The organism is Rhodococcus sp. NPDC055112, assembly GCF_053607505.1.
Genome location: NZ_JBSGTR010000044.1, coordinates 1 through 46,866, shown reverse-complemented (window position 1 = coordinate 46,866; position 46,866 = coordinate 1). Strand labels below are relative to the sequence as shown.

The 46,866-nt window shown below is 70.5% G+C and carries 49 protein-coding genes; 30 read left to right on the top strand and 19 right to left on the bottom strand.

Annotation, left to right across the window (positions count from 1 at the left end; genetic code table 11):
- Positions 1-95 precede the first annotated feature (95 nt).
- Complete coding sequence (locus ACWFRB_RS18645; RefSeq protein ID WP_452642641.1) at positions 96-1,505, bottom strand: Rv0361 family membrane protein; 1,410 nt, start codon at positions 1,503-1,505, stop codon at positions 96-98.
- A 60-nt stretch (positions 1,506-1,565) separates the two neighbouring features.
- Between ACWFRB_RS18645 and ACWFRB_RS18640 the strand changes: the two genes are divergently transcribed.
- From ACWFRB_RS18640 to ACWFRB_RS18630, 3 genes are all read left to right on the top strand, one after another.
- The gene (locus ACWFRB_RS18640) at positions 1,566-1,982 is read left to right on the top strand and encodes a DUF3151 domain-containing protein (RefSeq protein WP_452642639.1); all 417 of its coding nucleotides are present in this window, start codon (positions 1,566-1,568) and stop codon (positions 1,980-1,982) included.
- 37 nt (positions 1,983-2,019) lie between these two features.
- Complete coding sequence (locus ACWFRB_RS18635) at positions 2,020-3,114, top strand: FUSC family protein (RefSeq protein ID WP_452642644.1); 1,095 nt, start codon at positions 2,020-2,022, stop codon at positions 3,112-3,114.
- Between the two features lie 70 nt (positions 3,115-3,184).
- Positions 3,185-4,105 (top strand): cation diffusion facilitator family transporter, encoded by a 921-nt coding sequence (locus ACWFRB_RS18630; RefSeq protein WP_452642638.1) that lies wholly within the window; start codon positions 3,185-3,187, stop codon positions 4,103-4,105.
- Between the two features lie 7 nt (positions 4,106-4,112).
- Here ACWFRB_RS18630 and ACWFRB_RS18625 read toward each other — a convergent pair whose 3' ends face one another.
- Positions 4,113-5,036 carry an SDR family oxidoreductase gene (locus tag ACWFRB_RS18625; protein WP_452642636.1) on the bottom strand — a complete coding sequence of 308 codons (924 nt, stop codon included), beginning with the start codon at positions 5,034-5,036 and terminating at the stop codon, positions 4,113-4,115.
- Positions 5,033-5,497, bottom strand: coding sequence for a pyridoxamine 5'-phosphate oxidase family protein (locus ACWFRB_RS18620; RefSeq protein ID WP_452642634.1), 465 nt, complete (start codon positions 5,495-5,497; stop codon positions 5,033-5,035). Before ACWFRB_RS18620 ends, ACWFRB_RS18625 begins: the two co-directional genes overlap by 4 nt.
- A 63-nt stretch (positions 5,498-5,560) precedes the next feature.
- Between ACWFRB_RS18620 and ACWFRB_RS18615 the strand changes: the two genes are divergently transcribed.
- Entirely contained in the window at positions 5,561-6,517 is a 957-nt protein-coding gene (locus ACWFRB_RS18615; protein WP_452642632.1) for a helix-turn-helix transcriptional regulator, read from the top strand.
- 4 nt (positions 6,518-6,521) lie between these two features.
- Here ACWFRB_RS18615 and ACWFRB_RS18610 read toward each other — a convergent pair whose 3' ends face one another.
- Positions 6,522-7,484 carry a DUF389 domain-containing protein gene (locus ACWFRB_RS18610; protein WP_452642630.1) on the bottom strand — a complete coding sequence of 321 codons (963 nt, stop codon included), beginning with the start codon at positions 7,482-7,484 and terminating at the stop codon, positions 6,522-6,524.
- Positions 7,485-7,581: 97 nt separating this feature from the next.
- Here ACWFRB_RS18610 and ACWFRB_RS18605 point away from each other — a divergent pair, with 97 nt between their 5' ends.
- Complete coding sequence (locus tag ACWFRB_RS18605) at positions 7,582-8,493, top strand: aminotransferase class IV (protein ID WP_452642629.1); 912 nt, start codon at positions 7,582-7,584, stop codon at positions 8,491-8,493.
- A 70-nt stretch (positions 8,494-8,563) separates the two neighbouring features.
- Here the strand turns inward: ACWFRB_RS18605 and ACWFRB_RS18600 are convergent, their stop codons facing one another.
- Entirely contained in the window at positions 8,564-9,385 is an 822-nt protein-coding gene (locus tag ACWFRB_RS18600) for a class I SAM-dependent methyltransferase (protein ID WP_452642627.1), read from the bottom strand.
- A gap of 155 nt (positions 9,386-9,540) precedes the next feature.
- Between ACWFRB_RS18600 and ACWFRB_RS18595 the strand changes: the two genes are divergently transcribed.
- The 3 genes from ACWFRB_RS18595 to acpM all read left to right on the top strand — a co-directional run bounded on the left by ACWFRB_RS18595 (position 9,541) and on the right by acpM (position 11,448).
- Positions 9,541-10,212 carry a winged helix-turn-helix transcriptional regulator gene (locus tag ACWFRB_RS18595; RefSeq protein ID WP_452642625.1) on the top strand — a complete coding sequence of 224 codons (672 nt, stop codon included), beginning with the start codon at positions 9,541-9,543 and terminating at the stop codon, positions 10,210-10,212.
- 67 nt (positions 10,213-10,279) lie between these two features.
- Entirely contained in the window at positions 10,280-11,086 is an 807-nt protein-coding gene (locus ACWFRB_RS18590; protein WP_452642623.1) for a hypothetical protein, read from the top strand.
- 56 nt (positions 11,087-11,142) lie between these two features.
- Positions 11,143-11,448, top strand: coding sequence for a meromycolate extension acyl carrier protein AcpM (gene acpM / locus ACWFRB_RS18585; RefSeq protein WP_452642622.1), 306 nt, complete (start codon positions 11,143-11,145; stop codon positions 11,446-11,448).
- A 61-nt stretch (positions 11,449-11,509) separates the two neighbouring features.
- Here acpM and ACWFRB_RS18580 read toward each other — a convergent pair whose 3' ends face one another.
- Genes ACWFRB_RS18580 through ACWFRB_RS18565 form a run of 4 tightly spaced genes read right to left on the bottom strand, consistent with a single transcriptional unit; the run spans position 11,510 to position 15,799 of the window.
- Positions 11,510-12,433 (bottom strand): alpha/beta hydrolase family protein, encoded by a 924-nt coding sequence (locus tag ACWFRB_RS18580; RefSeq protein ID WP_452642620.1) that lies wholly within the window; start codon positions 12,431-12,433, stop codon positions 11,510-11,512.
- Positions 12,430-13,602, bottom strand: coding sequence for a thiolase family protein (locus ACWFRB_RS18575; RefSeq protein ID WP_452642619.1), 1,173 nt, complete (start codon positions 13,600-13,602; stop codon positions 12,430-12,432). Before ACWFRB_RS18575 ends, ACWFRB_RS18580 begins: the two co-directional genes overlap by 4 nt.
- Positions 13,599-14,369 (bottom strand): thioesterase family protein, encoded by a 771-nt coding sequence (locus ACWFRB_RS18570; protein WP_452642618.1) that lies wholly within the window; start codon positions 14,367-14,369, stop codon positions 13,599-13,601. Before ACWFRB_RS18570 ends, ACWFRB_RS18575 begins: the two co-directional genes overlap by 4 nt.
- Positions 14,366-15,799: an MFS transporter gene (locus ACWFRB_RS18565; RefSeq protein WP_452642616.1), complete on the bottom strand. Its 1,434-nt coding sequence runs from the start codon at positions 15,797-15,799 to the stop codon at positions 14,366-14,368. The genes ACWFRB_RS18570 and ACWFRB_RS18565 overlap by 4 nt, the downstream gene beginning before the upstream one ends.
- Positions 15,800-15,855: 56 nt before the next feature.
- Between ACWFRB_RS18565 and ACWFRB_RS18560 the strand changes: the two genes are divergently transcribed.
- On the top strand, positions 15,856-16,362 hold the full coding sequence (locus ACWFRB_RS18560; RefSeq protein ID WP_452642614.1) for a winged helix-turn-helix transcriptional regulator: 507 nt from the start codon (positions 15,856-15,858) through the stop codon (positions 16,360-16,362).
- Between the two features lie 51 nt (positions 16,363-16,413).
- Here ACWFRB_RS18560 and ACWFRB_RS18555 read toward each other — a convergent pair whose 3' ends face one another.
- Entirely contained in the window at positions 16,414-17,193 is a 780-nt protein-coding gene (locus ACWFRB_RS18555; protein ID WP_452642613.1) for a site-2 protease family protein, read from the bottom strand.
- Positions 17,194-17,316: 123 nt separating this feature from the next.
- Here ACWFRB_RS18555 and ACWFRB_RS18550 point away from each other — a divergent pair, with 123 nt between their 5' ends.
- Entirely contained in the window at positions 17,317-18,327 is a 1,011-nt protein-coding gene (locus tag ACWFRB_RS18550; protein WP_452642611.1) for a glutamate ABC transporter substrate-binding protein, read from the top strand.
- A 1-nt stretch (position 18,328) separates the two neighbouring features.
- Here ACWFRB_RS18550 and ACWFRB_RS18545 read toward each other — a convergent pair whose 3' ends face one another.
- Positions 18,329-19,009: a hypothetical protein gene (locus ACWFRB_RS18545; RefSeq protein ID WP_452642609.1), complete on the bottom strand. Its 681-nt coding sequence runs from the start codon at positions 19,007-19,009 to the stop codon at positions 18,329-18,331.
- Between the two features lie 184 nt (positions 19,010-19,193).
- Here ACWFRB_RS18545 and ACWFRB_RS18540 point away from each other — a divergent pair, with 184 nt between their 5' ends.
- The 9 genes from ACWFRB_RS18540 (at position 19,194) to ACWFRB_RS18500 (ending at position 28,404) form a co-directional block, all read left to right on the top strand.
- Positions 19,194-19,733, top strand: a complete 540-nt coding sequence (locus ACWFRB_RS18540; RefSeq protein WP_452642607.1) for a hypothetical protein — start codon at positions 19,194-19,196, stop codon at positions 19,731-19,733.
- A 55-nt stretch (positions 19,734-19,788) separates the two neighbouring features.
- Positions 19,789-20,463 (top strand): ATP-binding protein, encoded by a 675-nt coding sequence (locus ACWFRB_RS18535; RefSeq protein WP_452642605.1) that lies wholly within the window; start codon positions 19,789-19,791, stop codon positions 20,461-20,463.
- Positions 20,388-22,388: a LuxR C-terminal-related transcriptional regulator gene (locus tag ACWFRB_RS18530; protein WP_452642603.1), complete on the top strand. Its 2,001-nt coding sequence runs from the start codon at positions 20,388-20,390 to the stop codon at positions 22,386-22,388. Before ACWFRB_RS18535 ends, ACWFRB_RS18530 begins: the two co-directional genes overlap by 76 nt.
- 80 nt (positions 22,389-22,468) lie before the next feature.
- Positions 22,469-23,593 carry a hypothetical protein gene (locus ACWFRB_RS18525; protein WP_452642601.1) on the top strand — a complete coding sequence of 375 codons (1,125 nt, stop codon included), beginning with the start codon at positions 22,469-22,471 and terminating at the stop codon, positions 23,591-23,593.
- A gap of 2 nt (positions 23,594-23,595) precedes the next feature.
- Positions 23,596-23,958 carry a hypothetical protein gene (locus tag ACWFRB_RS18520; RefSeq protein WP_097210077.1) on the top strand — a complete coding sequence of 121 codons (363 nt, stop codon included), beginning with the start codon at positions 23,596-23,598 and terminating at the stop codon, positions 23,956-23,958.
- On the top strand, positions 23,955-24,569 hold the full coding sequence (locus ACWFRB_RS18515; protein ID WP_452642599.1) for a hypothetical protein: 615 nt from the start codon (positions 23,955-23,957) through the stop codon (positions 24,567-24,569). Before ACWFRB_RS18520 ends, ACWFRB_RS18515 begins: the two co-directional genes overlap by 4 nt.
- Positions 24,566-26,422 carry a metallophosphoesterase family protein gene (locus tag ACWFRB_RS18510; RefSeq protein WP_452642598.1) on the top strand — a complete coding sequence of 619 codons (1,857 nt, stop codon included), beginning with the start codon at positions 24,566-24,568 and terminating at the stop codon, positions 26,420-26,422. Before ACWFRB_RS18515 ends, ACWFRB_RS18510 begins: the two co-directional genes overlap by 4 nt.
- A complete protein-coding gene (locus tag ACWFRB_RS18505) occupies positions 26,419-27,984 on the top strand; it encodes a GMC family oxidoreductase (RefSeq protein ID WP_452642596.1) in 1,566 nt (521 codons plus the stop codon). The genes ACWFRB_RS18510 and ACWFRB_RS18505 overlap by 4 nt, the downstream gene beginning before the upstream one ends.
- 114 nt (positions 27,985-28,098) lie before the next feature.
- On the top strand, positions 28,099-28,404 hold the full coding sequence (locus ACWFRB_RS18500) for a hypothetical protein (RefSeq protein WP_452642593.1): 306 nt from the start codon (positions 28,099-28,101) through the stop codon (positions 28,402-28,404).
- 18 nt (positions 28,405-28,422) lie between these two features.
- Here the strand turns inward: ACWFRB_RS18500 and ACWFRB_RS18495 are convergent, their stop codons facing one another.
- The gene (locus ACWFRB_RS18495) at positions 28,423-29,766 is read right to left on the bottom strand and encodes a TIGR03118 family protein (RefSeq protein WP_452642591.1); all 1,344 of its coding nucleotides are present in this window, start codon (positions 29,764-29,766) and stop codon (positions 28,423-28,425) included.
- A gap of 205 nt (positions 29,767-29,971) precedes the next feature.
- Between ACWFRB_RS18495 and ACWFRB_RS18490 the strand changes: the two genes are divergently transcribed.
- Positions 29,972-31,261, top strand: coding sequence for an adenylosuccinate synthase (locus ACWFRB_RS18490; protein ID WP_077040487.1), 1,290 nt, complete (start codon positions 29,972-29,974; stop codon positions 31,259-31,261).
- Between the two features lie 19 nt (positions 31,262-31,280).
- On the opposite strand, the gene ACWFRB_RS18485 is transcribed toward ACWFRB_RS18490, so the two are convergent.
- On the bottom strand, positions 31,281-32,960 hold the full coding sequence (locus tag ACWFRB_RS18485; protein WP_452642589.1) for a tyrosinase family protein: 1,680 nt from the start codon (positions 32,958-32,960) through the stop codon (positions 31,281-31,283).
- Between the two features lie 369 nt (positions 32,961-33,329).
- Here ACWFRB_RS18485 and ACWFRB_RS18480 point away from each other — a divergent pair, with 369 nt between their 5' ends.
- On the top strand, positions 33,330-33,509 hold the full coding sequence (locus ACWFRB_RS18480) for a hypothetical protein (protein WP_452642587.1): 180 nt from the start codon (positions 33,330-33,332) through the stop codon (positions 33,507-33,509).
- 28 nt (positions 33,510-33,537) lie between these two features.
- Here the strand turns inward: ACWFRB_RS18480 and ACWFRB_RS18475 are convergent, their stop codons facing one another.
- Positions 33,538-34,083 (bottom strand): methylated-DNA--[protein]-cysteine S-methyltransferase, encoded by a 546-nt coding sequence (locus tag ACWFRB_RS18475; protein ID WP_452642586.1) that lies wholly within the window; start codon positions 34,081-34,083, stop codon positions 33,538-33,540.
- Positions 34,084-34,177: 94 nt separating this feature from the next.
- Positions 34,178-34,411 (bottom strand): hypothetical protein, encoded by a 234-nt coding sequence (locus tag ACWFRB_RS18470; RefSeq protein WP_452642584.1) that lies wholly within the window; start codon positions 34,409-34,411, stop codon positions 34,178-34,180.
- 61 nt (positions 34,412-34,472) lie between these two features.
- Between ACWFRB_RS18470 and yczR the strand changes: the two genes are divergently transcribed.
- Both yczR and ACWFRB_RS18460 read left to right on the top strand, forming a co-directional pair.
- Positions 34,473-35,972, top strand: coding sequence for a MocR-like transcription factor YczR (gene yczR, locus ACWFRB_RS18465; protein WP_452642583.1), 1,500 nt, complete (start codon positions 34,473-34,475; stop codon positions 35,970-35,972).
- Between the two features lie 59 nt (positions 35,973-36,031).
- Positions 36,032-36,910, top strand: coding sequence for an alpha/beta fold hydrolase (locus tag ACWFRB_RS18460; RefSeq protein ID WP_452642581.1), 879 nt, complete (start codon positions 36,032-36,034; stop codon positions 36,908-36,910).
- Positions 36,911-36,993: 83 nt separating this feature from the next.
- Here ACWFRB_RS18460 and ACWFRB_RS18455 read toward each other — a convergent pair whose 3' ends face one another.
- On the bottom strand, positions 36,994-38,091 hold the full coding sequence (locus tag ACWFRB_RS18455) for a CaiB/BaiF CoA transferase family protein (RefSeq protein ID WP_452642579.1): 1,098 nt from the start codon (positions 38,089-38,091) through the stop codon (positions 36,994-36,996).
- Between the two features lie 153 nt (positions 38,092-38,244).
- On the opposite strand from ACWFRB_RS18455, the gene ACWFRB_RS18450 reads away from it, so the two are divergent.
- Positions 38,245-38,625 (top strand): VOC family protein, encoded by a 381-nt coding sequence (locus tag ACWFRB_RS18450; RefSeq protein ID WP_452642577.1) that lies wholly within the window; start codon positions 38,245-38,247, stop codon positions 38,623-38,625.
- A gap of 3 nt (positions 38,626-38,628) precedes the next feature.
- On the opposite strand, the gene ACWFRB_RS18445 is transcribed toward ACWFRB_RS18450, so the two are convergent.
- Positions 38,629-39,057: a hypothetical protein gene (locus ACWFRB_RS18445; RefSeq protein WP_452642576.1), complete on the bottom strand. Its 429-nt coding sequence runs from the start codon at positions 39,055-39,057 to the stop codon at positions 38,629-38,631.
- A 56-nt stretch (positions 39,058-39,113) separates the two neighbouring features.
- Between ACWFRB_RS18445 and ACWFRB_RS18440 the strand changes: the two genes are divergently transcribed.
- Complete coding sequence (locus ACWFRB_RS18440; RefSeq protein ID WP_136908347.1) at positions 39,114-39,596, top strand: DUF456 domain-containing protein; 483 nt, start codon at positions 39,114-39,116, stop codon at positions 39,594-39,596.
- A gap of 316 nt (positions 39,597-39,912) precedes the next feature.
- On the opposite strand, the gene ACWFRB_RS18435 is transcribed toward ACWFRB_RS18440, so the two are convergent.
- Both ACWFRB_RS18435 and ACWFRB_RS18430 read right to left on the bottom strand, forming a co-directional pair.
- Complete coding sequence (locus tag ACWFRB_RS18435) at positions 39,913-40,650, bottom strand: amidohydrolase family protein (RefSeq protein WP_452642573.1); 738 nt, start codon at positions 40,648-40,650, stop codon at positions 39,913-39,915.
- A gap of 82 nt (positions 40,651-40,732) precedes the next feature.
- Positions 40,733-42,097: an FAD-dependent oxidoreductase gene (locus ACWFRB_RS18430; protein WP_452642572.1), complete on the bottom strand. Its 1,365-nt coding sequence runs from the start codon at positions 42,095-42,097 to the stop codon at positions 40,733-40,735.
- Between the two features lie 422 nt (positions 42,098-42,519).
- Here ACWFRB_RS18430 and ACWFRB_RS18425 point away from each other — a divergent pair, with 422 nt between their 5' ends.
- From ACWFRB_RS18425 to ACWFRB_RS18405, 5 genes are read left to right on the top strand one after another with little or no spacing between them, the layout of a single operon-like run.
- Positions 42,520-43,332: an ABC transporter permease gene (locus ACWFRB_RS18425; RefSeq protein ID WP_452642643.1), complete on the top strand. Its 813-nt coding sequence runs from the start codon at positions 42,520-42,522 to the stop codon at positions 43,330-43,332.
- On the top strand, positions 43,329-44,375 hold the full coding sequence (locus ACWFRB_RS18420; protein ID WP_452642571.1) for a taurine ABC transporter substrate-binding protein: 1,047 nt from the start codon (positions 43,329-43,331) through the stop codon (positions 44,373-44,375). The genes ACWFRB_RS18425 and ACWFRB_RS18420 overlap by 4 nt, the downstream gene beginning before the upstream one ends.
- Positions 44,362-45,156: an ABC transporter ATP-binding protein gene (locus ACWFRB_RS18415; RefSeq protein WP_452642570.1), complete on the top strand. Its 795-nt coding sequence runs from the start codon at positions 44,362-44,364 to the stop codon at positions 45,154-45,156. The genes ACWFRB_RS18420 and ACWFRB_RS18415 overlap by 14 nt, the downstream gene beginning before the upstream one ends.
- 31 nt (positions 45,157-45,187) lie before the next feature.
- Positions 45,188-45,598, top strand: coding sequence for a rhodanese-like domain-containing protein (locus ACWFRB_RS18410; RefSeq protein ID WP_452642568.1), 411 nt, complete (start codon positions 45,188-45,190; stop codon positions 45,596-45,598).
- Positions 45,595-46,818 carry an O-succinylhomoserine sulfhydrylase gene (locus ACWFRB_RS18405; RefSeq protein ID WP_452642567.1) on the top strand — a complete coding sequence of 408 codons (1,224 nt, stop codon included), beginning with the start codon at positions 45,595-45,597 and terminating at the stop codon, positions 46,816-46,818. Before ACWFRB_RS18410 ends, ACWFRB_RS18405 begins: the two co-directional genes overlap by 4 nt.
- Positions 46,819-46,866 lie beyond the last annotated feature (48 nt).

The following is a 46,866-nucleotide window of genomic DNA, read 5'->3' as shown; positions in this document are numbered from 1 at the left end:
CTCCACTTCACGACAGGAGACCTTCGCTGTTCAACGACCAGTCACAGCGTGTCGTCGCAATCCCTCAACCAACCTGCCTGGGCAGTACAGCTAGGTCAGCAGACCTTCCACGCGTCGCCGTCGCGCTGCAGGTTGAACGAGCGCGCCGAGCTCTCGTTCGGGGCCGCGCCGGTGTGGACGGTGGCCTGGGCGATCGCGGTGTCGTCGGTGATCGAGACCGTGTCGATGCTCTCGACGACGGGGATCGACCGCTGGTCGACCGCCACCTTGTACACGTCGGCGAACTCGGCGTCGGGGATCTGCGCGTAGTACGACGCCAGGTCGCCGCAGGAGATCGTCCGCAGGGTCGCGAGATCTCCGCCCTCGATCGCGTCGACGAAGGTGTTGATCGCGGTCTTGACCTGATCCTCCGCCGAGTTGCTGCTGACCGTCGAGGTGAGCAGGTAGGCCCCGCCCGCCGCGGCGGCCAGCACGACGCCGACGGTGACGACGATCGGCCATCGCTTCTTGCCGGTCGACGCGGGCTCCGGGGCGGGGATCTTCGCAGGGCCCGCGACCGGAGGCGCCGGGCGCGGCGGCGCGGACACGGGCGCGCCGCCAGCGGGCGGCCGGACCGTCGGTGCGGGCCGGCCCGGTCCGACCTTGGCTGGCGCGGCCTTGGGCCGCGAGACCTGGGTCGGGGGCACCACGGCGGCGGGCCGCGCGGGTGGCGGCGTGACCCTCGGGAGAGCGACGGTGGCGTCGTCAGGGGTGGCAGGCGGCGGCGTGGCCCTCGGGAGGGCGACGGTGGCGTCGTCGGGGATCCCCGCGGCGGCCGCTGGTGCGGACTCCTGGGCGGCCGTGGGCACGGGCGGGGTACCCGCGGGCACGACCTTGCGCGGTGCTGCCGTCGGAGCCTGCGGCTTCCATGCCGCGCCCGACCTCTCCACCGGCATGGTGACCGCGGCGGATCCGTCGTCCGTGTCCCTGTCCGTGTCCGTGTCCGTCGGCTCGGGCTCGGCCGGTGCGTCGGTTGCCTCGGACACCGTCTCGACGGTGGCCTCGGGTCCTGCAGGCTCGGGCTCGGCGTCGGGCTTGGACCGGGCTTCGGGCTCCGACTCGGGTTCGGGCTCGGACCGGGCTTCGGGCTCGGGCTCCGGCTCGGCTTCGGTCACGGTCTCGACCGGCGCCGGGTTCTCGTCCTTCGTGGTCTGCTCTGCCGGCTCGGATGCGCCTGCCTCCGGCGCGTCGTCCGCCGCATCCTCGTCCGCCGCGCGCTCGTCGGCCTCGGAATGGGCAGCGACCTCGGGCTCGACGCTCGCATCCTCGTCCGCCGGGGTCTCGGCCCCTGTGGTCTCCTGTGCCTCGGCGTCCGTCGTCTCAGGCGTTGTCACCGAGGCTTTTCCGGTGTCAGCTTGGTCCGCGCCGGTCGCTGCCCGGGCGCTGCCGGGTTCCGCGCCCTGGGCGGCAGAGTCCTTGGGTTCCGGGTTCTTGGGGTCCGACACGTCCGCCCTCTCGTTCGACATTCCTGTTCGTGACTGTGGGCAGCCTATCGACCGACCGGTGGTCGGGGCACAATGGTCGGCATGACCTCTTTCGGTGACCTGCTCGGCCCCCAGCCCACCCTGCTGCCCGGAGACGACGACGCGGAGTCCGAACTCCTGAACAAGGCGGACCCCAAGCAGGTTGCCGCCGACCATCCGACGGCGTCCATCGCGTGGGCCTACCTGGCCGAGGCCGCACTGGCCGACGACGAGACGATCACCGCCTACGCGTACGCGCGCACCGGCTACCACCGCGGGCTCGACCAGCTGCGACGCAACGGCTGGAAGGGTTTCGGTCCGGTGCCGTACAGCCACGAGCCGAACCGCGGGTTCCTGCGCTGCGTCGCCGTACTGGCCAAGGCCGCCAACGCGATCGGCGAGTCCGACGAGCACGCCCGCTGCCTGGACCTGCTCGAGGACTGCGACCCCAGGGCCGCCGAAGCACTTGGCCTCGGCTAGCCCTCAATTCTTCACCGCCGACCGGGGCCGCGCTCGACTGAGGGCCTCGGTCAAACGGCTGCGCGGGTCGGCGTTTCCCGTCCTGCAGTGCGCGCTCGCCGCCGGACTCGCCTGGTGGATCGCCAATGACCTGATCCACCACCCGAATCCGTTCTTCGCGCCGATCGCGGCCGTCGTCTCGCTCGGCCTGTCGCTCGGGGCGCGGCTGCGGCGGTCGGTGGAACTGCTCGCGGGTGTCACCGTCGGCATCGGGATCGGTGACCTGCTGATCTCCCAGATCGGCACCGGCGCCTGGCAGATCGTGCTGGTGGTGCTGCTGGCAATGTCGACGGCGATCTTCCTCGACGGCGGGCCGATCATCTCCATGCAGGCCGGCACCTCCGCGGTGCTGGTCGCGACGCTCATCCCGCCCGAACGGGGCGGTGGGCCCGACCGGATGATCGACGCCCTCATCGGCGGCCTGGTCGGGATCCTCGTCGTCGCGTTCGTGCCGACCCATCCGGTGCTCCGGGCGCGGCAGCACGCCGCCGCGATCCTCGGCACCGCGGGGGAGGTGCTGCAGCTGGTGGCGGACGGGCTGGTCGAGAACGACCCGGAACCGATCGTCAAGGCGCTGCAGAAGGCCCGCGACACCCAGTCGGCGATCGATGGGCTCCGGTCCAATCTGGTCGGTGGCAGGGAGATCAGCCGGGTGTCGCCGCTGTACTGGAACTCGCGCGAACGTCTCGCGCGGCTGAGCGCCACCGCCGATCCGATCGACAACGCGATGCGCAACATCCGGGTGCTCGCGCGGCGGTCGCTGACCCTGGTCCGCGACGACGAGATCCTCGATCCACGGTTGGTCGACGAGGTGGAGAAGCTCGCGCAGGCCCTGGAGGTGCTGCGCCGGATGATGCTGGCCGATCCCGGCGAGAAACCCGACCAGGCGGACGCGGCCCGGGTGTTGCGTTCGGTGGCGTCAGGGGCGAAGGCCGAACTGGTGGAGAACGCGGGGGTGTCCGCGACCGTGGTGTTCGCGCAGATCCGCTCGCTGACCGTGGACCTGCTGCAGGTCGCGGGCCTGAAGCGGATTTCGGCCATCGCGACCCTGCCGCCGACGGTCGCGCATCCCTACTATCCGCCGGAGCAGTAGCGGGCGACGATGTAGCCACATATGCGTATGTATGCATATGATGGACGCGAACCGCACGAAGGGGAGCGTCATGGGAGTTGGGCACGGGCACAGCCACGGGGGTGAGCCGACCGCCGCGGGGCCGTCGGCCGGCCGGATCCGCAGGATGGTGATCGCGCTCGTCATCCTGCTCGCGTTCCTCGCGCTCGAGGTCGCGGTCGGCCTGACGATCAACTCGCTCGCCCTCCTTGCGGACGCCGGGCACATGCTCACCGACGTCGTCGGCATGTCGATGGGGCTGGTGGCGTTGCTGCTCGCCAGGCAGGGGTCCAAGGCCGCCGCGCGCACCTTCGGCTGGCATCGCGCGGAGGTGCTCACCGCGATGGCCAACGCGGTGCTGCTGCTGGCCGTCGCGGTGTGGGTGATGTACGAGGCGATCGGACGGATCGGTGACGCCCCCGAGGTGCCCGGCCTGCCGCTGATGCTGACGGCGGCCGCCGGGCTTGGGGCCAACATCGTGGTGATGCTGATGCTGCGTGCCGATGCCAAGGGCTCCATCGCGGTCCGCGGTGCCTACCTCGAGGTGCTCGCGGACGCCGTCGGCAGTGTCGGCGTCCTCATCGCGGGCGCGGTGGTGTTGGTGTTCAACTGGCCGTACGCCGACATCGTGGTTGGCGTGCTGATCTCGCTGTGGGTGGTGCCCCGCGCGATCAAGCTCGCGGGCGCCGCGCTGCGCATCCTCACCCAGGCCTCGCCCGCGCACGTCGACGTCGACGCCGTCGAGGCGGATCTGCGCGCCCTGCCCGGGGTTTCGGACGTGCACGACCTGCACGTGTGGACGCTGACCACCGGCATGGACGTCGCGACCGTGCACCTGACCACCGAGGCGGATTCACGGCAGGTGCTCGGCGCGGCGAAGGTGGTGCTCGACGCGCACGGGCTCGGCCACGCGACCGTGCAGGTCGAGTCGGGGGCCGAGGGGAGCCACTGTCAGGAGAACCTCACCTGGTGACGCCCGGCTAGCGGTAGCCGTCGGTGTTCGCGGGCAGGTCCCTGTCCTGCACCTCGACGAGGTAGCGCCAGCAGTCCGGCCGCGAGCCGTCCACGTCGGTGAAGCCGTACCGCCGGGCCAGTTGCCCGCTCGAGACCACGGCTCCGCTGAACTGCATGACGTCGGGGTCGGCGGCCAGCGCGGCGACCGCCCGGCCGACGAAGGTCGGCGACTCGGAGATGGCGAAATGCGGTTCCCGGTCGAGCGCCTCGCGCCAGTTGTCCTCGGTCACGCCGAAGATCTCCAGCATCGTCTCCGACCGAAGCCAGCCGGGGGTGACGGCGACCGCCGCGCCGCCCAGCGGGGCCAGTTCGTGGGCCTGCGCGGTGGTCATCCGCTGCACCGCGGCCTTGACCAGGTCGTAGTAGAAGCCCACCTGGTGCCTGTAGGCGACGTTGTATTCCGCTGTGCCGTCGGTCATCTCGATGACCAGGCCACCGGGTCGGCGGATCAGCAGGGGCAACGCGACATGGCTCGTGATCGCGTGGGTGTCGATGCCCATCCGCAGCATGCGCAGTCCGCCGTCGAGGTCGTGCTCCCAGAGCTTGGTGCCGAACTGCGCGTATCTGTCCCCGCCGAAGATGTCGTTGACCAGGACGTCGAGCCGGCCGTGCTCGGTGTCGATGCGGGCGATCAGGGCGCGCACCTGGTCCGGGTCGAGGTGGTCGACCCGCAGCGCGACACCGTCACCGCCGGCCGCCGCGATGAGATCACCTGTCTCCTCGATGGTCTCGGGCCGGTCGATCTCCGACCGGCCCACCTCGCGGCTGCTGCGTCCGGTCGCGTAGACGGTCGCTCCTGCGCGGGCCAGCTCGACCGCGATGGCGCGGCCTGCGCCCCGGGTCGCACCCGCGACCAGCGCCACCTTTCCGGTCAGGTCCGGCGCGCTCATCGGCTGCGCCTCGTGACGCCCGCGCCGGGCCGCCACAGGTCGACGTGCAGCCGGTCCTCCGAGACCGTCGTCAGGACCGCCTCCTCGACACCGAGCTCGAAGATCTGCGCCTCGTCGCCGGGATTCTGGTCGTAGCTCTCGAGGATGGCCTTCTTCTCGTTTCCGAACAGCTCGCGGGCCCGGCCGGAGATCTTCGCGTCGCCGCCCTCCATGGAGTGGTGGCCCGGATTCGTATGCAGCGAGTAGCGCGGGTCGCGGTGTAGATCACGCACCTTCATCGCGCCCGGCATCGACCCGAGGACAAGCAGTCCATGGAAGGTCTCCACCTCGGTGCCGCTGACCCGAGGGGATCCGTCGGCCCGCAGCGTCGCGAGGACGTGATGCTTGTGTGCGCGCAGCCGCGCTTCGATGCGTTCGGGCAGTGTCGGGGCCTCGTCGACGAACTGTTGCCAAGTTGTCATGCCGACCAGTGTGCACCCGAATCCCTGACATCTTCTGTCAGTGATTCCAGATAGACTCGGGCGGTGCGTTCCAGTCGGTTGCTCGACCTCATGCTGCGGCTGCAGGGTGGGCCGGGGAGCACCGCCGAGCGGCTGGCCGAGCAGCTGGAGGTTTCGGTGCGCACCGTGTACCGCGACGTCGCGGCGCTGCAGGCCGCGGGCGTACCGATGTGGACGGAGAGCGGTCCGGGTGGCGGCATCCGGCTCCTCGACGGCTGGCAGTCCAAGCTCAGCGGGATGACCGGTGTCGAGACATCCGCGCTCATGCTGCTCGGCGTCCCCGGCCTGGCGGCGGACCTGGGCCTGGGGGAGCAGACGGCCGCCGCGGAGGCCAAACTCCTTGGCGCGATGCCACTTCCGCTGCGTGCGGGTGCCGAGCTCTGGCGCAGCCGCCTGCACGTGGACGCCCCCGGCTGGTTCGGGCGGGCGGCGAACGCGCCGCACCTGGCGACGGTGGCACGGTCGGTGCTCGACGGCCGACGACTGCGGATCGGCTATCGCCGGGGCGGCCGGGAGGCGACCCGCACCCTCGACCCCCTCGGGCTGGTGGCGAAGGCGGGCGTCTGGTACCTCGTCGCCGGGCACCGCGGCGCCACGCTGTCCTTCCGGGTCTCGCGGATCGGTGCCGCCGTGGTCCTCGACGAGGACGCCCGGCGGCCGGACGACTTCGACCTAGCGGCGTGGTGGGCGCGGTCGGCCGCCGAGTTCGACCGGTCGCTGCTGCGGTACCCGTGCCGGGTGCGGCTCGCGCCCGCGGCGTGGCGATCGCTGCCCGCGGCGATCGGCACGGAGGCCGCGCGGGTGACCCCTGGCCCGGCGGACGCGGAGGGCTGGGTCGAGGTGGCACTGCTGCTCGAGTCGGAAGAGGTTGCGGTGCACCAGCTGACGGCGCTCGGCGCGGGAGTGGAGGTGCTGGAGCCGGACTCGCTGCGCGCGGGCCTGCGCGAGATCGGCGCGGGGATGGCACGCCGGAACGGCTGACGGTTCAGAGCATTCGGCGGACCCGGTCGAGCGCACGGGCCCGGCGCACCGACACCCGCGTCCACAGTGCCTGTTGAATCGTCAGCGTCGCCCAGCCTGCCATCGCCATGCCGGACAGGTTCAGCAGCAGCTGCAGCGAACTGCCCCAGATCTCGTGGGTTGCCCCGAAAGCCAGGGCCAGACCCACATTTCCCGCCGCCGGCACCGTCGTCACGGAGATGAACACCCCGGCCAGCCCGGCCGACTTCGCCGAGGTCAGCGACAGCACCCCGGCCGCCGCCGCGATCACCGCCACGATGAACGACCACTTGTCCGGGCTGTAGATGAACGCGGTGTCGGGCCGCGGACCGGTGACGTCGTCGATAGTCACCCAGCCCAGCCCCCTGCCGACCAGCGCGAGGATCGCCGTGACCGCGATCGCGACCACGAACCCGACGACGAGGGTGCGGACCGCGAGCGCGAGCAGCACCCACCTGCGCCGCACCAGCGCGACCCCGAGCGCGGCGATCGCCCCGAACTCCGGCCCCAGCACCATCGCCCCGATCACCAGGATCTGCGAGTCGGTGATGATCGCGATCGCCGCCAGCAGGGTCGCAAGGGACATGAAGCTCAGGTAGGTCCAGTTGAGCTCGGTCTCCTCGTAGGAGCGCTGTGCGACCTCCGCCCACACCACGGAGTCCGCGCTGCTGCCCGGGGTGCGCAGCTCGGCGTCGAATCCGCTGCGGGAGAGCCACGCGTTGACCGGTTCGATCTCGATGCTGCCGCGGTGGTGCAACCCGGTGGCCCGCAGGTCGTCGATCACGTCGTTGGCCGCCTCACGGGCGATGTCGGCATACACCACGTCGCCCTCCGGACGCAGCGAGGCGCCGCGCATCACCGCGAGGCCGCTGACGGCCGGTTCCGCGTCGAGGATCCGGAGGGCCTCGTCGGTCAGGTCGCTCGGCGCCAGGATCCGCAAATGGAGCATGCGGACAGTCTGCCGGGAGGCCCGCGGAAGTCGCGGGAGGCAGCAGGCATGAAATTCGGTTTCCCGGGCACCGGCGTGGTCGATAGCATGGCGTGCCATGGCTACCCCACATCCCCGCGTGTACTTCGGTGACAAGATCGTGGACGTCGCGGAGGCGACGCTCGGCGTCGCCACCTCGGCCGTGCTGTACGGGCTGAGCGTGTACACGGTGTTCCCGGTGCAGGTCGATGGGTCCCGGCGCAGCGCGTTCCGGCTGCGTGACCATTTCCAGCGGATGGTCGAGTCCTGCAAGATCATCGGGATGGATCGGTTCGCCGACGAGTGGGACTACGACCGATTCGTCTCGGTGGCAACCGAACTCGTCGCCGCGAATGCGCCGACCGAGGATGTGTTCGTCCGCGCCACCGTGCACGTCGACGAGTCGATCGCGGGCACCAGGGTGCGCGGCTGCCACACCACCGTCAGCATGTTCGTCTACGACGCGGTGCCGATCGTCCCGCAGGACGGCATGCGGCTCAAGACCAGCACCTGGCGCCGGATCCCGGACGACGCCATCCCGTCTCGCGCCAAGGTCAACGGGGCGTACGTGAACTCGGTGCTGGCCAAGCAGGACGCCATCGACGCCGGCTACGACGACGCGATCTTCCTCGACGGGAACGGCCACGTCTGCGAGCTCAGCGCCGCCAACATCTTCCTGGTCCGCGGCGGCACCCTGATCACGCCTGACGTGTCCTGCGACATCCTCGACGGCATCAACCGTCGGACCCTGCTCACCCTCGCGGCCGAGGACGGCATCCCCGTCGTCGAGCGCACCGTCGACCTCACCGAGCTGTACATCGCGGACGAGGTGTTCGTCACCGGCACCTCCGCGGGCGTGGCCCCGGTGACCGAGGTGGACGGCCGGGTGGTCGGCGATGGCACCGCAGGACCGATCGGTCAGGCCCTGCGTAAACGGCACGCGGCGGCCCTGCGCACCGACGAGCTGCACGGCTGGGTCACGGAGCTGTAGGCGCCTGCGGCGCCCGTGCGCGGTTGGCGAGTGTGTGGACTCGTCAACCGCGCACAGGCGGCGGAGCCGCTCACTTCTTGACGGCGGTGAGCAGCAGGTACTCCCACTCCATGGTGCCGTCGCCGCGGTCGTGGCGTCGGCCCAGCTCGGCCAGCTCGCGGTCAAGGGCCTCGACGCGCTCGGGGTCGTCGGCGATCGCCCGGTACACCGCGATCGTCGGGCCGTAGCAGGCCTTGAAGAAGTCGCGGAACTGCTCGGCTGTGTCGAAGCAGTCGACGGTCAACCGCTCGCGGCGCGCCACGACCTCGGTCACGCGGTCGCCGAGGAGGGCGCGCACGTGCTCCTCGCTGCCCCACAGCGGCGGCGGCTGCGCGCCTGCGGGCGGCGGGGGAGCGTACGGCTTCATGGTGGCGAACATCTGGCCGATGAAGCCCTCGGGCGTCCAGTTGATCAGGCCGAGCGTGCCGCCCGGTCGGAGGACGCGGACGAGCTCGTCGGCGCTCGGCTGGTGGTGGGGCGCGAACATCACACCGACGCACGAGATCACGGCGTCGAACTGGTCGTTCGTGAACGGCAGCGCCTCCGCGTCGGCCTCGCGCCAGTCCAGCGTCAGGCCCAGCGACTCGGCCTGTTGACGGCCCGACTCGAGCAGCTCGGGGGTCAGGTCCGAGGCGACGACGGCGGCGCCGAGCCGGGCGGCGGGGATCGAGGCGTTGCCGGAACCGGCCGCGACGTCGAGGACCCGGTCGCCCGCCTTGATGCCGCAGGCCTCGACCAGGCTCGGACCGAGGGCCGCGATGACATCGGCGGCGACCGACGGGTAGTCGCCAAGCGCCCACATGGCGCGATGCTTGGCCTTGATGTCGGGGGCGGCGGTGGTGTGTGTGCTCATGGAATTTCTCCTCGTGTGTGGTGGTGCTTCCAGCGTCGGTCCATCCGGGCGCGCGCTCCAGTCCCAGATCTGAACCACCGGCGGTTCACGATCTGTACTGGCGTCCTGGCCGGGCCAGGCGTGTACTGGTCAGGGGGGTAACCGAGGAGGAAGCCGTGTCGGAATACGGCCAGTTCTGCCCGGTGGCGAAGGCCATGGAGCTGCTCGACGAGCGCTGGACCATGCTCGTGGTGCGCGAGTTGCTGGCCGGCAGCACCCACTTCAACGACCTGCGGCGGGGCAATCCCAAGATGTCGCCCGCGCTGCTGTCCAAGCGGCTGCGGACCCTCGAGCGGGCCGGGGTGGTCCGGCGGACCGTCGAGGACGGCCGGAGTAGCTACACCCTCACCCCGTGCGGCGAGGAGCTCGGCGGCGTGGTCGAGGCGCTCGGGGCGTGGGGCGTGCGCTGGATCGGCGAGCTCGGCGAGGAGGACCTGGACCCGCACCTGCTGATGTGGGACATGCGGCGGACGGTGCCGATCGACAGGTGGCCGCGCGGTCGCACCGTGGTGGCCTTCGAGTTCGACGACGTCGCCGCCCGCGCCGGGCGGTGGTGGCTCTGTGTCACGGGCGATGAGGCCGACGTCTGCGACTACGACCCGGGCTTCGAGGTGACCGCCACGGTCGCCACCGGCCTGCGCACCCTCATCGAGGTCTGGCGCGGGGACCGGTCCTGGGAGCAGGCGCTGACGTCGGGGCGGGTCACCATCTCCGGGCCGAGCTCCGCGGCGAGGGAGGTGCCCGCGTGGCTGGGGCAGATGAACCTGGCCGCGACCGTCAGGCCGTAGTGTCCGACGAAATGTCCAAGTGTCCAATCCGCTGGACACTTGGACGCGGGCGTGCCATGCTGCGCCGGTGCAAGATCATCATTCGTTCCGGGTAGGCGTCTCCGCGGAGGCCGCTCGGCTCGCCCGGGAACGGGCGGAGATCGCCGATGCCACGTACCGGAGTGTGATCGCCGAGGCGATCGCGGTCATGCGTGCCGAGGGGTTGAGCGACCGCAGGATCGCGGCGGAACTGGACGTCAGCAAATCGTCGATCCGGGCGATGGCGATCGGTCCCGAGGTCGGCGACGAATCCGCGGCCGGTCAGATCGAGGTGCTCAGGTTCGGGGTGTGGGTCGACGTCGCGGGCATGTCCGGGCAGCACTTCATCATCGAGGAAGACCAGCTCGTCAGTCACGAACGGATGGCCCGCCACGGCATCGACGCCGAGCTCCTCCGCTCGGCCGGCCTCGCCGACACCGCCGCTCGGGAGTATCTGCAGGTGACAACGGGCCAGCGGATCCTCGTGTACTCGCAGGAACGGTGGAAGGGCAGGCCCGACGGGGCGACCGAGGACGGTTGGGATCGGCGAGGTCGCTACCTCATCGAACGCTGCCCCGGGCCGGCGGACGGGCGATGCTCGGACAGCCACACGCCGCTCCTGCTCGATGAGATCGGGCTCAGGGACGGCGATGACCTCTTCGGAACCGGCTGGCCCGGTCGGCGTCCGACCGCACATCAGGTGTGGAAGCTGCTCACCGCGGCAATCGAAGAGACCTACGGGATCTTTGATCCCTCCTATCCGGAACTCGAGCGGCGGCGACGGCCGGGAACGACGCCGCGCTACCAGGCGCGACCAGGAAACGGTGCGCCCGTGACCGATTCCCGTCGACGCTGATCCACCCGAAATCATCCGCTCAACTGAAGCGGTGCACGTGAGAAAGGGAGCCAGAAGTGGCAACACAGGAAGAACTCGTTTCGGGAATCGCCGAGATCATCGAGGAGGTCACCGGAATCGAGCCATCCGAGGTGACGATCGAGAAGTCCTTCGTCGACGATCTCGACATCGACTCGCTCTCCATGGTGGAGATCGCGGTCCAGACCGAGGACAAGTACGGCGTGAAGATCCCCGATGAGGACCTTGCAGGCCTCCGGACCGTCGGCGATGCTGTCGACTACATCCAGAAGCTGGCGGCTCAGGATTCGGAAGCCGCGGAGGCGATCCGGGCGAAGATCGAAGCCGAGACCGACCGCGCCTGATCGGCGACCCGGGAAGGATCTGCCCCGGAAACCGGGGCAGATCCTTCCCACAGGTGGGTGCTCAGGCCTCGGCCCGCCGTTCGGTGGCCGCCTGCCACGGGTTCACCCCGCGGTGCAGCCACTCGGCGGTGCCACGCCAGAACCCGTCCCGGTGCCGGTCGTGGAAGAGCCCGAAGTGCCCGATCTCCTCGTGGCCCAACAGTTTCGGGTTCAGTTCCACCCTGGTGCGGTCGCTGCCCCGGTAGTACCGGAGGGTCCGCTCGAGGGCGGCGGGGGTGCCGAACTCGTCGTCGCTGGTGGCCACCGCCAGGATCGGTGCCCGCATTGCCGCGAACCGGCGCCGCACCTCGGCTCGGTCGCCGCGCGGATAGCTGGACTCCATCGCGGACCGGCGGAAGGCCCACTCGTGGGCCACGCCCGCGGGCAGGTCCTCGAGCCAGCCGAGCCGGCGGCCGGGGAAGTACCCGTACGCGGCGGTGAGCGCCGGCATCGCCAGGTGCCACTTCGCGAGCAGGCCGATCCGGCTCCGGCGCGCGTAGTCGCGCCAGTACGCGTACTGGGCTCCGACGGTGAGCATCCGGTCCACGTGCACCGCACCGTCCGCGAACCCGGGCAGGAACCCGCCGATGCTGTGCCCGACCACGGCCAGCGGCCGGTCCGGTTCCTGCGTCCGCGCGAAGGCCACCGCCGCGTCGAAGTCCTGATCGCCCCACGCTCGCCATGCGATCGCCGCGCCGCGCAGCGTGCCGGGCGGCCGGGACTCGCCGATGCCGCGGTAGTCGTAGGTGAGTACCGGCGAGCCGAGCTCGGCCAGGAACCGCGCGTACCGGTGGTAGTAGCGGGCCAGCACCCCGGTGGCGCAGTTGACGATCACCATCGGCGCGTCCGTGCCCGCGATCGCGGGGTCGAACAGGTGCCCGCCCAGCACGACACCGTCCCGGCATCCGAAGGTGACGGGACGGGTCGTGACCTCGGTTGATGTCACGCCAGCCGCTCGATCACCGTCGCATTCGCCATGCCGCCAGCCTCGCACATGGTCTGCAGGCCGTAGCGGGCGCCACGTTGTTCCAGCGCGCCGACGAGGGTGGTGAGCAGGCGCGCCCCGCTGGCGCCGAGTGGGTGACCGAGGGCGAGTGCGCCGCCGTGCACGTTGACCCGGTCGAGGTCGGCGCCGGTCTCCCTGGCCCAGGCCAGCACCACCGAGGCGAAGGCCTCGTTCACCTCGAACAGGTCGATGTCCGCCAGCGCGAGCCCGGCCCGCCGCAGCACCTTCTCGGTGGCCGGGATGATCGCGGTGAGCATGTACAACGGGTCGTCGCCCGCGACCGCGAAGCTGTGCAGCCGTGCCAGCGGGGTGAGCCCGAGCCGGGCCGCGGTCTCGCTGGTGGTGATGAGCACCGCGGCGCTGCCGTCGCTGAGCGGGCTCGAGTTGCCCGCGGTCACACTCCAGTCGATCTGCGGGAACCGCTGCGCCGCGGCCTCGTTCGCGAACGCCGGGCGCAGCCCCGCCATCGACTCGAGCGTGCCTCCCGGCCGGACCGCCTCGTCGATGCCGAGCTCTGGCAGCGGGGCGAGTTCCTTCGCGAACGCGCCGCCGATCGTCGCGGTGTGTGCCTTGGCGTGGCTGCGCAGCGCGAACTCGTCCATCTCGGCGCGGGCGATGCCCCACCGCGCGGCGATCAGTTCGGCGCTGATGCCCTGGGGCACAAGCCCGTCCGGATAGCGCTCGGCGAACCGGGTGCCGCGCGGATCGACGCCGGCGCCGATGTTCGATCCCATGGGGGTGCGGCTCATCGACTCCACGCCACAGGCGATCACCACGTCGTAGGCGCCGGAGATGACGCCCTGAGCGGCGAAATGCACGGCCTGCTGGCTGCTGCCGCACTGCCGGTCGATCGTGGTGCCGGGCACCGATTCGGGGAAACCCGCGGCCAGCAGTGCGGTGCGGGTGATGTTGGCGGCCTGCTGGTCGACCTGGGTGACGCACCCGCCGATCACGTCGTCGACGAGCGCCGGGTCGATCCCGGTGCGGTCGACGAGCGCGGTCAGGCTGTGCGCGAGCAGGTCCACCGGATGGATCCCGTGCAGGGCGCCGCGCGGCTTGCCCTTGCCGATCGGGGTGCGGACGGCGGCCGCGATGACGGCGTCTCTCATGACTGCTCCTTCGTGGTGGTGCCGCCGAGGATTCGGCGGAGCTGGCGGGCCTGACCGGCGAGTTCACCTGTCGCGGTGTGTAGTTCGGCCTCGTCGACGCACAGGTCGTCGGTCGCCCACGCGGTGCGGTGCCGCAGCCGGTACCAGCGCGTGGGGGGCGTGCCGGGCGGAAAGTGGGCGCTGAACTCGATGGTCGGAATCGGAACGGGCGCGGTGCGGGTGGCGTACAGGCCCGGCGGCAGAGCGTCGAGCAGCACGGCCGCGACCTCCTGCGGGGCGAGGTCGATGGCGGCGGTCAGGCGGATCCAGACGTCGAACTCCGGTGTCTCACCGCCCGCGAACGGCCGCGCCGAGTTGATCGGCCGGATGTCGAGGTATTGCGAGAACGGCACGAAGTCGACGGGGATCTCCAGCGGGGGAAGGTGTTCCGGATCCACTTCGGGCATGGCCACGGGTCCGGGTGGCCAGGCCATGGTGGTGCCGGGGGACCGGGCCAGCCGGACGACCGCTGTCGCGGCGTCGCCGAGGCGCGCCCGGACGCCGGCCGAGCGTCCACCCCTGAGCACCTCCGTGTCGACGGTGAACGGGCCGGCGGCGACCGGGGCGTACAGGTGGGCGGTGACCGCGACGGGGGTGGCGTCGAGCGCGCGGGAGGCGCCGCGGAGCAGTGCCGCGACGACCAGGCCCCCGTGGATGCCGCCGAATCCCCGCCACGAGTCGTCGAAGGTCGTCGGGAACGCGGTGTTCGTGGTGGTGGTGGTGGTCATCGCAATGCCTCTGCGGTTTCGGTTGTCGGGTGGACGGGGGAATCGGTGGAATGTGCCCGCGCGGTGATGCCGAGCGCGGCGGCTGCCGCGAGCACCGAGACCCCCGCGACGGCCCACCAGGAATGCGTGAAAGCCGTTCGAGCGGAATCGAACCCGATGGGCGTGCCCAGGATGGCGACGAGGGCGCTGATGCCGACGACCGCGCCGATCTGCCGGTGCATGGTGACCACGGCGCTGCCGGTGGCCGCGCGGTCCTGAGGCAGTCCGGCGGTGGCGGTGGCCAGGATGGTCGGCAGGGCCAGGCCGACACCGACGCCCGCGATCAGCCAGCCGGGCAGGATCTGCGCCGCGTAGGCCGGCTCCGGTCCGACGGAGGCCGCGATGAGCACAGCGCCGCCGCCCCAGAGCAGGCAGCCGAGCGCGGCGATCCGGCCGGCGTCGATCCGGGAGGCGAGCCGCTGCGCGACGATCGCGAACACCGGCACCATCAGCGGGCCAGGCGCGATGGCCATGCCTGTGCGCAGCGCCGAGTAGTCCCAGACCGTCTGCATCCAGAGGATGGTCGCCAGCAGCGCGGCGGCGAACCCGGCGTTGAAGAGCAGCATCGCGGCGTTGGACCACGCGAAGCTGCGCACCCGGAGCATGGCCGGGTCGAGGATCGGCGCGCCGCCGCGACCGTTGCGGATCCAGAACGTCGCACCCGACACCAGGGCGACCGCGAGCGCGCCAAGGACCCCCGCGCTGGACCAGCCCCAGTCGGGCCCCTTGACCAGCGCGAGAGCGAGCGCCCCGACCGCCGCGGTGAGCAGGGCGGCGGCGAGGACGTCGGGATGGTCGGCGTCGCGGTCGCGGGACTCGGGGATGGAGCGGGCCGCGAGCACCAGGAACGCGATCCCGATCGGGACGTTGATCAGGAACACCCAGCGCCAGGAGGCGGCGACCAGGATGCCGCCGATCACGGGGCCCGCGGCGGCGGCGACTGCGCCGGCGGCGGCCCAGATGCGGACAGACGCCGAGCGGCGCTCGGCGGGCAGGACGGTGAGGATCAGGGCGAGGCTGGCCGGGGTGAGCAGCGCGGCACCGATGGCCTGTGCGGCGCGGAAACCGATGAGCGACCACAGGTTCGGAGCCAGCGCGCAGGCCGCGCTCGCCGCGACGAACAGCCCGAGCCCGAGCAGGAAGCCGCGCCGTCGGCCCACCTTGTCGGCCCAGCGTCCGAGCGGGATCAGCAGCGCGGCGTAGAGAATCGCGTAGCCGTTGAGGATCCAGCTCATGTCCGCGAGCGAGTGGCCCGTGAAGTCGGCGCCGATCTCGTCGAACGCCACGTTGACGACGAACAGGTCGAGGCCGGCCAGGAAGCTGGCGCCGCAGAGCGCGAGGAGGACCGGGCCAGGGCGGAGCGGTCGCGATAGCTGACTATGGAGTTCCATAGTCAGCACGCTACGAGCTGACTATGGATTACGCAAGCCAGGGGTACGATGGGGCCATGGGAGCGATTCACCTGGAGGGTGTGCTGGCCGACCGGGACGCCTGGCGGGCCACGCGATGCTCGATCGGCAAGGCGATGGAGGTCATCGGCACCCGGTCGGCGATGCTCATCATGCGAGAGGCCTACTACGGCACCACGCGATTCGACGACTTCGCGGCTCGCGTCGGGATCACCGAGGCGGTCGCGTCGGCGCGGCTGCGCGAGCTCGCCGAGGCCGGCCTGCTCGAGCGCAGCCCCTACCGCGAGCCGGGGCAGCGCACCAGGCACGAGTACCTGCTCACCGAGATGGGGCGCGATCTGCTGCCCGCGGTGCTGGCGCTGATGCAGTGGGGCGACAAGTACCTGCAGGACGGCAGGGGCGCGCCGCTGGACCTGGTCGAGAACGACACCGGCGAGCCGGTGCGGGTGGAGGTGCGCGGCGAGTCGGGACGCGCGATGCCGATCGAGGGGCTGCGGATCCGCCCGGGCGAGCAGTACCGCGCTAGCCGGCTACGCCGCCCGTGAGTGCTCGACGAGTCCCTGCACTCACCAAGCGCGCACGGGCGGCGGAGCCGCCTACAGCCAGAAGCGCATCAGGTAGTTGCCGTACTGCGCCCAGATCTCCGGCACCCCGGACAGGCCGAACAGCCAGTAGATGGCGTCGAAGAACACCCGGTTGACCGACGGCACGAACAGGAATGCCACCAGGAACAGGATGCCGAGGCCCTTGTACTGGTCCAGGGCGCGACGGGTCTTCGGGGACAGCGACGGCTCCAACGCCCCGTACCCGTCCAGCCCCGGCACCGGGAGCAGGTTCAGCACCGTCGCCATCACCTGCAGAAACGCCAGGAAGCTCAGGCCGTACCAGAACACCCTGTGTTCGCTGCCGACGCCGAACAGCCGGATGACCACCAGCAGCACCACCGCCGCGGCGGCGTTGACCGCCGGACCGGCCAGTGAGATCTGCCGCTGCACCCGGGTAGGCAGGCCCGCGGTGCGCAGATAGACGGCGCCGCCGGGCAGCCCGATGCCGCCGAGCGCGATGAACAGCACCGGCAGCCCGATCGAGAGCAGCGGGTGGCTGTACTTGAGCGGGTTCAGCGTGAGGTACCCGCGGGCCTCCACCTCGTCGTCGCCGTGCCGCCACGCGGTGTAGGCGTGGCCGAACTCGTGCAGGCACACCGTCACCACCCAACCCGCGATGACCAGCAGGAAGACACCGAAGTGCGCGAGCGTCGAGCGGGGCGCGGCGTTCCAGGAGAGCGCGCCGCCGAGCACGGCGAGCGCGAGCACGCCGTAGAAGACCGGGCTCGGGCGAATCGCGACCCTCCGAGTGGGGGCGCCGGGAAAGGTCATGCGCCCAGTATCACCCGCATCCGTGTCGCGGCCGGCGAGGTGCGGCCGGATTCCTTCCGCTCGGCGCCCCCGAGCGGAAAGATGACGGGTACGAACGTCGACCATTGCCCAGCTGGGGGTGTGATGTCGAGACGAGGAACGGGACACCCGCCGCACCTCCTCGCACTGGTGCTCGCGGTGGGTGTGCTGCTGGCCGCCACGGGCTGCTCATCGGGTTCCCCCGACAGGCAGCCGACGGTAACCCCCACGTTCGGCCCGCCACTGCCGGGCGGCGCGCAGGTCCTCGAACCGGTCAGCGGGGAGCCCTCGAGCGCGCAGGCGCCGACGAGCTGCGACGCGACCGCCAGCCTGCGGCCCGGACCGCCGACGACGCCGGGGGCGATGCCGCCGGGCGGTTCGCTTGCCCGCATCGTCGAACGCGGCAGGCTGATCGTCGCGGTCGACCAGTCCACGAACCTGTTCAGCTTCCGCGATCCGGATTCGGGTCAGATCGCGGGGTTCGACGTCGATGTCGCGCGCGAGATCGCCCGCGACATCTTCGGGGACCCGTCGAAGGTCGAGTTCCAGATCCGCGACACCGTCGACCGGGAGCCCGCGCTGCGGGACGGTTCGGTGGACCTCATCGTGAACGCCATGACGATCACCTGTGACCGTGCGGAGCGGATCGCCTTCTCGACCGTCTACCTGAACGCCGCGCAACGGATACTGGTGACCGAGGGGTCGGGAATCGGTGGCGTCGCGGATCTCGCGGGCAAGCGGGTGTGCACCGTCCCCAACACCACCTCGCTGGCCAACCTGCAGCGGATCCAGCCCGCCGCCACCGTCCTCGCCACCGAAACCTGGGCGGATTGTCTCGTCGCACTGCAACAACGGCAGGTGGACGCGGCCACCGCGGACGACACCCAGCTGGCGGGTCTCGCGGCGCAGGACCCGTACCTCGAGATCGTCGGGGACAGCCTGGAACCCGAGCCGTACGGCGTCGGGGTCAACATCGCGGACGAGGAACTTGTCCGCTTCGTCAACGGGACGCTCGAGCGGATGCGTTCGGACGGGACCTGGACGAAGCTGTACGACCACTGGCTGTCGGTACTCGGGCCCGCACCCGCGCCGCCCGAACCGCGATACCGCGATTAGCTCAGCGGACGAGTAACCAGTCCTGCGGATGCCGATAGAAGCTGCACCGCTTCAGCGAGCGAGGCGTGGTGACGCCGTCCCTGGTGACGACCGCGGCCGTCGAGCCCGTCTGTACGGCGCGTGCGCTGGTCCATCTCGGGCCGAGGAATCCCCAGCCGCGGCCGACGGTGGCCCGGACGCCAGGAGCCGCCAGGGTCGGTGCGACCCGCACCGATCGGACGGTCCCGGAGAACAGTCGGGTCGAGTCCGCGTAGGTCTCGCCGACGAGCTCGCCGCCCTCCGGTCCGGTGATGGAGGCGAGCCCGACCAGCGCGGTGCCCGAGTCGTCCCGCACCAGCGGTAGCGCCGCGGCCCGCCCCTGTACGGCCAGGTCGGCGGCGGGGGAGCCGGTCGGGAGCCGGTACAGCCGGGTTGCCGCGGTTCTCGTCGCCGTGACGTAGGCCAGCTCGACGGACAGCCGCTCGCTCCGCATCAGCCGGGTCAGCGCCGCGGCAAGGGCGGCGTCCTCGCCGACGACGATCAGTCGGGGCGCGGACGTGGACCGCTCGCCCAGCTCGTCCAGCCGGGGGAGCAGCTCGTCGAAGTCCGGCTTGCTGGGGACGGCGGGCGCGGTGACCGTGGCGAGCTCCGCCAGCCGGGGCGGGATGGGCGCGTCACCGCAGGCGAGCACGAGACAGGTCAAGGTTCTGCTCCCGGTTCGGGTCGGCGGTCGACCGGAGGTCACATTCGTACAACCAGACGATACGAAGGTGTCATTCGGTCGACCAAACCGGGCACGCGGACATAACGAGTACCCCACTACTCGTGTCATCGGCCCGTCCCGGCAATAGCGTCGAAGTCAGCCGACCAACCGACCGGAGATCCCCATGCAGATCACGATGCCGACGACTCGCGACCACCCCGACACCCTTGCCCGAACCATCCGGTTCTGCAGGTCAGGTCTCGTCGCCGCGGCGGCCGAGCTGCGCGGTGACGGCGATGCCGGACGCGCCGCGGACCTCGAGGCGGCTCGGCAACTGCTCGACCTCGGGATCGGGCAGATGTGCACGCCGTCCGGGCTGAACTCCCGGCGCTTCCAGGTGCAGCCGCGCGGTCTGCGGATCGGCAGGGCCAGGACCGACCGGCTCGTCGCGCGGGCCGACACCCTGCGGTTCACCGTGGATCTGCCGACGGGTTCCGGCCCGGAATCGTGGGACGAGACGCTCGCCGTGACCTGGTTCAACATGGCCACCCTCGAGGGCGGAACGCACCCGCTCGACCACTTCACGGCCGAGAACCCACCGGAGCCGGCAAGCCGCTCGGCGCTGGTGCGGACCGGAGTCGGGGTGATCGTCGCCGCGATCGACGGCTCGGATGACGACGGGGGCCCTACGCATCGGCCCGGGTTCGTTCTCATCGCGGAGTAACAGCACTCTCATCACTGAGTAACGGCATTTCAGCGCCAGAGCTTAGAATTTCGCAATGGTCTTCGCGTGGCCCACGGTGAATCGGGACGACGAGCTCCGCACCGTGGTGTCCACGTTGCGCAGTCGGCGGGGCCCGTGGGGTGCCGTGCTCACCGGGGACGCAGGGGTAGGCAAGACCACCATGGCCAGGGCGGCCGTCGGGGCCTTCGCCGGTGAACGGCGTTGGGCCGCGGGCACGGAGTCGGCGCGCGCGGTTCCGCTCGGGGCGTTTGCCCACCTCGTCGGCGTGTCGAGCCCGATGGACGCGGCCTCGGTGCTGCGCGCGGCAAGGGAGCATCTCGTCGCCGACAGCGCCGACATCGTGATCGGTGTCGACGACGCACACCTGCTCGACCGGCTGTCCGCCACGTTCGTGCACCAGCTCGCCGTCAACCGGATCGCACCCCTCGTGGTCACCGTCCGGACCGGGGAGCCGGTGCCGGACGCGATCACCGCCCTGTGGAAGGACAACCTGCTCACCCGCGTTGAGCTGCCCCCGTTCACGCGGGCGGAGGCGGTCTCGCTGGTCGAGACGGTGCTCGGCGGGCCGCTCGAGGAGTCGAGCGCCAACCGGATCTTCGTGATGTCGGAGGGCATCCGCTGTTCCTGCGGCACGTGGTGGAGGGCGCGCTGGAGGCAGGCACGCTGCGCGAGGTCGCCGGGGTGTGGCAGCTCCGCGGCGAGACCGTGATCAGCCCACACCTGAGCACTCTGATCGAGTCGCGAATCGATCACCTGGACCCCGAGCTGCGGCACGTGCTGGAACTGCTGGCGTTTCAGGAGCCGCTCTCGCTCGAGGTGCTCTCGAAGCTCAGTGCCCCTGAGACGGTCGAGGCGGCGGAGAACGCGGGCCTGGTGCGGGTGCGCCGCCGCGACGACTCCGGGCTGACGGTGAAGCTCGCGCACCCGCTGTACGGCGAGGTGGTGCGCGCAGGCACCGGCATTCTCGCCGCGCGGCGGCTGCGCGGTGAGATGGCGCGTCAGATCGCGGATCATCCGCCTGCACACGTGAGCGACCGGATCCGGTTGGCCGCCCTCGCGCTGGACAGCGACTCGCCCCCGGAGGCCGAGCTGCTGATCTCCGCGGCCCGCGACGCGCTCACGCTCGGCGAACTGGTCCTCGGTGAGCGGCTCGCGCGCGGGGCGATGGCGATGGGCGCCGGGTTCGCGGCGGCCCTTCCGCTCGCCCACTCGCTCGCCTGGCAGGGACGCGGCACCGAGGCCGAGGCCGTGCTCGGCCCGATCGACACCACCTCGCTCGGCGAGTTCGACCTGCTCCTGTGGTGCCTGCCCCGTTCGGCGAACCTGTTCTGGATGCTCGGCAGGCCCGACGAGGCCGCCTCGGTGATGGCCGCGGTGCGTGCCAGGCTCACGCATCCGGCAGCGGTGAACCTGCTGGATGCGCTCGAGGCGATGTTCGCCGTGTACGCCGCGCAACCCGCGGCGGCGACGGTGAGCATCTACGACGTGATCGACTCGCCCGTCGCGCTGCCGCTCGCGAAGGCATGGGCGGGCGCGAGTGGTGCCCTGGCCACCGCCTACCTGGGCCGGTTCGACGAGGTCCCCTCGTTCGCCGAGCGCGGGCTGGCGGCGGCGGCGGAGTCCGAGACCGGGCTGCTGCGCTTCACCATCGGGCTCGGCCAGGTGTACACGCACACGATGTCGGGCGAGCTGGCCGCGGCGGAGGAGCTCGCGCGGCACTATGTCGACTTCGCCGAGATGCAGCAGCCGGGCCGCTCGCTCGGTGGCGTGCTGCTCGGCCGGGTGCTGTTCGTCAAGGGTGCGCTGGCCGCGGCGGAGACCGAATTCCGCCAGGCGGCAGCGGTTCTCGAGGGCACCGGCTACTCGTGGGCCTTCCTGTCCGCGGCGTTCCTTTGTCAGTCCCTCGCCGCGCTCGGCCGGGCCGCAGACGCCCGCGAGGAGTTGGTGCGCGCCGAGCGCCTGTTCGGCGCGAACACCGAGGTGTTCCGGTCCGACCTGGAGCTGACCAGGGCGTGGGTCGCGGCAAGCGAGTCGGACACCAGGCGCGCGATCGCCCATGCCAGGGCGGGCGCCGACGCCGCGGCCGGGTCGGAACTGCTCGCGCAGGAGGGGATGTGCCTGTACCTGGCCACCCGGTTCGGGGACGCGACCACCGCGCCGCGCCTGACGGAGATCGCGGACCGGGTCCCCAGCCCCCTCCTCAGGGCCGCCGCCGCCCACGCGAGGGCGTTGGCGGGCGGCGACGGGGATGCACTGGACACCATCGCCGGGAAGGTGGAGGAGGCGGGCGCCCTGCTCGCGGCCGCTGACGCGGCGGCGCAGGCGGCGGCAGCGCACGCGAGCGCAGGCAACCGTCGCGCCGAACTCGCCTCGACGGCCAATGCCAAGCGGCTCGCCGATCTGTGCGGGGCCACGACGCCCGCTCTCGCGGTGGTCGCGAAGCCGCTGCCGCTGACCGAGCGGGAGCGGGAGGTCGCGTCGATGGTGGCGCTCGGCCTGTCCAACAAGGAGATCGCGGATCGCCTCGTGGTCTCCGTCCGCACGGTCGAGGGCCACATCTACCGTTCGTGCACCAAGCTGAACGTCGCGGACCGGGCCGCGCTGGCGGACGCGGTCCGGGTGGGAAGCAGGTAGCCGACTACGCGCGCCGTAACCGGGCAGAGGCGACACAATGGAAGGGACAACAACCGCCCCTTCCGATGAACGGAGCCGCAATGCGGCGATCCCAGCGCAGAAGGCTCGATCCTGCGCGTCTCGACGGTGCCGCCTTCGCGCCGCCCGGCCCCCTGCAGTCCGTGTCGCGACAGGCCCGGTTCGAGACCGTCCCCTTCCACACCACGGAGGAGGAGTCGCGCGAGCTCAACCTCAAGCACCTGCTGCCGGGGTCGACCGCCCCTGGCGAGGGGCCGGTGCTGTTGATCGGTGGCACCAGCGTCCGCGCCGACATCTTCTCGCCGCCGACGGAGGACACGCTGCCGGAGTTCCTCGCCCGCGCCGGCTACGACGTGTGGATCCTCAACTGGCGGGCCAGCATCGACTTCGCCCCCAGCGAGTACCACCTCGACGACGCGGCCGTGTACGACCACCCCGCCGCGGTGCGGACGGTACTGGAGCGGACCGGAGCCGAGACCCTCAAGGCGGTGGTGCACTGCCAGGGCTCGACCAGCTTCATGATGTCCATCGTCTCCGGCCTGTTGCCGGAAGTGACCACGGTGGTGAGCAATTCGGTGGCACTGCACCCGCAGCTGACCTCCCTGTCGTTCCTGAAGCTGCCACTCGCCGTCGCCACCTTCGGCAAGGTGATGCCCTACTTCAATCCGCAGTGGGGTCTGCACGCGCCGGGGTTCTGGCCCAAGGTGTTCGACTGGGCGGTGCGGGCGACGCATCACGAATGCAACAACGCGGTGTGCAAGCACAGCAGCTTCACCTACGGCAGTGCCTTCCCGACGCTGTGGTCGCACGAGAACCTGGACGAGGCGACCCACGAGTGGATCAAGGGCGAGTTCGGGTTCGTCCCGGTCACCTTCTTCGCGCAGATGGCCGAGTGCGCCGCCGCAGGCCACCTGGTGACGATGGGCAACTACCCGGATGTGCTGCCGAGCGACCTGTTCGCGCAGAATCCGCAGACCGATGCCCGGTTCGCCTTCATGACCGGCGACCAGAACAACACCTTCCTGCCCTCGGGAATGGCGAAGACCTTCGACTACTTCGAGCAAATCGAGCCGGGGCGCCACGTGTTCCAGCAGATGCACGGGTACGGGCATCTCGACGTGTTCCTCGGCAAGCACGCCGCGCGGGACGTCTTCCCCTTCATCCTCGACGAACTGAACAGGGGCTGACGATGCCGCGTTCGCTGCTGTGGAGCCACCTGCTGCTGTTGCTCTGCGCCTCGCTGCTCATGGGGGCTGGACTGGCCGCCGAACTCTCCGACGAGGCCACCGGTCCGCGGCCGCTGCCGGACGGCTGGTTCCTCGCGCTCTGGCTGATCGCGTTGCTTACCGGTTTGCTGATGATGGGCACGGAATGGCTGAGCGGCCTCGGCTGGCCGTCGCGGGTGGCGGTGGTCGCAGGGGTGGCCGCGACGGCCATCGCGTACAAAACCGACTCGCTCAGCTCCGTCGCAGTGGTCCTGTGGTTCGTCCAGTGGGCGGCGGTGGCGTACTGGTTCTACCGGCTCGCCTTCGACGCAAGGGCGGACCGGTGAGCGGGCAGTCGGGGAGGCCCGTCGCCGGGATCCGGTTCGGGGAGACGATGACCGGGCAGATCACGCTCGGCGAGACGGACGCGAGGTCGGGGTATCGCAATCCGGGCGCGTTCGGTGTCGTGGTGCGCGGGACCATCCACATCGAGGACCTCGGCGCCTTCCTCGACGACCCGCGCCACGAGGCGCGGCTGTCCGGCGAGGTCGACATCCCTTCGCTCGGTGGCCGATTCGAGTCCGACTCGGGGCGCTTCGGACTGTTCACCCCGACGGAGCAGGCGCGGATGACGCACATGGTCTACGAGTTCGGTGTGGACATCGATGGGGTCAGGCATTGGTTCCGGGGCCACAAGGAGATCCGGGTCGCGGGTCCGTGGCGGTTGTGGCCCGCCACCACCACGCTGTTGGTGACCCTGCACGAGGGGGATCGCGAGGGCCCGGTGGTGGCGGCGGGGATGCTGCGGCTGCGCCTGACGGCCTTCACGGCGTTGCTCGGCTCGCTGACCGTGACCGGTGGCGTGTCGATGTGGCGCCGCTGGGCGGCCGCGGCGCGTTTCGTCGCGTTCTTCGCGGGCGGACTGATCTCCACCTACCTGCTGCGGCGGCGCGCATGACCGTGCCGTATCGGATGGACGCCGGGCGGCTCACGATCAGCCCGCAGCGCAAGGTGGGCTGGTTCGAGGCCCGGCAACTCGTCGCCCTCGGCGCGCGGGCCGTCGCGGCGTCCGTGATCGGTTCGATGAGCGGGCGCCGCGAGATCATGGCCGCGCTCGAGGCAGAACCGGCGTTCTGTGCGGATTGCACGGGTGCGGAAGAGATCTGGCTGGACTACATGGCGGACACCGGCGACGGTTGGAACGCCACCGCCTCCGTCGCCTGGCTGCTCGGCCGGGACGGACTGGTCGTCGCGGAGCCGGGTGTGCCGGTACCGCAGCGGGTGCCGGACGACTGTCGGACCGAGGGGCTGCCGACCGCTGATCCCGGGCATACCGTGCTGCCCGCGGGCGAGGTGCTGCTGCTGGGGGGTGACCAGGTCTATCCCGCGGGATCGCGTCAGGAGTACCAGCACCGGCTGGTCGACCCGATGCGCAGCGCCCGGATCGCGCAGCCGCGGGGACGCAGGCTCTTCGCCATCCCCGGGAACCACGACTGGTACGACGGCCTCACCAGTTTCATCCGGCAGTTCTGTCAATCACCCGACGGCAGAACCTGGTTCGGGGCATGGGAGGCGCAGCAGCGGCGCAGTTACTACGCGCTGCAGCTGCCGCACCGATGGTGGGTCTGGGGCGTGGACACCGCCCTGGAGGACGACCTCGACCCCCCTCAGTACGACTACTTCCGGGCCCGCGCGCAGCAACTGGAGCCCGGCGACCGGGTGATCCTCTGCGTCCCGAACCCGACCTGGATAGACGACGCCGCGGCCGGAACTCCCGGCGGCCGAGTGGATTCCGCGACCGCCACGAAGCTCGACGTCATCATGGACCTGGCCCGCAGACCCGATCGCGACATCGAGGTGCCGCTGGTCCTCAGCGGCGACCACCACCACTACGTGCGCCACCACGGCACCGTGGGGGAGCAGGAACGCCACTACATCGTGTGCGGCGGGGGCGGCGCCTTCACCCAGGGCACGATCGGCACCCCGGTCGACGTGTCCATGTCGGACGGGCTCTCCTACGTCGGCTCGGCCCGATTGCAGACGGCCTTCCCGACGGAACAGCAGTCCGTTCGGCTGCGACGCGGGGTGTTGGGCTTCCCGGCCTCGAACGTCTTCTTCACCGCCGTGCTCACCGTGCTGTCCGGGTTCGCCGCGATGCTGCTGGGAGCGGGCGGCGGCAGCACGGGGATCCTGGGCGGCGTTCTCGGCACCCTGCAGGGATTCGGTCCGGCCGCGGTGTGCCTCGCCATCGTCGCCGCGTTCTCGGCGTTCGCGGTCAGCGGTCGCGCACCCGGCATGCCCTCGGCCGCCGCGGGTGCGGTCGGCGGGGCGCACGCGCTGCTCCTGCTGGCGGGCGGATTCCTGCTGGTGCGGGCGGTACTGCGGGCAGGCCTGGACTGGTGGCTCAGCGTTCCGATCTCGTTGGCCGCGCTCTACCTGTACTGCGGCACGCTCTTCGGTCTGTACCTGTTCCTGACCCACAAGTTGCTGGGCATGCACAATCTGGAGGTCTATTCCGCGCAGGGCATCGAGGGCTACAAGTCCTTCCTCCGGATTCACATCTCCGCGCAGGGGCTGCGTGTCTATCCGATCGGCCTGCGCGCACCATCGACCGGCTGGGTGGCGGCGCCGGGCGTGGAGTCCCGCGACGACCCGGCACCCCGGGGTCGGTTCCGCCGGACCGGGTCGGTGAGCCTTGACCTCCCGGACGGCTGTCAGCGGGTCATCGACCCCGTCGAACCGCTGCGCCCGCACCTGATCGAGGTGCCGTTCCTGATCCCCAACGGCACCGTGCCGGACGGCTCGCCGTGATCTACGACGTGGTGGTCGTTGGCAGCGGGTTCGGCGGCGCGGTCGCGGCGTGCAGGCTCGCGGCGGCGGGGCGCAGCGTGCTGGTGCTCGAGCGGGGCAGGCGATGGGAGCCGGAGGACTATCCGCGCAGGCCAGGCGACGCGTGGCTGTTCGATCCCCGCGCCCCGCATCGGCGCAACGGCTGGCTGGAGCTGCGGTTCCTTGATCAGATGGTCGTCGCGCAGGGCGCGGGGGTCGGCGGGGGATCGCTGATCTACGCGAACGTGTGCATCGATGCCCAGCCGGAGGCATTCGCCTCCGGCTGGCCGTCCGCGATCACGGCCGAGGAGATGGCGCCGTACTACCGCGACGTCGCCGAGATGCTGACCCCGATGGAGATCCCCGCGGGCCAGCACACCGCCCGCCTCGAGCTGATGCGGCGGGCCGCGGACGCCATCGGGGAGGGCGAGCGCTTTCAGAAGGTGCCCCTGGCGATCCGGTTCGACCCGAGCTTCACGCCGGCGCCCGCCGAGACACCCGAGTACGAGAGGTCGGTCGCGGCGCCCAACGCCCATGGCCGCGAGCAGGGCACCTGCGTGCACTGCGGCAGCTGCGACGTCGGGTGTCCCACGCGGGCGAAGAACACCCTCGACCTGAACTACCTCGCGGCGGCGGAGGACTCCGGTGCCGTCATCGCGCCGCTGTCCCTTGCGCGGTATCTCTCGCGGGAGGACGAGGGCTGGCAGGTGCATTTCGATCACCTGGACGGCGGTCGCCGCAGGCCGGATTCGGTGACGGCGCGCCGGGTGATCCTCGCCGCCGGGTCGCTCGGGTCGACGGAACTGTTGCTGCGCTCGCGCGACGAGCACCGGACGCTGGCGGACCTGCCGCGGGCACTCGGCCGCGGGTGGAGCTCGAACGGAGACTTCCTCACCCCAGCCGGGTACGGCCGCACGTCGGTGGCGCCGACCTCCGGTCCCACGATCACCTCGGCCATCGACTTCCTCGACGGTGCGCGCGGCGGGCGGTACTTCGTGGAGGACGGTGGGATCCCGAACCTGCTGCGGAACTGTTTCGAGCAGCGGCTGCGCGACGGGGTCGGCTCACCGTTGCGTCGTCGCATGTGGCTGCGCCTGTCGCGGGCAAGCGAGTTCGACTCGGTGATGCCGTGGTTCGGCCAGTCGGTCGACGCGGCGGACGGTTCCTTCTACCTCGGTCGCGGCCGGGTGCGGCCGTGGCGGCGGGTGGTGAAGCTGGACTGGAATCCGCACCGGTCCGAGACGGCGATCGGGGCCATGGCCGAGATGCACGCGCTGCTGACCGAGGCGACCGGGGGCAAGCCCAACCCGTTGCTCACCTGGAAGCGATTCCGGGCCCTGGTGACGCCACACCCGCTGGGCGGATGCAACATGGCGGCCGCGCCCGCGGCGGGGGTCGTCGATCACGCGTGCCGGGTGTTCGGGCAGGACGGGCTCTACGTCATGGACGGCGCGGTGATACCGCGGGCGATCGGGAGGAACCCGTCGAAGACCATCGCCGCGGTCGCGGAACGCGCGGTCGCCCTGCTGCTCGCGGAGGACTGATCGCGGGGCCGACGGGCGCGTAGTCGACTACTGGTGCCGTTGTCGGTGTGGGGTGTCACGATGGAGTCAGCGCGAACGATAGACATGTGGGACGGATGAACCGAGGTGACTCCGATGACATGCATGACCGTCAGGGTCGTCAATACGACCAACGAGGAACTGTTGCTCGACGAGGGGCCACCGAGCCCTGTGCAGCCGCCGCCTCCGCAGCGGATCGGTCCACACGCGACCGGCGAGTTCCGGACGGACACGGACCTGTGTTACCTGCTCGGCGGCGACCCGGACCGGGCGATCTTCATGCAGCTCAGCGGTGCCGTCTGGGCGCCGCCCACCTCATCGATCCGGGCCGCCGCAGGCCCTTCCGCGCTCGAGGTCGAGGTCAGCACCGCACCGTGGGTGCACGCGCCGCACCTCGCGTGACCGGTCGCGCCGCTGGGTTCAGTTCGCCGCGCGCAGCGCGCCGAACAGGCCGTCCTTCTCCTCCTCGGGACCGGCGGTGAAGTACAGCGCGTCGGCGTCGCCGAGGCTTTCGCCGTTCCCGAACAGCAGGCCCCACAGTCCCTCCACCGCCAGCGGCTCACCCGCGCCGTCGCGGAGGTAGTCGACGAAGTCTCCTGTGGCGTCGTCGAAGGCGAGGATGCGTCCGGCCCCGGCGAAGTTGCCGACAAGCAGCTTCCCGGCGAGTGCACCGAACTCGGCGGGGGCGAGGGCGACGCCCCAGGGGGCGTTGAGGCGGCCCTGGTCGTCGAGCACCCGGACGAGGGTGCCCGTGGCGTCGAATTCGGCGACCTTCCCGCGGTCCGGCCTGTCCTGGGCGGCGGCTTCCTGTTCTGCGTCGAGGGAGTCCTCCTCGCCGGCATCGAATGACGTGGCCGGGCCGCCGTCGGGGGCCTTGGTGATGGCGTAGGTGACGAACACGCGGTCACCGACGGTGGTGATGTTGAAGGGGGCTGGGTCGCCGGGGCGGGCCTTGTTCCCGCGGTCGGGGTTCGCGGGGTCGAGGGGGTCGCCGGTGGCGAAGGGGTTCGAGAAGCCCTGGGTGGGGACGGGTTGCCAGTTCTTGTCGAACTGCCGGATCTGTGGGGCGGCGCCGAAGTCGGCGGCCCAGAGGGCGTCGCCTCCGCCGGGTTCGAGGGCGATGCCGAAGAAGTTCATGCCCTCGGCCGTGCCGTCGAACATGTCCTCGGCGGGACCGTTGTGGCGGACGATCTGTCCGTCGGTGCCCTGTTCGGTCCATCCGGAGATGTGGCCGGAGTCGGTGGCGAACAGGAAGCGCGCGGATCCGGTGAGCAGCTGCTGCTGTCCGTCCACCTGGACCGGTTGGTCGGTGACGACGAACGTGTCCGAGGTGATGGGTGCGGGGTTGAAGATGACGCCGGTGGTCTTGCCGATGCCCGCGTCGGAGGTGTCGGAGTCGGCGCCGGGGACGGTGACCTCTTGCAGTCCGTCCTGGTGCAGCTGGCGCATGGCGGGATCGGGGGAGGCGGTGACGTCGCCGACGAACTCGTAGGAGGTGCCGCCCGCGCCGACCCAGAAGTGGCCACCTGCGCCCTTCGGGCGGATGGCCACGCCCCATGCGTTGACCATGTCGGGCAGGGTGAACGGCGCTGAGTAGGTCTCGCCGGTGGCGGCGAGGTTGGTCTGGGTGTAGCGGTTGCCCGGCAGCGCCTCGACGGCGTCCGGCGCAGGCGAGGAGGACGATGCGCACCCGCCGGTCAGCGTCAGGGTGGCCGCGAGGGCGAGGCCCCACCTCGCGCCGGTTTCGATCCGATGCACGGTCATCCCTTGGCCCTTCCAGGCGTGGGCAACAACGTTGATTAGCCTTGCCTCACCAAGGCCGGTTGTCAACGAAATCCGGGTTCTGGTGACGTGGTGGGCAGCTGCGTCGGTCGGCTGGACTAAACTGTCCTTTCGGCCACTGTCCATGGACGGCTGGCCTCTGCGCTGCGACATGCACAGATGCCCGTCAACCGTAGGAGTCAACGTCATGCCGGCAATCGTCCTGATCGGAGCCCAGTGGGGCGACGAGGGCAAGGGCAAAGCTACCGATCTACTGGGCGGACGCCTGCAGTGGGTGGTGCGCTACCAGGGCGGTAACAACGCGGGTCACACCGTCGTCCTGCCGAACGGCGACAAGTTCGCACTGCACCTGATCCCGTCGGGCATCCTGACCCCCGGCGTCACCAACGTGATCGGCAACGGCGTCGTGGTCGACCCGGGCGTGCTGCTGACCGAGCTCGCGGGCCTCGAGGAGCGCAACGTCGACACCAGTCGGCTGCTGCTCTCGGCCGATGCGCACCTGATCATGCCGTACCACGTGGCCATCGACAAGGTGACCGAACGCTTCTTGGGAGCCAAGAAGATCGGCACGACCGGCCGCGGAATCGGGCCCTGCTACCAGGACAAGATCGCCCGTGTCGGCGTGCGCGTCGCGGATGTCCTGGACGAGAAGATCCTCACCCAGAAGGTCGAGGCGGCCCTGGAGTACAAGAACCAGGTCCTGGTCAAGATCTACAACCGCAAGGCGCTCGACGCGCAGCAGGTCGTCGACGAGGTGCTCGGCCAGGCCGAGGGTTTCAAGCACCGGATCGCCGACACCCGGCTGCAGCTGAACCAGGCGCTCGAGGCGGGCGAGACCGTGCTGCTCGAGGGGTCGCAGGGCACGCTGCTCGACGTCGACCACGGCACCTACCCGTATGTGACCTCGTCCAACCCCACTTCCGGTGGTGCGGCGGTCGGTTCGGGTATCGGGCCCACCAAGATCACCACGGTCCTCGGCATCCTCAAGGCGTACACCACCCGCGTCGGCTCGGGCCCGTTCCCGACCGAGCTGTTCGACAACCACGGCGAGTACCTGGCCAAGCAGGGCGGCGAGGTCGGCGTCACCACCGGTCGTGCGCGGCGCACCGGCTGGTTCGATGCCGTGATCGCCCGTTACGCCACGCGCGTCAACGGCATCACCGACTACTTCCTCACCAAGCTGGACGTGCTGAGCAGCCTGGACACGGTGCCGATCTGTGTCGCCTACGAGATCGACGGCGTGCGATACGAGGAAATGCCGATGTCGCAGACCGAGGTTCACCACGCCAAGCCGATCTACGAGGAGATGCCGGGCTGGTGGGAGGACATCTCGCACGCCCGCACCTTCGAGGAGCTGCCGGTGAACGCGCAGAACTACGTGCTGCGGCTCGAGGAGCTCTCGGGCGCCTACATCTCCTGCATCGGTGTCGGCCCCGGCCGGGACGAGACCATCGTCCGCCGCGAGGTCCTCAGGTAGGACCCCGGGTCAGGGCGCATCAGCCGACGAAGAGGCCGATGCGCCCGATCCGTAGCGGCAGAGTGGTTTTCGTGGGAAGGCCGGACTCCACGGCGCCCGCGTGCGCCCTCGTGGTGGGCCGCACCGGCTGAACCGTCACCGTCAACGCCGCCGGGTCCCACCGGTAGGCGGACGCCAGTGCCTGCACCAGGGCGGTGATGTCGAAGGTGAAGCCCAGCCGCCCGTCGGCGTCCACGCCGAACAGCGAGAAGGTCCCGGCGAGGTGATGCTCGGGCTTGCCGTCGACATCGGCGTCGGGCAGGTTCATGTACACGTGGTACACGCACCCCGGGTTCCGTTGTGCCGCAAGGCCGTCGATCGTCAGCAGCACCGCGCCGAAGCCGGCCGCGGCCGCGGTGTCCGGGGCGTGCTCGACCACCTGGAGGCTGCTCGGCGAGACCTCGAGCCCGACGGTGGTTCGTCCGGTCAGCTCGGTCGGTCCGGGAGACGACGCGACGAGGGTGGTATTCGGCGCGACCGGAACCACCCGCTGCGGTCGGACCGGGAGCTGGGCCTGGTCGTCGTAGCGGTATCCGAGTCGATCGACGTGGTCGAGCACGTCGCGAACCGGGCAGTCGACGGGCCGGCCGGCGGCGTCGAAGAACCGGAACTCGGCGTCGAGCCAGTCCCCATCGGTCGGATTCGCGTGGCGCTCGAGCCACTGTACCCACAGCCGGTCGAGATTCGCGTGGTGCAGCCAGAAGATCGGGTCGCGGGGGGCGGCGTCGGCGTTGCTCATCAGCGCGCCGAGTTCGTCGCCCGGATCGCCGCCGATGGCCGCGTGCACCGCGCCGTGCGGGATGTTCTCCAGCTGACCGGAGAAACCGGTGCGCATGGTGCCGGAGAACGACGGCTGCCACATGGCGGTGAACGAGGACGTGATGGTGGGGCTCAACGGATCCCCCGCCATGAGGGCGGCATTGCGTAGCGGGGCGGCGAGCGCCAGCGGATTGGGTGCGCCGTCAGGGAGGTCGAGCCCGGTGTCCCGAAACGGGTAGGGGAGCGTGCTCTGCGGCTCCGGGTTGCCGTAGTTCCAGTAGGGCAGCGCGAAATCGGCCGGCCCGCCGTTGTCGATGACGGCCGCACACAGGATCTGCTCGAAGAAGTACAGGTACATCCGGTGCCACGGGAGGAAGAACCGGTTGCCGTCGTGGCTGTCGTGCGCATCGGCGAAGGTGGCGCGATAGGCGCGGTACAGGTTCGTCTGGAACTCCCAGCTGGTGGGGTCGTCGGCGGGGCGTGCCTGCATGGTGCACACCGCCTGCGCGTAGGCGAGCAGGGTCTGGTCCCAACCGCGCCCGGTGCTCAGCCGCCACACGTTGCGCCGGACCCGTGCCGCCGACCTTGCCGGTGGGTTCTCGAAGGTGGCCTGCACCTGGTCCAGCCCGAGCACCGCCCGCGGCCCGAGCTCGCCGGTCGCCGCCGCGGCGGGCGTCCCCAGCTCGCTGATCTGGAACCGGCGCACCGCCGCCTCGGTCTCGCCGCCGTAGGCCTTGTCGATGCCGTGCACGGGCAGGCTGTGCGGGTCCCAGGACAGCAGGGCGGTCTGGACCTTCCCCACCGCGTCGCCTGCGTCGTTCCTGGTCCGCGACATGGTGTCGAGGCCCGCGGCGATGGCGGCGAGCACGCCATCCCCCTGGAACAGTGCGGAAACGATCATTGAGCGGGCCCCCCGGACGGTTCGGACAACGAAACTGACTCGATCCTGATTCTTCGGTGAATCGTCCTCACAGTCGCGGGTAGTGCACTACCTGTTCCGCGGGCGATCCTGTCCGAGTACCCGTCCGCTGTGGATTAGGGTCGCGGAGACGTCGGTCACCACGCCCGCGCCGGAGCCCGGTCGTCCCGCCGGCACCAAGACCTATGTCGTGGAGCCGGGCGGCAGCCTGTCGGATGTGGCGTTGCGCTTCGGCGGCGATGTCGGAGAGATCCTGCGACTCAACGGTTTCCCGAGCCCCCGCCGCCCGCCGTCGAGGACGTCACCTGCGGGCAGTTCGCCATCGGCCCGACCCCGTTCAACCTGGTCGCGGTGAGCACCCCCGCGGGCCGGGTGGGTTGCGGAGAGGCGTTCACCGTCATGGAGGAGTTCATCGCGATGCCGGGCGCGCCGGGGCAGGCCGAGAACATCAGGGGATGGGACTGCCACCCGCGCGAGAACAACTTCCCCGAGTGCACCAGGGACGGTCTGATGATGTTCGGCGCGACGTAGGCGGTGCCGGGGCCGGTCGCCCTTCCGATCAGAACAGCGTCGGCTCGTCGAAGCCGGGGGCGCGCTCGATCGTCAGCAGCGCCCGCTTGGTGACCGCGCCGCCGTGCGCGGAGAAGCCACCGGTCTTCCCGCCCGCGGCGAGCACCCGGTGGCAGGGGACCAGGATCGGAATCGGGTTGCGCCCCAACGCCTGACCCACGGCCTGGGCGGCGTCGGGGCTGCCGATCCTGGCGGCGACCTCCCCGTAGGTGAGTGTCGCCCCCGGCTCGATCGCCCTGGTCACCGCGTAGACCCGGCTGTCGAAATCCGGCACCGAGCGCAGGTCGAGTTGCACGTCGGTGAGGGGATCGGGTTCACCCGTCAGCAGCGACACGACCCCGTCGATCGCGCGTCGGGCCGCTGGGCTCGAGTCCGGATCCCCCTCGGCGGCGTCGGGGAAGAGCTGAGCGTTCCGCTCGAGGGTCAGCTCGTCCGAGCCCTCGGGCAACTGAAAGCCCACGATCCCGTGCTCTCCCCACACCACCGCGCACCGGCCGACCGGGGTGTCGAAGAGGGCGAATTCGAGTGAGCGCACGGGTCCAGTATGCGTCAGCTTTTCACGGGACCGGCGAAAGCCACCCGCAAGGGAAGGTCCAGTTTGGGTCAACTGGACTGGTTCGCTGCGGGGGTCAGTTGTGGGGCGCACCATTGCCGGCCGGGACGGTCTCGTGTCGGGACTGCGCGGCCTGCAGATCGCGGTGGGCGCGCTCTGCATCGCGCCCCTCCGGCAGGAGCCCGGCCAGCGGTGCGGCGGGGCGGAACTGGTCGAGGTGGAAGATTCGTGCGCCGTTCGACCGGCGCGCCGCGACGAACAGGCCCGCGGAGCCGAGGGTCAGGATGGTGAGGATCAGTGCTGCGAACATGTCCCCATCGTGCGCCCAACTGGTATTGCAATAAACATCCACTTTGCGAATACTGGACTGCATGGCAATCAGGGTGCTCGGAGCGACCACGTTGGCGCGCGATCTCGGGAAGTGGCAGGACGACGAGTCCGGGGGTCGGCGCCGCGTCGCCCGCCCCGCGTACCGCGCCCTGGCCGACAACGTGCGGTTGTTGGTGGCCGACGGCCGGATCCCGTTGGGGGTGGCGCTGCCCAGCGAGCGCGACCTCGCGGGCGTGCTCGAACTGAGCAGGACCACCATCACATCCGCGTACGCGGTGCTCCGCGACGAGGGATACCTCATCAGTCGGCAGGGATCGCGAAGCACGGTCGCTCTTCCCGAGTCGGGTGCCACCGGCAAGCTGCTGCGCGGCACCATATTCGGTGGATCCGCCGTCGGTGGCGCGAGCACGGAGCCCGCCATCGACCTCACGTGCGCCTCGATGTCCGCCCCTGTCGAGCCGATGCGGAGGGCATTCGCGGAGGGACTCGACGCGTTGCCCGCGTACCTCGGCGGGCACGGCATCGAACCGGTCGGGCTGCCGGTGCTACGCCAGGCGATCGCCGAACGGTATTGCAGGCGCGGCCTGCCGACAGCCCCCGAGCAGATCATGGTCACCGCGGGCGCCCAACACGCGTTGGTCCTGGTGCTCGGCCTGCTGGCCGCGCCGGGTGAGCGCGTGCTCATCGACCATCCGACCTACACGAACGCCATCGAGGCGATCAAGAGGATGGGGGCCAGGCCGGTACCGGTCGCGGTCCGGCAGGAGACCAGGGGCTGGGACCTGGACGGAATCCGCAGCACCGCACGGCAGACCGCGGCCAAGCTCGCGTACCTGGTGCCGGACTTCCACAACCCGACGGGATTCTGCCTCGACGACGAGGGCCGCGCCGAACTGGCCGCGATCGCCAGGGACACCCGGATGACGCTCATCATCGACGAGACGATGGCCGACCTCGGGCTCGATGCGCCCACGCCGACGCCTGTGGCCGCCTTCGCGCGCGGCGCGGGACGGGCGGACATCGTCACCATCGGCTCTACCTCCAAGGCCTTCTGGTCCGGATTGCGGATCGGGTGGATCAGGGCGGAGGCCCCGCTGATCAGTGCGCTCGCCGCGTCGCGCTCCGCCCTCGACCTGGGCACCGCGGTGGTCGAGCAGCTGGCTGCCGTGTCGATGTTCGAGGTCGAGGACGAGGTGCTGCCGGAGCGGCGCGAGCAGCTTCGCAGGCAGCGTGCTGCGTTGCTCGACGCGGTCGCGACAGATCTGCCGGACTGGCGGTGCACCCCTGGCAGCGGCGGCATGGCGCTGTGGATGCAGCTGCCTGCGCCGATGTCGACCGCGCTCGCCGCCACGTCGCCTTATCACGGCGTGCTGCTCGCGGCGGGCCCACGGTTCGGGCTCGAGGGCGCGTTCGAGCGGTATATCCGGCTGCCGTACGCCCGCGGCGAGGACGAGCTGAGGGCAGCGGTCACCGGCATCGCCGCCGCCTACCGCGCGCTCTCGGGGGGCGTGGACGTGGAACGTCCTGCCCTGGTGATCTGACGTCGACGGATCTAGCGTTGACGTCGACGGATCTAGCGTTGACGCCTACGGAGGCTCCGGTGCGCCGAGATCACGTTGGACCCCACGATCGCGTCATTCGCCTGCGCGACGGCCGTCTGTTGGGTTTTGCGGACTACGGTGACCCGGCCGGATTCGTCGTCGTGAACGCCCACGGCGGGCTGGCGGGACGGCTCGACGTGGCGGCCGCGTCGACCGTTGCCCGCGACGCCGGGATCCGGTTGGTCTCGCCGGACCGCCCTGGCATCGGCCTCTCCGATCCGCAGCCGGGCCGGACGCCGCTCGACTGGGCGCGTGATGTGGGGGAGCTGGCCGATCACCTCGATGTCGACCGGATGTCGGCGATGGGGTGGTCGATGGGCGGCCAGTACGCCGCGGCCCTCGGGTTCGCGTTGGCCCCGCGACTGAACAGGGTGGCGATCGTCGCGGGGGCGCTGCCGCTGACCGAGGACGGCGTGTTCGACCGGTTGCCGACGATGGATCGCGTGTTCACGCGGCTGTCCCAGCGCGCCGCGCCGATCGCGCGGGTCGTGTTCCAGACGATGGGCGTGACGGCCAGGGCCGCGCCGACGCTGTTCACCCGGGCCTCGGCAAGGGGCCTCGGCAGGGCGGACGCCGAGGTGATCCTGGGCGAGCCGGTCGCGAACTTCGCCGCCATGACGGGTGAGGCGTTGCGGGGCGGGTGGGGGATGGTGGAGGACTACCGCGCCTGGATGCGGCCATGGGGATTCGGTCCCGAGGACCTCGCCGTGCCGGTCGACGTCTGGTACGGCGACGACGACGAACTCGTCCCGAGCGCATGGCCGAGGGAGCTGGCCCGGCGGATACCCGGCGCGCGGCTGCGGACGTGTCCTGGCGGCCACTTCATGGCGCACCGGTACTACCGGGAGATCTTCGAATCGCTCTCGGCGCCCGCGTGATCCGGTTCCGGTGCGGGAGAGGGCGGGCGGGGTACCCGACAGGGTGACCCCACCCGCCCTCGTGGCGTGCGAATCGCGACCCGCTACGTCCAGACGTCGGCCGCGTCGACAGCCGCGCTCGGCGGCGGGGTCGGCAGGCCGGTCTCGGTCCGCGAGAACCGCGGCGCCGGGCGGTGCTGGGTGACCTTGTCGAGCTCGATGAGCGAACCACGGGCCGCGATGTGCGCGTTGCCGGGCGCCTCGGCGAAGGTCAGGACCGGGGTGGTGCAGGCGTCGGTGCCGTCGAAGATCGCGGCCCACTCGTCGCGGGTCTTGGACAGGAACGTCTCGGTGAAGACCTTCCGCAGCTCGGGCCAGCCGGTGAAGTCGTTCTGGCCGGGCAGCGCCGCCGGGTCCAGATCGAGCAGCTTCAGCAGTTCGGCGTAGAACTGCGGCTCGATCGCGCCGACGGCCATGTACTTGCCGTCCGAGGTCTCGTACGTGTCGTAGTACGGGGCGCCGGTGTCGAGCATGTTCACGCCGCGCTCGTCCGACCACACGCCCTGTCCTCGGAAGCTCCAGATCATGTGCGAGAGGGCAAGCGTGCCGTCGACCATCGCCGCGTCCACGATCTGGCCCTTGCCGGAGTTCTGCCGCTCGACGAGGGCGGCGAGGATGCCGAAGACCAGGAACATCGAACCGCCGCCGAAGTCGCCGACCATGTTCAGCGGCGGCACCGGGCGCTCGCCCTGGCGGCCGATGGCGTGCAGCACGCCGGTCAGGGAGATGTAGTTGATGTCGTGACCCGCGGACTGCGCGAGCGGACCCTCCTGGCCCCAGCCGGTCATCCGGCCGTAGACCAGGCGCGGGTTGCGCTCCAGCACAACGTCGGGGCCGAGCCCCATCCGCTCGGTGACGCCGGGCCGGAAGCCCTCGATCAGCACGTCGGCGCGCTCGAGCAGGCCGAGGACCTTCTCGATGTCGGCCGGGTCCTTGAGGTTGGCCTCGACGATCCGGCGGCCGCGCTGGGTCTGGTCGTGACGCTTGTCGGGGCCGGGGATCATCCCGGCGCGCTGCACCCGGACGACATCGGCGCCGAGGTCGGCGAGCAACAGCGCGGCGTGCGGTCCCGGCCCGATGCCTGCCAGTTCGACCACGCGGACGCCCGCGAGCGGGCCTTTCCTTACGTCTTCTGCGGACACGGATTCTCCTCGTTCTGGGCACGGTATGGCGTGAATTAACAGACGTTAACCCGTGGCCGCGGGGGTGTGTGCCGCGGGTCACGGATCGCCTCGACGGGGATCCGTCGAGGCGGGGGTCTTGCCTGTTCGCGACCGGCCGAGCAGAGTGAGGCCATGGCCTTCCCCGGTCGACTCGTGGCGTTCGCGCCCAGCACGGACCTCGACGTCTCGGCGATGTTCTACGTGGACACGCTGGGGCTCACCCTCACCGAACGGACCCCGTTTGCACTGGTGGTCGACGGTGGGAACGGGGTCGAACTCCGGATCACCCTGGTGCAGTCGAAGGCGGACACCGGGTACACGGTGCTCGGTTGGCAGATGGACGACCTGGACGCGGCGGTCGAGGAACTGCGGTCCAAGGGCGTGGAATTCAGCCGGTACCCGGGCCTGGACCAGGACGGGCACGACGCCTGGACGGGTCCCGACGGAACCAGGATCGCGTGGTTCCGGGACCCGCACGCGAACGTGCTGTCGCTGCACCAGGTCCCGGCGTAACGGTCAGCCGAGCAGCTGCCCGCGGACGAACCCGGCCAGCAGCACCGCGAAACCGCCCATCTCACCGACGATCAGCGCGATCATCGCCATGCGCAGCCCCATGTCCGGATGCTCGAACTGGTTGGTGGTGTCCCGCTTGGCGCCGTGCACGATATAGCTCGCGATCGCGGCGACGAAGAAGAAGACCGTCACGGCCGCGGCCGCCAGGTTCACCCAGGTCGGCCAGGCGCTGAGCTCGACGAACACCGCGATCAGCAGGGTCGCAAAGGAATACAGCAGCGCTGCCCGGTGCGCGATGTCCACGTACGGGTGCGCGAGGTGGTTCTCCGACAGGGCCATCTGGCGGTACTTCCACACGCCGAGGCCGAGCGCGAGCAGGAAGATCAGCCCGGCGGCGAGCAGGGTCAGTGTGGTGTCGATCCCCAGTTCCATCCGGCCATTGTGGCGTGCGCGCCTGTGGCGGGCCGCGGTCTGGCACAGTGTCGCCCGTGAGCGTCGGTGTAGAGGTCCTGATCGGGTTGGCGATCGTGGTGGGACTGGTGGGGGTCGTGCTGCCGATCCTGCCCGGTGCGCTGCTGATCCTGGGGGCCATCGCGGTCTGGGCGATCCTCGAGGGCACCGGGACCGGGTGGTCGGTGTTCGCCGCGGCGGCGGTGTTGCTGGTCGTGTCGGGTGTGGTCAAGTACACCTGGCCCGGCCGCCGGATGCGCGACGCGGGCGTACCCAAGCGGTCGCTGGTCGCCGGCGCGCTGCTGGGCATCGTCGGGTTCTTCGTGATCCCGGTCGTCGGCCTACTGATCGGATTCCTGCTCGGCACCTACCTGGCGGAGGTGCACCGGCACCGCACACACTCCGACGCCTGGAGGTCGACCGTGCACGCGACGAAGGCCGTCGGGCTGTCGATCCTGGTGGAGCTGCTCGGCGCGCTGCTGGCCGCCGGGATCTGGCTGGCCGCAGCGATCTTCGCGTAGGTGGGACAGGGAAGGTTCAACCGGCGTTCATCCACCGAGCACTGACAGCGGCCGGGGGTGTCGAGTAAAAATACCTGGACGCTTGGTCTAAGGCGTCGAGAATCCCGCAAACCGTGAAGGAGCACCCATGTCCTCGTCTGACCTGTCCGACCTGTTCGGCGCGCTGTCCACCGTCTTCGGCATCCTCGACGGCTCGTCCGCCCCGACGGGTGGATCGTCGAAGTAGTCAGGCTCCGCCCCGTCTCCATCCGGGGCTACCGGACCCCTGCTGCCACAAAGGAGTGGCGGTAGGGGGCCGATCCTCTTGTCCGTCCGGTCAGGTGAGCCGGTACCAGGCGCGGGCGTTGCCGCCGAGGACCGCCTCGAGGTCGTCGCCGACCGCGGCCGCGACGATGTCGAGGTCCGCGGCCTCGAACGCCCGCCTGGCCCTGGTCCCGGGCAGGTCGGTGCCGAACATCAACGACTCGGGATTCACGGCGTGGATGCGCCGCAACGCGTCGCCGACGTCGTCGATGGTGGCCCGGCCGAAGCCGGTGGCCTTCACCTTGACGCCGCGGTCGACCAGGTTGAGCAGGTAGGGCAGGCCCCTGGTGGACATGCCGAGATGGTCGATGCTCACGGCGGGCAGCTTCTTGAACACCGGCTCCAGGGACAGCAGCAGCGCCGCGTCCACGTAGAACTCCGCGTGCCAGCCCACCAGATCCCAGGCCCGCTGCGCCTGCGTGGCCAGCAGTTTCAGGTCGGTGGCGCTGCGGCGCAGATTGAAGCGCAGGGCCCGGACGCCTGCCTTGTCCAGCGCGACGATGTCCTCGTCGGTGGCGTCCTCGGCGAGCTGGGTCACGCCGACCCAGCCGGGGCCGAGCTCCTGCAGCGCGGCGACCAGGTAGGCCTGGTCGGTGCCCTGATACGACGCGGTCACCACCGCGCCGCCGTCCACGCCGAAGCCGTCGACCCGCTTGCGATAGTCGGCGATGGTGAACGGTTCCGGCAGGTAGCCGTCGTTCTCCACCAGTGGGAACCGGGGATCGATGATGTGTACGTGGGCGTCAAACACGGTAAGAGCATGCCTTGTCGGTGCGACAGAGGTCAGGTGGCGTTCCGGCAAGCGGGCCGAAACGCCACCTCGATCTCGGAAATTACTGCTGCGAGGCGCGCAGCATGTCCTCGCGCTCGACGACCTTGATGCGCTCGCGGCCCTCGGGTTCGCCGAGGGAACGCTCGTGGGCATCGAGGCGGTACCAGCCGTCCCAGGTGGTGAACGGGACCTGCTTGCCCTCGAGGAACTTCACGACCGCGTCCTCTTCGGGCTGCTCTGCGCCCTCGAAGTCGGGGGCGTCCTCGAGCAGGCAGGCGATGGTCTCGTTGGCGTCGCCCTTGGTGTGGCCGATCAGGCCGACCGGGCCGCGCTTGATCCAGCCGGTGACGTAGGTGCCTGCGATGTGGTTGCCGTCCTCACCGGTGACCCGGCCCGCCTCGTTGGGGACGGTGCCGGCCTGCTCGTCGAACGGCAGCTTCGCGATGTTCTGCGACAGGTAACCGACGGCGCGGTAGACGGCCTGGACGTCCCAGTCGTTGAACTTGCCGGTGCCGCGGACGTTGCCGGTGCCGTCCAGTTCGGTGCGCTCGGTGCGCAGGCCGACGACCTTGCCGTCCTCGCCGAGCACCTCGGTGGGCGACTCGAAGAAGTGCAGGAACAGCTTGTGCGGGCGGTTGCCCTGGTCGCGGATGGCCCAGTCCTGCAGGGTGTTGGCGACCATGTCGACCTGCTTGGAGCTGCGGCGCGCGGCCTCGGAGCCCTCGTCGTAGTCGATGTCCTCGGGGTCGACGATGACCTCGATGGTGGGCGAGTGGTCGAGCTCGCGCAGCTCCAGCGGCGTGAACTTGGCCTGCGCGGGACCGCGGCGGCCGAAGACGTGGACCTCGACGGCCTTGTTGTTCTTCAGGCCCTCGTAGACATTCGCGGGGATCTCGGTCGGCAGCAGCTCGTCGCCGGTCTTGGCGAGCACGCGCGCGATGTCGAGGGCGACGTTGCCGACGCCGAGCACGGCGACCTTCTCGGCCTCGAGCGGCCAGGCACGGGGGACATCGGGGTGGCCGTCGTACCAGGAGACGAAGTCGGCGGCGCCATAGCTGCCGTCGAGCTCGATGCCCGGGATGTCGAGCGCCCGGTCGGCGTTGGCGCCGGTGGAGAAGATGACCGCGTCGTAGAAGGTGCGCAGGTCGTCGAGGGTGATGTCGGTGCCGTAGTCGATGTTGCCGAGCAGGCGGACCTGCGGCTTGTCGAGCACCTTGTGCAGTGCCGTGATGATGCCCTTGATCCGCGGGTGGTCGGGGGCGACGCCGTAACGGATCAGGCCGAACGGGGCGGGCATCCGCTCGAACAGGTCGATCGACACGCCGCGTCCGGAGGCAGTATCGGACTTCATGAGGGCGTCGGCGGCGTAGATACCGGCAGGGCCGGCACCAACGATGGCCACGCGCAAAGGACGGGTCTGAGTCATCGGGAGCGAACTACCTTTTCGATGTGCGGACAGTCGGTCATTTTCGAGCGACCTGCAAGCAGTCGCTAGCGGTGATTTTCGAGCGATCTGCTAGCAGTCGCCAGCGGTTTCGAGCAGTGGTCAGGCCGTTCTCGGGCCCGCCGGTCGGCTTCCAGCTTAGGCTAAGCACACCCCGACCGGTCGTCCGAGGCCGAAGCCCCGAACCGCAACTGTCAATCCTGCGCCCTCGGGCGCCCCACCGCTAGGCAGCCCCCGGTTGGGGGGTCACAACTGTTGCTTGTGTCCCTCACTACGGGAGCGGCAGGCCTGTGCGCAACCCTCCCGATCAGGCTGAGCGAATCCATTGTCCTGGCCACACGCTCGCGGCTAGACATTGCGCCGTGTCTGCAGTGATCGACATCGACTCCGATGTCCCAGCCCCGGTGGTCCCGGTCGCCCGCGCCGGCCGTGGGGACCGGGCGAGCCGATTCGGTCTACCCCTGCTCTCGGTGCTGGTCTTCCTCGGGCTCTGGCAGCTCGCCGCGGCCAGTGGGATCTGGAACGAGGTCTTCGTCCCGTACCCGCGCACGGTGTGGAACGCCGCCGTCGACGCCTCGACCACCCACGACGGTGTCCGCGGCTACCAGGGCTATCTGCTGGCCGAGCACCTGTACATGACGTTGCGCCGCGTTTTCGCGGGCGTCGTGATCGGTGTGGCCGCGGGCGTCGCGCTCGGGCTGGCGATGGGCACCGTTGGATGGGTGCGGCACGTTCTCGAACCGTGGCTGACATTCCTGCGGGCGTTGCCGCCGCTGGCCTACTTCTTCCTGCTGGTGATCTGGCTGGGAATCGACGAGGCGCCCAAGGTCGCGTTGCTGGCGCTCGCGGCGCTGCCTCCCGCGGCCGTGGCGACCACGACGGCGGTACTCGCGGCACCGGTCACGTTGATCGAGGCGGCGCGGGCGCTCGGCGCCGGCCGAGCCCAGGTGATCCGCGACGTCGTGGTTCCCGCGGCGTTGCCCGAGACCTTCACGGGTGTCCGGCTGGCGGTCGGGATCGCTTACTCGTCCGTGGTCGCGGCCGAACTCTTCAACGGCATCCCCGGTATCGGCGGGATGGTCAAGGACGCCTCGAACTACAACAACACCCCCGTCGTGCTCGTGGGCATCTTCGCGATCGGGTTTTCCGGTTTGGTCATCGACGCCCTGCTGCGCGCCGTCGAACGGCGTGCGGTCCCCTGGAGAGGAAAGATATGAAGCACCCCCGACGTCCCGTGCGGGCGCTGCTGGCGACGCTCGCGGCGGGAGCCCTCGCGCTGACCGCGGCCGCCTGCTCGGTCGATGCGGCAGGACAGGATGACAGCAAGCCCACTATTCGCGTTGCCTACCAGACCTTTCCGAGCGGCGACCTGGTCGTCAAGAACCAGGGATGGCTGGAGGAGGCGCTGCCCGGCTACAACGTGAAGTGGACCAAGTTCGACTCCGGCGCGGACGTGAACACCGCCTTCGTCGCAGGCGAACTCGACTTCGGTGCGCTCGGATCGAGCCCGGTGGCCCGGGGGCTGTCGGCGCCGCTGAACATCCCGTACCAGGTGGCGTTCGTGCTGGATGTGGCGGGCGACAACGAGGCCCTGGTCGCGCGCAACGGCACCGGGATCGAGACCGTCGCGGACCTGCGGGGCAAGAAGGTCGGCACCGCCTTCGCGTCCACCGCCCACTACAGCCTCCTGGCCGCGCTGAACCAGGCCGGGCTGTCCGCATCCGACGTGCAGCTGGTGGATCTGCAGCCGCAGGCCTCGCTCGCCGCGTGGCAGCGCGGCGACATCGACGCCGTCTACACCTGGTTGCCCACCCTCGACGAGGTGAGGAAGGACGGCAAGACGCTGATCGCCAGCAGGGAGCTGGCCACGGCGGGCAAACCGACCCTCGACCTCGGCGTCGTCTCCTCCTCTTTCGCGGCCGAGCACCCCGAGGTCGTGGACGCCTGGCGCTCCGCCCAGGCCCGCGCGCTGACCACCATCGCCGACGACCCCGCCACCGCGGCGAAGGCCGTGGCCGCGGAGATCGGCATCAGCGAGCAGGACGCGGCGGGCCAGCTCCGTCAGGGCGTGTTCCTGCGGCCCGCGGCGTTGTCCTCGCCGGAATGGCTCGGCGCCGAGGGCGCACCCGGCAACCTGGCCGACAACCTGCACAGCGCGGCGCAGTTCCTCGCCGAGCAGAAGCAGATCACGAGCGCGCCCGACCTCGCGACCTTCCAGAAGGCGCTGTACGTGAAGGGCCTTCCCGGTGCCATCCAGTGACGAGGCGGCCATCCGGCTGCGAGAGGTCACACACGTCTACGGCGCGGGGGCGGCGGCGGTCACCGCGGTCGGCCCGGTCTCGCTGGACGTCCCGGCGGGGGAGTTCCTGGTGCTCGTGGGGGCCTCGGGGTGCGGGAAGAGCACACTGCTGCGGCTGATCGCCGGTTTCGAGGAGGCCACCGCGGGCGCGGTCCTGGTCGCGGGGGCCGATCCCTCGCCTGGTGTGACCTCGAGCGTGGTGTTCCAGCAGCCGCGGCTGTTCCCGTGGAAGAGCGTCGGCGGCAACATCGACGTCGCGCTCAAGTACGCGCGGGTGCCCCGGCAGGACCGGGACGCTCGCCGCGAGGAGCTGTTGGCCCGGGTCGGTCTGGAGGGGATGGCGGACCGCCAGATCTGGGAGATATCCGGCGGCCAGCAACAGCGGGTGGCGATCGCCCGTGCCCTCGCCGCGCCGACCCCGCTGCTGCTGCTCGACGAGCCGTTCGCCGCGCTGGACGCGCTGACCCGCGAGCGGCTGCAGGAGGATCTGCGGGCGGTCAGCGCGGGGGCGGACGGTGCCGAGGCACGCACGAGCGTGTTCGTCACGCACAGCGCCGAGGAGGCCGTCTTCCTCGGTTCGCGGATCGTGGTGCTGACCCGGAGGCCGGGCCGCATCGCGCTCGACCTCACGGTGGATCTGCCCCGGTCCGGGGTGCCCGCGGACGAGCTGAGGGGGTCCGCCGAGTACGCGGCGCTGCGGGCCGAGGTCGGCCACGCGGTCAAGCTGGCCGCCGCGGCGTGAACAGTTTCACGGGCTGTGAAAAACTGATGCCATGAGCTACGCAGGCGACATCACCCCGCAGCAGGCATGGGACCTGCTGCGCGAGCATCCGGAGGCGGTCCTCGTGGATGTCCGCACCGATGCCGAGTGGAAGTTCGTGGGTGTTCCCGACACCTCTGAGCTCGGCAAACATCCGGTGTTCATCGAGTGGGTGAGCGTGCGAGGGGCCAGGAACGACAACTTCGTCGACCACCTCAAGGAGGCCGGAATCACCGGCGAGCGTCCCGTGGTGTTCCTGTGCCGGTCCGGTCAGCGCTCCATCGGTGCGGCCGAGGCCGCGACCGCGGCCGGGATCGAGCCGTCGTACAACGTCCTCGACGGCTTCGAGGGCGGCATCGACGCGGACGGCCACCGCGGGGCGGTCGGCTGGCGTGCGCTCGGACTCCCCTGGCGGCAGTCGTGAGTGGCATCCCGCAGGGCGGGGCCTTCCACCGCGAGCTCCCGCCGGACGTCGGTCTCGGCACGCTCGGCGTGCGCGGCGGCGTCATGCGTACCGGGTTCGAGGAGACCTCCGAGGCACTGTTCCTCAACTCCGGCTTCGTCTACGAGTCGGCGGGTGCGGCGGAGCAGGCGTTCACCGGCGAGGTCGACCACTTCGTCTACTCCCGGTACGGCAACCCGACCGTGAAGATGTTCGAGGAGCGGCTGCGCCTGATCGAGGGTGCCGAGGCCTGCTTCGGCACCTCCAGTGGCATGTCGGCGGTGTTCACCGCGCTCGGTGCCCTGCTGAAGGCGGGGGATCGACTGGTCGCCGCCCGCAGCCTCTTCGGCTCCTGCTTCGTGGTGTGCAACGAGATCCTGCCGCGCTGGGGCGTGGAGACGGTCTTCGTCGACGGTGAGGACCTCGAGCAGTGGGAGCAGGCGCTGTCGGTGCCGACCACCGCGGTGTTCTTCGAGACCCCGTCGAACCCGATGCAGTCGCTCGTTGACGTCCCGCGGGTCGCGGAGCTCGCGCATGCGGCCGGCGCAAAGGTGGTGCTGGACAACGTCTTCGCCACCCCGCTGCTGCAGCGCAGCCTCGACCTGGGTGCGGACATCGTGGTGTACTCGGGCACCAAGCACATCGACGGCCAGGGCCGGGTGCTCGGCGGCGCGATCCTCGGGCCCAAGGACTACATCGAGGGTCCGGTGCAGAACCTGATGCGGCACACCGGTCCCGCGCTGAGCCCGTTCAACGCGTGGACGCTGCTCAAGGGGCTCGAGACCATGCCGGTGCGGGTGCGGCACTCGGTCGACTCGGCGCTCCAGATCGCCCGGTTCCTCGAGGGGCACAAGTCGGTGCGCTGGGTGAAGTACCCGTATCTCGAGTCGCATCCGCAGCACGATCTGGCCAAGCGGCAGATGAGCGGCGGCGGCACCGTCGTCACGTTCGAGCTCGATGCGCCGGACGGCGAGGCCAAGAAGCGGGCCTTCGAGGTGCTCGACGCGCTGCGGGTGATCGACATCTCGAACAACCTCGGTGACGCCAAGTCGCTGATTACCCACCCGGCCACCACCACGCACCGTGCGATGGGCCCGGAAGGTCGTGCGGCCGTTGGGCTCACCGACGGCGTGGTCCGGCTGTCCGTCGGGCTCGAGGACACCACCGACCTGCTGTCGGACCTGGACAACGCGCTGCGCTAGGCGGCTCCGCCGCCCGTGCGTGGTTGACGAGTCCCTGGACTCGTCAAC

What these genes read in the sequence shown, in the direction of transcription:
- ACWFRB_RS18430 (WP_452642572.1), bottom strand. Translation starts at nt 42,097, where the DNA reads ATGACTCAGACCCGTCCTTTGCGCGTGGCCATCGTTGGTGCCGGCCCT.
- ACWFRB_RS18570 (WP_452642618.1), bottom strand. Translation starts at nt 14,369, where the DNA reads ATGACCACCACCACCACCACGAACACCGCGTTCCCGACGACCTTCGAC.
- ACWFRB_RS18620 (WP_452642634.1), bottom strand. Translation starts at nt 5,497, where the DNA reads ATGACAACTTGGCAACAGTTCGTCGACGAGGCCCCGACACTGCCCGAA.
- ACWFRB_RS18645 (WP_452642641.1), bottom strand. Translation starts at nt 1,505, where the DNA reads ATGTCGAACGAGAGGGCGGACGTGTCGGACCCCAAGAACCCGGAACCC.
- ACWFRB_RS18565 (WP_452642616.1), bottom strand. Translation starts at nt 15,799, where the DNA reads ATGGAACTCCATAGTCAGCTATCGCGACCGCTCCGCCCTGGCCCGGTC.
- ACWFRB_RS18605 (WP_452642629.1), top strand. Translation starts at nt 7,582, where the DNA reads ATGGCTACCCCACATCCCCGCGTGTACTTCGGTGACAAGATCGTGGAC.
- ACWFRB_RS18450 (WP_452642577.1), top strand. Translation starts at nt 38,245, where the DNA reads ATGGCCTTCCCCGGTCGACTCGTGGCGTTCGCGCCCAGCACGGACCTC.
- ACWFRB_RS18560 (WP_452642614.1), top strand. Translation starts at nt 15,856, where the DNA reads ATGGGAGCGATTCACCTGGAGGGTGTGCTGGCCGACCGGGACGCCTGG.
- ACWFRB_RS18500 (WP_452642593.1), top strand. Translation starts at nt 28,099, where the DNA reads ATGACATGCATGACCGTCAGGGTCGTCAATACGACCAACGAGGAACTG.
- ACWFRB_RS18640 (WP_452642639.1), top strand. Translation starts at nt 1,566, where the DNA reads ATGACCTCTTTCGGTGACCTGCTCGGCCCCCAGCCCACCCTGCTGCCC.
- ACWFRB_RS18485 (WP_452642589.1), bottom strand. Translation starts at nt 32,960, where the DNA reads ATGATCGTTTCCGCACTGTTCCAGGGGGATGGCGTGCTCGCCGCCATC.
- ACWFRB_RS18495 (WP_452642591.1), bottom strand. Translation starts at nt 29,766, where the DNA reads ATGACCGTGCATCGGATCGAAACCGGCGCGAGGTGGGGCCTCGCCCTC.
- ACWFRB_RS18420 (WP_452642571.1), top strand. Translation starts at nt 43,329, where the DNA reads ATGAAGCACCCCCGACGTCCCGTGCGGGCGCTGCTGGCGACGCTCGCG.
- ACWFRB_RS18520 (WP_097210077.1), top strand. Translation starts at nt 23,596, where the DNA reads ATGCCGCGTTCGCTGCTGTGGAGCCACCTGCTGCTGTTGCTCTGCGCC.
- ACWFRB_RS18575 (WP_452642619.1), bottom strand. Translation starts at nt 13,602, where the DNA reads ATGAGAGACGCCGTCATCGCGGCCGCCGTCCGCACCCCGATCGGCAAG.
- ACWFRB_RS18510 (WP_452642598.1), top strand. Translation starts at nt 24,566, where the DNA reads ATGACCGTGCCGTATCGGATGGACGCCGGGCGGCTCACGATCAGCCCG.
- ACWFRB_RS18600 (WP_452642627.1), bottom strand. Translation starts at nt 9,385, where the DNA reads ATGAGCACACACACCACCGCCGCCCCCGACATCAAGGCCAAGCATCGC.
- ACWFRB_RS18540 (WP_452642607.1), top strand. Translation starts at nt 19,194, where the DNA reads ATGCAGATCACGATGCCGACGACTCGCGACCACCCCGACACCCTTGCC.
- ACWFRB_RS18445 (WP_452642576.1), bottom strand. Translation starts at nt 39,057, where the DNA reads ATGGAACTGGGGATCGACACCACACTGACCCTGCTCGCCGCCGGGCTG.
- ACWFRB_RS18630 (WP_452642638.1), top strand. Translation starts at nt 3,185, where the DNA reads ATGGGAGTTGGGCACGGGCACAGCCACGGGGGTGAGCCGACCGCCGCG.
- ACWFRB_RS18410 (WP_452642568.1), top strand. Translation starts at nt 45,188, where the DNA reads ATGAGCTACGCAGGCGACATCACCCCGCAGCAGGCATGGGACCTGCTG.
- ACWFRB_RS18625 (WP_452642636.1), bottom strand. Translation starts at nt 5,036, where the DNA reads ATGAGCGCGCCGGACCTGACCGGAAAGGTGGCGCTGGTCGCGGGTGCG.
- ACWFRB_RS18550 (WP_452642611.1), top strand. Translation starts at nt 17,317, where the DNA reads ATGTCGAGACGAGGAACGGGACACCCGCCGCACCTCCTCGCACTGGTG.
- ACWFRB_RS18525 (WP_452642601.1), top strand. Translation starts at nt 22,469, where the DNA reads ATGCGGCGATCCCAGCGCAGAAGGCTCGATCCTGCGCGTCTCGACGGT.
- ACWFRB_RS18610 (WP_452642630.1), bottom strand. Translation starts at nt 7,484, where the DNA reads ATGCTCCATTTGCGGATCCTGGCGCCGAGCGACCTGACCGACGAGGCC.
- ACWFRB_RS18555 (WP_452642613.1), bottom strand. Translation starts at nt 17,193, where the DNA reads ATGACCTTTCCCGGCGCCCCCACTCGGAGGGTCGCGATTCGCCCGAGC.
- ACWFRB_RS18490 (WP_077040487.1), top strand. Translation starts at nt 29,972, where the DNA reads ATGCCGGCAATCGTCCTGATCGGAGCCCAGTGGGGCGACGAGGGCAAG.
- ACWFRB_RS18535 (WP_452642605.1), top strand. Translation starts at nt 19,789, where the DNA reads ATGGTCTTCGCGTGGCCCACGGTGAATCGGGACGACGAGCTCCGCACC.
- ACWFRB_RS18470 (WP_452642584.1), bottom strand. Translation starts at nt 34,411, where the DNA reads ATGTTCGCAGCACTGATCCTCACCATCCTGACCCTCGGCTCCGCGGGC.
- yczR (WP_452642583.1), top strand. Translation starts at nt 34,473, where the DNA reads ATGGCAATCAGGGTGCTCGGAGCGACCACGTTGGCGCGCGATCTCGGG.